Below are 57,671 nucleotides of genomic sequence, written 5' to 3' on the forward strand. Positions count from 1 at the left end.
TAAATTACTCATGCCAGAACAGGCGGAGCCCCTTCAGGCTTGCGGAAGTTTTCGATTCCATAGGACAACCCGTTGCCGATACGGTCGGCCAGATTTGCAAATGCCGCGGCCGTTTCCGGTTTCAACTCGCGGTTTGCCGTGTCCCGGAACAGTTCCAGCCACCGAGGAAAGTGCTCCGGCAGTATTTCCGAGTTGGACAGATGAACCTGCATGGGGTTTCCTTCATACCCCGGTTCGCGCAGGATCGCCCCCCTCCAGAACGCTAAGATTTTCGCCTCGTGCGCTGGCCAATCTCCAATGGCCGCATTGAACACCGGGCCAAGCACATTATCCACGCGGATACGTGCATAAAAACAACATACCAGCCTGCTGATCTCTTCCGGGGAAACATCAAACATATGCGGCCGCGCCCGCTGTTCTTGCGCCATGAGAATCTCCAAGTTTGACTATGGCATCCCTACTTTATTAAATAGGCATTTTCAAGTCGTATTTTAATGCTCCTCCGGCAACGGCGGCCCGGGCGCAGCCAATTTTGCAGTTTCAACTGGACCGGCGCGCAACAGAGACCGCATATGCAGGACTGCGCAGGGCGAATACATTATCGTGAGGCTCTGCCACCCCCTCTGGCAAATGAGAGGGGTCAAACACTTTGGCAACGCTCTCCGCCCGGTCATCCGGCAACTCGATTTGCACCGTGCCAAGGATCAGTTCGCCATGCACCCCATCCCATGGGACGGTGGGATCCGAGATATCATCCGCATCATTCGCCACAACCAGCTTCAGCGTCCATCGGGCAGGCCTGTTACTCAACTCCCGCAGCAGCCTGTCATAAAGGAAATCATCCGGCAGATCCTTCTTTTCCTCATCTGTCAGGCCGTGGCGGCCGCCTTCAGGCTCCAGAAAGATACGGGCCGCAAGCACGCCTTCGCCGGTACCGAAGTGGTAAGCATGGCCTGAATGATACTGTTCTGCAGAATAACACCGGCAAGGCGCCACGGACTTCAGATAGCTCTGATGGGGAACCGTATTCGGGTTCGCCTCGTTAAATGCCTTAACCTTTTCAGGATCCGGCCCACCGGTTGCAGGATCGGCCACCCTTGCTGCCAGAAAGGCCTTAAACTGTTCCGCGGAATTGGCAAAGAAAACCGGATTGGAAATCAGGGCCATGACCCAAGCCCCGGCGCCCTTTCCAATTTCAAGCCCGATACCGCGGACTGTAGGGCTTTTGTCACTGATTCCGGGCTTTCCTCCGCCAACCGAAAAGCGTGCAGTTATTGGCTGTTCTTCAGCGAGCAACGGGATATCGGTCCCGGGACCTACGGCCGCTGGAATGAAGCGACCTCTGGCAGAAAACCCTTTCGCATGTGAAGCGCGGGCGCCGCTGTGGCGGCCAAATGTTCCGTTCAAGGCATCAATCAGCTCTATGGCCTGTGACATCGTCTTCCACTCCTCCTTTCGGCAACCGCAAGAACCACGGTCAGAATTTGCGCAATTTAGATCGCGCACGACACTTTGTGGCCTGACACTAATCTTGACTCCCAGCAGTCGTCAAGCAAAAGTATCGCACACGATATATTTGAGGATCTCGGAACCAGGATGAACAATCTGCCTGAAAAAGCCGATGAGATGTTCTGCTACGCAGTGTACAATGCTTCGCATGCCATCAACCAAGTCTATGGGCCGATGCTCCGCCCTCTTGGCTTAACATATCCACAATACATCACCTTGATGCTGCTATGGGAGCGGGACCAACAAGGTGTCAGCGAACTTGCAGCTCAATTGTCACTGAAGACGAGCACCCTGACACCTCTGTTAAAAAGACTTGAGAACATGGGGTTTGTGCGGCGGATGCGAGGCACGGACGATGAGCGGCAAGTTTTTGTTCACTTGACAGACGATGGCATTGCACTTCACGCGGCTTCGCGCGAGATCACTTCCTGCCTGATCGAAGCTACCGGCCTTGAGCTTGATGCGCTGAAGCAGATCACGGACGGCCTTTCCCGCCTTACCGATAACCTGAAGAACGCACCGAAAGACCGCACTGCCACTTAGGTGCTGGAACAGGTTCCGCACGAGTATATTTCATTCTCAAATAAATTGAATGTAAGACCTCCCCCCCAGCAGCATCTGTTTCGGACGGTGGCGGCTTCAATGACAGCCAAAGAGCGCAAGATGCAGCGCAGCCATTGTTCCCCTCAATATGCCTACAAGGTTGGCGATGCCCGGGTGGTCCGCCGCATTTTCGGATGGGAAAGCCCAGCTGCGCATTCCGACAGTATCCGGCCACTGAATCCGATGGCATCCGGCCACCCGTTCCGATTTGATCCGGCCACCGATTCCGGAGCATCCGGCCACCCTATTTGATGGGGGTTTGGCATCCGTTTTGAGGTGATCTTTCACCGGCTACGCTGCCGCTCATTTTCGAGCGGGAGAGAGCCCTATGAAGAGATTGCCAATGCGGAAGATCAAAGAAGTCCTGCGGCTTCGTGCCGATGGTTTGTCGTTGCGCCAGGTGGCGCGCAGCCTGTCCCTGGGGCGGGCGACGGTATCGGATTATCTGCGGCGCGCGGAGATAGCCAAATTGACCTGGCCGCTGCCAGAGGAGTTGTCGGACACGGAACTTGAAGCCCGGCTCTTTCCACCCTTGGCAGGCCAGGCCTCACGCCAAATTCCGCTGCCGGATTGGGCCTATGTCCATGCCGAACTGCGCCGCAAAGGGGTGACGCTGGCGCTCTTGTGGCAGGAGTACCGGGAGGTTCATCCTGACGGTTATGGCTACAGCCAGTATTGCAGCCTGTACTCTGGCTGGGAGGGCAAGCTTGCCCCGGTGATGCGGCAGCGCCACCCGGCAGGTGAACGGCTGTTTGTCGATTATGCAGGCCAGACGGTGGATGTGGTCTGCCCTGAGACTGGCGAGGTGCGGACGGCGCAGATCTTCGTCACCGCCCTTGGAGCCTCGAACTACACCTATGTCGAGGCGACCTGGACGCAAAGCCTGCCGGATTGGCTCAGCAGCCATGTGCGGGCCTTCAGCTTCTTTGGCGGCGTGCCTGCAATGATCGTCTCGGACAATCTCAAGTCTGCCGTCATCAAAGCCTGTTTCCATGACCCTGCCATCAACCGCACCTATGGGGATATGGCGGCGCATTACGACACCGCCGTGGTCCCGGCGCGGCCCCGCAAACCCAAGGACAAAGCCAAGGTCGAGACGGCAGTGCAATTGGCTGAGCGATGGATTTTGGCACGCCTGCGCAATCAGACATTTTTTGGCCTGGATGGCGACGGGCGCTTCCCGCGCGTCTTCAAAGCTCTGACGAAAACCCAGCTTTTGATCCTGGACGACTGGGGGCCGGATCGTCTCAACGCCAATCAGCGCCGTGATTTGATGGAGATTGTCGAGGATCGCTACGGCACCGGATCAACCCTGATCACCAGCCAGCTGCCGCTCAATACCTGGCACGAGGTGATCGGCGAACCCACCTTCGCAGATGCCATACTCGACAGGCTCGTTCACAATGCCTACCGCCTCGAGCTCGAAGGCCAGTCCTTCAGAAAGAAAGCCGCCAAAATGGATGACGAAAAGGCCCAAAACTGATACCCGAAACCTCAAGCCTCAAGACGGACCGCCGAGGGTGGCCGGATACGCCGGATTGAGTGGCCGGATGTCATCGGAATGACCGGCCGGATGCTCCGGAATGCGCACCCAGCCTCTATCAGTGAAAAATAGCTTAGAAACCGAGTTGCTACGCGCCGCGAGAAAAGCGGTCTGGAACATCATGCGCTGCAACAACCGTCACCCTTCGCTGATGGCTCGCATTTCCGCTCAGCATGCCGCCGCCATGCGCCATTGGGGTAAGCCCTGCAAGGTGCAACCCAAGGCAGCCCCACAAACACCACTCTTGCTTGCGTTCAACCGATGTGACCACGAAGAAGTACGGTGCTGGCTCGCTAAGACACCGGGTAATTCCCAAGGCATAGCCGCTAGGCACCGCCCCGTCACTTGCCCTTGCCAAGGCCCGTGACGGGGTCAGATTTGTGATGCCGAAAATTGAAAGCTTAGGAACGGTCTCCCGGTAGGAGTTTCCGCTTCGGATACATGATCGCCAATGCGTCCAGGTCCTTACCAACTCAATTTCCGCGAACGGAGAACTCAGTCCTTTTCGGAGAGACGCTGCCCAACACCATGAGCATAGATCATGGAGCGCACCAGCAGCATTGGGTCTTCCGACGGCGCAAAGCCTTCGCTCAGAACCATGGGGTCGAAGTTGAGGTCATCACACTGGCCATCGCTTTCTGACATCGCCGCTTTGGCCGTAAACCGGGCTGCGACAATCTCGGTGTGCTCCCCTGTCCATTGCACCGAGGGGTCTGCGATAACATCTCCTGGATTGGCCAGAGTCACCACCATCTCCCAGGACACTCCACCGTTGGCTATGTTCGATTGCATGTTTTCCAAGAAGAAGTCGGGATGCGTATCCGTCACGATCCCTTCTTCACCGGAAGGGCGAAATGAAAAACGGATACCCGTCTGCGCGCCTGCCGCACCGACAAGATAGAAGGAATTCACACCGTTGAAAGTTGTGCCCTCGTAGGGCCTCAGGGTTTTGTCCAAGGCGCCATGATATGCTTTGTAGGCTTTAAGTGCAGGGTGGTCAGCAGCGAAAGCCTTGGTCGCCTCTGGCCCTGCGGCCTTGGCCCGCAGCAGTTCAATGAACGCTTCACTGGTCGCAACAGGAAAGAAATGTTCAGTGTTCATCGCGATCACGTGCAGATCATCATCGGCCGTCGTTATCTCCATCGCCATGCCCAGCAACCCATATTTGTCGTCAGCCGGATTAGGTTTGCCGCCCTTATGGGATACGCGCGCGATTACCGACGATGTGCCGGTGAAGAGCGAGCTGTTGGAATAAGCCTTGATCGCACTGTCAACAGGCACAAGCTCACCATCGATGCAGAAACCTTTGGTGTGGTTGCGGCGCTTTCCCTCTGTCACGCCAAAGAGTTGTTCAAAGGCAGCAAATCCGCCCTCAGTATCAAACTCACCTTCGGCGAAGGCGGGCAGTGAAGTCAGCGAAAGACAGAGGGCAAATAATCCGGTGCGCATAGCTAGGTACTCCTGTGAGCTGTTTTCATTTGCTCACTAATATTTTGCTAACTAACTATTTGCAAGCGGAAAGATTGGTGGTATCTAACGGGTGCTCAGTCCCACAACGAAAGCACAGAGTTTTGCAAGAACCGCTGAAGACCGATGAAAAGCCAGATGTCAGGTTGGACAACCAGCTTTGTTTCGCAATCTATGCAGCATCGCATACCGTTGAGCAGCATTATCAAACACTTCTGAAAGCTCAGGGGCTCACTTATACTCAATACTTGGTACTCATGGCTTTGGCTGAGGAGGACCGGGTGTCCATCTCAACCCTGGCCAGCAAACTGGAAGTCTCCAAGGCCACGATGACACCTCTGCTTCGCAGGTTGGAAGCGAAAGGCCTGCTGTCACGCGAGGTACAGGTGGGCAACGAGCGCCAAAAGGTCGTCTCCCTGACGGACACAGGGCGTAGCATTTGGACAAAAAGCTGCAGCGTTTCCTCCGATGTATTTGCCCGGATCGGGCTGACACAGGCGGAGGCGGATGAGATCATTCGCATCTGCGCAAAAATTTCCAACGCCCGGAAGTAATTCTAAGCTTCAGTGACTTCCCAAACCCAACTGACCAAGCCTCGCCTAGCTGCATCGGTTCGACCTGGTCCCAGAGTATCGGACCGTTGGATAATAAGTGGCGTTTAGCGGACACCGGGCTTTCAACTTGACGGCTGGAAATTCCAGGGGAGGAGTTCGTCAAGTCGGCCGACAGAATGACCTGCAGCGATGGCTTCGAGGGGAGCCCTGATGTGCCGACAGAGCCTTGGCGTCGGCCAGCACTCCTTCATGTACCGCAAAGATCCGCGCGCACTCTGCTGACCGCAGCTCAGGGCACGCTACTCCGGGGAGGCTGTTTGGCGCCACCCGGGCAACCCTCAGTCCCGCAAAGCGCGGCCTTTTTGCAGGAATCTCTGGTATTCCTCATCGGGCACCAGGCTGCCTCCAGTGGCCCACATGACATGGGTGGCTTGATCCGTTTTTGCCACAAGCCTGTGCTGCGCCAGATAACCCTGGCCTTCGGCAGTTGAGAGCAGCATCTGCGGCCCGCCCAGACAGGCTGCCGCTGAAGGCTCCAACTGCAGTCCTGCATGATCTTGCGCCAGCGCCAGCCAACGGAACAGATCGTCATCCGCGACAGTATACACCCCGCTCAGCAAGGGTTGCATGACCTGTGCCACAAACTGGCTCACCTCAGCCACCGCCATGCCATCGGCCTCGGTCTTGTTCGTCAGGCCCGCGTCATAGACATTGACCGCCCGCTTCAGGCCGGACGCCAATTGCACCAGCGCGCAAGGCGATTGGGCAGGCTCAACGAAAAAGCAGTGAGCATGATCGCCAAACACCTGTTTCAGCCCATATGCCACCCCGCCCGGAGCACCACCTATGCCGCACGGCAAATACAGGAACAGCGGGTTCTCAGCGTCCACGGGGATGTTTCGTTCTACCAGTTGGCCGCTCAGCTCGGCCGCTGCCGCTGAATAGCCGAAGAACAGCAGTTCCGAGCGCTCATCATCGACAAAGTAAATTGACGGGTCCGCCTCTGCCTGCTGCCGGGCAGACGCCACGGCAGTCCCGTAATCGGCCTGATGCTGCACCACCTCAACCCCATGGCGGCGCAGGCGCTCGACTTTCCAGGGCTTGGCGTCCGCCGACATATGAACAACCGCGCGAAAACCCAGCGCCCGCGCGGCAATACCGACACTAAGGCCGAGATTGCCGGTTGAACCGACCGCCACAGTGCAGCTGCCAAAACGATCCCGCACTTTACCGGCCGCCAGCGCCGCAGGCGGGGCATCCGGCGCAATCAGCCCCAACTGCCGCGCCAGCGAAAGCCCATGCAGGAACACCTCGTAAACGCCGCCGCGCGCCTTGACCGAGCCCGCCACCGGCAATGCGTGGTCACCCTTTACAAAGAACCGCCCTGCGCCCTGCCCCATTGCCATGGCCAAATCCGCCACTTCGATGAGATCCGAGGCAATCATCCCGCCGCTGTCCTCCAGCTCCTCAAAACACTGCTGCAACAGCGGTGCCAGCGCACGCCAGTTGGCTTCAGCTTCCGTCACTTGGTCCGGCCGCACCGGCACTTGCGCTGCAGTAGTGGGGCCGAGTTCCGGGTTGATCCACATCAGCGGCTCCACCGCCTGCAATCGCTGCAGAAGGGTTTCATCCATGTTTCTGTCCTCATATATTGCGCGTAACATGTTTGGCTTAACGGCGGCCGGAATCCGGAAAAACGTCCCGAGGGCTAAGGATTTACGGCACATAAAGCACCACATTGACACATTGGCGCCATCAGGGGCTGGTCACATCATCAAAGCCGCTTCAACCTGACGGAAATGACCCGAAAATCAATGCACTCCCCACCATGAGATGGTAATGATCCCGCAGCACGGGAAAGGCTCCACAACGTGGGGCGGAATGGCGCTTACGTTGGTTATGGAAGCCCCGCATCTGATTTGGCGTCCGGCCACCACTTGCAATGGCCACCACCATGAGAACTTTCGGAACGCAGCTTCGGACCAATAACAACTGCTATTGTTCTCTCACCCCCTGATTGAGCCTACTGCTCTATTTTGAAGCAGGATCAAGCCGGATTTCCAAGTTCTCTTGATCGCAAAATTGCAGCCGAGGTTGCGTCATCAACAACCGCCTGGAGATTGTTATTGTGCGCGAACGCCTCTAGCGCAGCAGCGGTTGTGCCACCTTTGGACGTAACGCTTTTGCGAAGTGTTTCCGGGTCGCGATCGGATTTCAGCAATTCACTGGCCCCGATAAGCGTATCAATTGCCAGGTCCATCGCCAACCGGGAATCAAGCCCAGCATTTGTTCCCGAAGCGGCCAGCGCTTCGACAAAAGCGAAGAAATAGGCCGGGCCGCTTCCTGAAACAGCGGTTGTGAAATGGATCTGATCCTCATTGTCGACCCAACGCACGGTCCCGGACCCACCAAACAAGCGTTCGAAACCCTGCTTCTTCGTCTCGTCCTTGGTAAAGGCGACATTCGCCGAATATCCCTTGGATGCCGCCATATTGGGCATGCAGCGCACAACTGAAAGATTTCCTCCAACAGCCGTTGAAATCGTCTCGCTGCCGATCCCGGCCATGATCGAAACAATCGTCCCGTTCGCTGCGGTCACTCTTTCGATGTCCTGGCTTACCGAGAGAAACACTTGCGGCTTGGTCGCAAGCACAACCATATCAAAGCGCAGCGCTGGATCCAGGCTCTCAAAGTCAGAATAGAAATGAGCACCTGCCAGTGCCTGTTTCGTGCTGTCTTGAACAAACGGATCAACGATGGATATGTCTCCCGCCTTGCCACCAGCAGACAGATATCCTTTGATGATCGCGCTCCCCATGTTTCCTGCGCCTATGAACAGTGTGGTCGGGTTCATTTTTTTCTCCTAAATTGACCTGCTCGACAGATCTGCTTGCCCTTGCCTCAGGGGAGGTACCTTCGATCGTGAAAGGCGCGCTTTACAGCTGCTTTTTCAGGGCCACCAACAAGTCTTCGCCAGCCTGCATATCAACATCCAGATGAGTGACGATCCTAATTCTGCGGGGACCGAATGCCCCAATCAGAACGCCGTCGGCCTTCATACCCGCGACGATATCGGCGGCCAGTGGCGCGCTGTCATCAAGATCAAAAATGATGATATTGGTCTCGACAGGTTGCATATGCGCGACCTGCGGCAGCGCGCGGATCTGATCGGCCAGATATTTGGCCAGGCGGTGATCCTCAGAAAGCCGGTCAACGTGGTGATCCAGCCCATAAAGACACATCGCCGCAAGAATACCTGATTGCCGCATGGCCCCGCCCATCTGCTGCTTGGCGCGCCATGCCTCTTGGATGAACTCAGCCGAACCTGCAAGAACGCCCCCCATCGGGGTGCCAAGAGCCTTGGAAAAATCGATCCACACCGTATCGAATCCAGCGGCATAGTCTGCGGGAGAAATTCCGGTTGCGGCGCTTGCGTTCAGGAGCCGTGCGCCGTCCATATGCGTGGCCAATCCGGCGCTATGCGCGATCTCAGCGACCGCATTGAGCTTTTCCAGCGGCCAGATCGTGCCGCCGCCCATATTGGCGGTCTGTTCAACACACAGCAACGCCGACTTCGGCGCATAGCGGGATGCAGGCCTGATTGCCGCCCGCAGCTGAGCAGGTTCAAAGATACCGTTTTCTCCAGCAATGGTGCGGATCATCACGCCGCTGATCGCCGCCGGGCCGCCAGTTTCGAAGTTAATCAAATGGCAGCTTTCCTCGCAGATCACCTCGTCGCCCGGGTTGGTATGCACATTGACCGCAATCTCATTGCACAAGGTACCAGTCGGCAGCAAAATAGCGGCTTCTTTACCCAAGAGCGCGGCAACACGTTCGCAAAGGGCACGGGTTGTCGGGTCTTCGTCTTTTTGTTCGTCGCCTACGGGAGCGTCAAGGATGGCCTCTCGCATGGCTCGTGTCGGAATCGTCTTGGTGTCTGAGAAAAAGTCGCGCATGTCATGTATCTTTCATGATCGGTTGCAGAGGCGGACACACCGCTGCCAATGTTAAAACTATTCTTCCAGGAGGGCGCGCAGGCGTTTGATCAACAGATCTCCGCCCTCAGGCCCTACGCCGATATGAGTAACGATCCGAACCGTCCGTTCGCCAAAGACACCAAGGCGGACGCCCTGGTCACGCAACTTGGACACGACCGTTGCCGCATCCGGTCCGCTTTCATCCAGATTGAAGATCACGATGTTGGTCTCAACCGGCAAAACCTCTGAGATATGCGGCAAGGGCGCGATCTGCGCACCAATGGATTTGGCCAGTGCATTGTCACGGGCCAGTTGTTCAAGATTGTTATCCAGCGCATAAAGCCCGGTCGCAGCGATGTAACCGGACTGGCGCAACCCGCCGCCCCATTGCTGCGCATAGCGCCAGGCGTGGTTGATAAAGTCGTCCGTCCCGGCCAGAACCGCACCGGCAAAACCACCCAATCCCTTGGTGAGGTCGATCCAGACAGAGTCATAGCCAGTCGCATATTGCTTGGCGGAGACCCCGGTTTCCACACAGGCGTTCAACAACCGCGCACCATCCATATGTGTCGCCAATCCCAGCGATTTTGAGGTTTCCGCAATCTCTCCGAGCTCTTCCAGGCTCCAGATTCCACCACCGCCGAGATTTGTTGTTTGCTCAACTGCTACCAACGAGGTTTCCGGCGCATAACGCGAAATCGGCCGATAGGCGGCACGCACTTGCTCAGCGGTGAAACGCCCAAATTCGCCATCGATCGAATGCATCATCACGCCGCTGAGAGCCGCAGGGCCACCCGATTCAAAATTGATGATATGAGAGGATCTTTCAGCAATCAGTTCAGAGCCTGAAGCACAATGAATGCGAATGGAAATCTCATTGCACATTGTCCCCGTAGGCAGCAAAATCGCCGCCTCTTTGCCCAGCATTTCAGCCACGCGCTGACACAGTTCCGTTGTTGTCGGGTCCTCACCCTTCTGAACGTCGCCAACACGAGCATTGAGCAATGCGTCCAGCATCCCTTTGGTCGGGATCGACTTCATGTCACTGTAAAAGTCGGCAACGACATCATCTGCACTTGCCGGCAGTGGTGCCCATTGGCGACCCGTAGCTTCTCCTGCCATCCATTTAGCTCCTATCCAATATTGGCTGTAGAAGAACGGCTTCGGAAAACGTCGTGGCGGCAGTCACATTCCGCATTTGCGCACGAACTGGAGGCGGTCATTTCTGACGGCTTCCACTACGGCGACACACAACATTGGTGTTTTCTTTTATTATTCAATTACAGCATGTTGAGTAGAGTTTACATGGACAGAACAATTCATACCAATGCCGTGTAATTGATCTACCATGCAGTTTTGGTATGGGTTAACCGCGTCGCTTAGCGAAGCGAACAGCCAGGCACAATATACCTGCCCTATGGCGGCATCGGTCGGTTCAGTTGCGAGCTGCTCACTGAAATCTGGACACTGACGTAAGCTACGATTTGCTGTTTGCTGATCTTCGACGAAGAGGAGATCAGAGACGTCGAAACAGAAGAACCATTTGCCTGAATTCAAGGCCAAGGTTGCGCTTAAGGCTTTGAAGGGCAAGCGGACGGTCGCGGAGCTGGCAAGCCAGTTTGGCGTACAAAGGCAGGCGTTGGAAAATGGGTGGAATTCTGCAATCGGAAGCACCCACATTCCGCCCTTGGCGGCAGACCGCCAGCCGTGGTCAATTGGCTGAGAAAAGACGCAACCCAGCTCGGTCAGCAGGGGCAGAGAGTAGCTTAATTTACGCGGAAACTGTCCAACGATCGGGGAGTAGCTCACTGGAGAGCCTTGCCGTAGTGTTTGGGGGGGGAAGATATGCAAAGAGACAGGTTCCGAAGGATCGGCTCTGATCTACGCAAGTATGCTTCTGCCCTAGGTCGCGATCACCCGGTATGAATAGGGCGGTGGCGACTGGCGGCTTATCCGTTCAGGACTTTGTCCAATTCTGAACACAGGATTTCGCCGTCCTTCAGGGTTCGGCCCATGAATGTGACAACACGGATCCGGTGTTTGCCGAAGGCACCAACCAGAACATTGTTCTCTTTCAGTTTTGCAACGATTTCAGGCGCAGCAGGCCCTGCGGGATCGAAGTCGATGATCACGATGTTCGTTTCAACAGGCTCAACAGAGGCTACACCTTTGATGTTCCCCACTCGTTCCCCGATGTATTGGGCCAGTTGGTGATCTTCGTTGATTCTATCGATATGGTGATCCAAGGCATAGTTCGCCATGGCTGCCAGCATACCGGTGCGGCGGATTCCCCCACCGATCATCTGGCGAATACGCCCCGCTTCCTGAATGAACTCTTTAGAGCCGGCCAATACGGCACCAACTGGGCAATTGAGCGCCTTGCAGAAATCCATATAGACGCTGTCATAGCCCTTGGTCATTTCCGAAGCTGGATGGCCGGAGGCAACGACTGCGTTAATCAGTCGAGCACCATCCATGTGTGTTGGAATGTTGGCCTGTTTGGCTGTGTTGGCTACTTCGCGCAGCTGTTCGAGCGGCCAGATTGCGCCACCTGCCATATTGGCGGTTTGTTCCACTGTAACCAGGCCGGTCTGGGGTAAATAGGGGTTGCCACTGCGGATAGCCTCGGACAGCTGATCGGCGGTGAACATACCCCGGTCCCCTTCAATCGAGTGGATCATGGCACCGCTTATAGCGGCAGGGCCACCGCATTCAAAGTTGATGATGTGGCAGGATTTTTCGCAGATGACTTCCTGACCGGGCCTGGTGTGGGCCCGCACGGCCACCTCATTGCACATCGTGCCCGAAGACATGAACAGAGCTGCCTCCTTGCCCAAAAAATCAGCGGCACGTTCAAGAAGAGCGTTGGTGCTGGGGTCTTCGCCAATTAGGGAGTTCCCAACCGGCGCATAAGTTCCTGCTTCCCGCATTTCCTTCGTCGGCTCTGCGTAAGCTTCAGTATAGAAATTCGTCATGTCTAACCCTGTATGGGCTGTGCGTTCGTAAGGCGTCCTCCACTGTTCAGAGTTACTGGTTGACCACCGCTCTGAGTTTTTGGAGTTGATGAACATCTAATATGTGCAAACTGTCCCTTCCAATGTAGTTGAAGCAGGCCTCCATGCGCTGGTGATATAGCCTCGGCTTGCTGGTTGATCCCGCCACAGATCTTTACATCGGTTAAGCAGAGCTCGATGGGAACGCTGGCAGACCCTGAGCGTCGCAGCATGCGGAGATCGTGCTGCCCATTTCGATGCAAGTGGCAACGAAGGTATCAGAGAGCAGCAGATGCAGAACGTTACGCGTCTCATGTATTTACATTACTGAAACTGTCAGGTAATGCCCGCATGCCAGCCTCGATCACTCTTGGTCTTGCCAGCATATCGAAAAACAGTTGGCCAAAGCGCTTGATGAACTCATGCACCTTGCGGGCACTACCCTCAAGGGAACTCGTCGCAAGCCACTTCAAAATACTCCAAGTGGCCGGCGTGGCAGTAAGGAATTTTCACCATGAAACATGTTATTTTTGCTGCGACTGCAAGCTGTGCGGTTTTATTGACCGCGGTCGCCCCAGTGGCAGCTAATCCAGCAGATGATACGATCCGGATTGCCTCGCCATGGAAAATTGGTGCCTTGAAGCCCTCTTCTGGAACAGCGCTGTCGCGGTCTGGTGTGGTTGAGACGCTAACCAAACCGACCAAAGAAGGCGAGATCGTCGGATTGCTGGCCGAAAGTTGGGTCGTAAACGAGACTTTGGACCAATGGCGTTTCAAGATTCGGTCGGGGGTTTCCTTTCATGATGGCAGTCCGCTGACGGCAGAAACCGTCGCAGCCAACCTGAAAGCCTTCAAGGAAGAAAGCTCGCTTCGAACTGCCCCCGTAAAAGAGATCACCTTTGAACAGGATGAGGTGGTCATTACGCTGGAGCGTCCATATTCGATCTTGCCGGCGATCTTGGCGGATTGGAATACGGCCATCATTTCTGCCGCAAATCTGACCGATGAGCGCGCGGGCAGCCTGGCGGGAACCGGCCCTTATATGATAACGGATGCCTCGGATCCGGCGACGCTGAAACTGGCGGCCAATACCAGCTATTGGGATGTTCGGCCTGCAATTTCCAAGGTCGAATACCTGTTTGTTCCCGACGCACAGGCACGTCAGGCGATGGTGCAGGCCGGAGAAGTCGAATTTGCGTTCAGCCTGCCTGTCACCGCAAAGCGGATGCTGGCAGGTGCAAACAATGTGAATGTGGACATCCAAGCCATCCCCCGTGTTCGCGCACTCAAACTGAACGGGGCTCATAAACCTCTGGATGAGGTGGCCGTGCGTCAGGCCATTAGTTATGCGATTGATCGCAAGGGGATCGCCACATCTATTGTCGGCAATCCAGACACTGCGGCATCACAGCTGTTTCCGGCCAGCCTGCCAGCCTGGCACGACAAATCCCTGGCACCTTTTGCCTATGATCCTGCCAAAGCTGCAGCGCTGTTGGCCGATGCAGGATTTAAGAAGGGCGAAGACGGCATTCTGACCCGTGATGGTGAGCGGTTTGAGATTGAACTGCGCACCTATGACTCGCGCCCTGAGCTGCCGGTTATCGGTGTGGCTATTCAGGGCATGCTGAAAGAGGTCGGCATTGATATGTCGATCAAACAGGGCGACTGGACCATCATCTCCGAAGGTCACACTGATGGAACGCTGGAGGCGGGTATCGTATCGGACAGCTTTGTTTATGTGCCCGATCCGATTGGCGCGCTGGCCGAGAATTTCTACCAAAGCGGTGGCTTCTGGGGCTCCATGAACTGGAACAACGACAAGTTTGATGGCCTGGTTGAAACCTACCAGAAAACCATCGACCCCTCCGAGCTGAAAACCCTGCGGCAGGATATGGTTGCAATGATCCACGACGAACAGCCAATGGTCACGGTCACATGGTACGACGACGTCTATGCTGTCTCTGATACGATCTCAAACTTCGAGTTTGATGTCTATGAGCGTGACTTTGGCCTGAACCGCCTGATTTGGGCGAAATGAGAACCTGAATGACCCTTGCCCCGCTCTTGGCAAAGAAGGCTCTGCTTGTCTTGGCAATCACGCTGCTTGTTGCATCGTGTTCGTTCTGGGCCGTACATCTTCTTCCGGACAATCTGGCCCTGCAAATCGCAGCGGCCAGATTTGCCGGCGCTGAACCTGATCAGGCTCTGGCCGATGTGGTCAGCGCATCCTACGGTCTGGACCGGCCGGTGATCGTTCAATATGGGGAATGGCTGGTCAGTACCTTGATGCTGGATTTTGGCACATCCCTGGTCAGCGGCCGGGATGTGATGCATGACATTGTGAACCACGGTGTCAATTCCCTGCGGACGGTGTTCTGGGGGTTCATTGCGGGTGTGGGGCTGGCTGTGCCCATTGGTTTCTTTTGTGCCCGAAAGCCGGGGAGCAAGCTGGATGTGGTGCTGTCGGCAATCAGTGCTGGGGTTTCGACAATCCCGGCGTTTCTGGTTGCGATTGTCATGGTTCAGATATTTGTGGTTGAATTGGGATTGGCGACGCTCAGCGGAACATCCGGCTGGTCACGGCTTTGGGTGATGATACTTACTATCGCGCTCTCAGTTTCGGGCCCACTCAGCCGGGTGGTGCGGGCTGCGGTGATAGACGTACGTCAACAGCCCTATATGCAGCATGCGTTGATGCGGGGGGTTCCCGAACGCCAGCTGTTCTGGCGTCATGGGCTGAAGAATGCGATACGCCCTATGCTGAATTACCTGCCGGTCGTGTTTATGTTCCTGATTTACGACGTGATCGTGATTGAGATGGTGTTTAACTATCACGGATTAGGATGGGCATTGATCAATGCGGTCAAGGCGCTTGATGTGCCTCTGATGCAGGGGCTGGTTCTCTCTCTGATCGTGTTTTATCTATTTAGCACAGCACTGGCTGAGATCCTGACCTGGCAGATCTACCGGCAAAGGGTGGCACAATGATGGTGCGGGCGCGCGGCGCTTGGCGGTTGGGTGTCTTTCTATCGCTTCTATTCATTCTGACGGCTAGCCTGGGGCCGGTACTTTATACGGCAGACCCCAATGCGCAGAACCTTCTGGCGGCGTTGTCGCCGCCTGCTGCGGAATACCCGCTGGGCACCGACCAGCTTGGCCGTGATGTACTGGCCCGCGTGTTGCATGGCGCGCGCTATTCAGCGGGTATCGCCGTTGCGGTGATCGCGCTTAGCTTGGTGACGGGCTGTGCGCTTGCGGGGGTGGCAATGTGGTTCGGCGGCGCCATCGCCGCTGCTTTGACGCTCTTTTCGGATGCGGTTTATGCTTTGCCTGGCTTACTGGTGATCATTCTGCTGGCAGATGTTCTGGGCGGGGGCGCAGCTGTGATCATCTTCTTACTGTGGTTGGTTAAATGGCCTGAGTATTTTCGCCTGTCATATGCTGTTGGCAATCAGCTGATGAACAGTGACCATGTGCTGGCATCACGGCTCGCCGGAGCGAGCGGCTGGCGTATCTTTCGCTTTCAGGTTCTGCCGGTCATGACGTCATATTTGCTGTCACTTGGGGCTGTTTCCGTTGGCCAGATCGTGTTGTCGATTGCCACCATCGGTTTCCTGGGGGTTGGCATTGCCCCACCACAGGCCGAATGGGGCATGATGATTAATGATCTGCGGATCTATTGGCAGATTTCACCGGTCCAGCTAGCGGCGCCAGTGGCGGCAATTGTCTGGGTCGTGCTGGCGTTGTTGATCGTGTCGCAATCCATGCCTGCACCCAAACCAAGAAGCTCCGATGCATAGTCTTGTAGTCCGCAATATGACGCTGTCAGCTGGTCAGCTGTCTCTGGATGTGCCGCAAATGCAGTTTACACAGGGGCGGACATGCTGTGTCATAGGTCGATCCGGGTCTGGTAAATCCCTGTTTGCAGCCGCTTTGTCCGGGCTACCGGTGCCAGACCTGAAGGTGAGCGGTGACATTCTGCTGGATCACCAGCCTGCGGCTGGACCGCTGTGGCGCGATCATGTTTTTGTGTTACCTCAGGAGCCTGCGGCGGCGCTTGATCCCACGATGCCCGTGAGAAAGCAGCTGGTGCAAATCCTGCGCTGGCGGCGTGATCCGCGATGCCCCTGGGCCTCAACAGAGGATCTGTTTGCACAGGTTGGCCTGAAACCAGCGGACGGTTTGAAATTTCCCGGGCAGCTGTCCGGGGGGATGCAACAACGTGTCATGATTGCGATGGCGCTGGCCGCACGCGCCAGTTTTGTCATTGCGGATGAACCTACCAAAGGTCTGGACCAAACCAGCAAGCTACGCACCATCGAGCTGTTTAAGCTGCTTAAGCAAACCGGCCGTGGGCTGGTGATTATTACGCATGATTTGAATGTGGCGCGCGATCTGGCAGACGATCTGGTTATTTTTGAACAGGGCAAAATTGCCGAACAGGGCGATGCTGCGCAGATTTTGAACGGGTCGGGTAGCCAGGCTGCGCAGGCCATGATCAAAAGTGAACCGCAGATGTGGCCCGAGAAATGTATCAGAACGGAAAACAATGCAGCTCCGGTTCTTAGTATTCAGGATGTGACCTTTGAGTTTGCCAAGGGCGCCCCGGTCGTCAATGGCGCAACGCTTGATATCCGTGAGGGGGAGGTTGTTGGGCTGTTGGGGCCGAGCGGAGTAGGTAAGTCCACTTTGGCGGATATATGCCTAGGGCTGCTCAAGCCATCCTCTGGTTCGGTCCGTTGGTTTGGTGAAACGGCGGACCGAAAATTGATCCGTGCCGAGCGCACCAAGTTTCAGAAACTGTTTCAGAACCCGGTAAATGCATTTCCGCCGAACATTATCCTGGGAGATGTATTTGACAAGCTGACACCGGCCTCGGGGACGGGATTTTATTCCAAATCGGCGCTGATGGCCAAGCTGAACCTGGATCCGTCCGTGCTGCTGCGGCGCCCTGACCAGCTCAGCGGTGGAGAATTGCAGCGGTTACTGATTGTCCGGGTTCTGCTGGCGCAGCCGAGGTTCCTGGTCTGCGATGAGCCGTCATCACGCCTGGATATGTCAATTCAGCGCCTGGCTATCGATATTATTGCTGATTATGCGGCCCAGACATTAGCCGCTGTGCTGCTTATCTCACACGACAAAACGGTTCTGCAAAAGCGGGCGGACCGGTTCTTTGAGTTTACAAAATCGGGGCTGCTGGAGCAGAGAGTAAGCACGTTCTGACAGATGGCTGCGCGGCCCTGTTGGGCCGCGGTCCTATGCGTGTGTCGACCGACTTTACGGGGCATTATAGTGAAGCGCCCGCAAACTGACGATCAATCGCGCTTAAACGGTAGCCGCGCCATTGGGAGCGCCTGCCTGATCATGGGTTGAAGATGTGAGACACGTGTTTAACGACGTGTCTTATTCGGGGGTCATCGATGCGCAGCGAAATTCTTGAGGTGGCGCGGCGGCGTTTCTGGCGCGACGAGGACAAGCTCGAAATTGTCATGTCGGTTGGTGTTGGCGGGGCAACGGTGACGCAAGTGGCGCAGCGCCACGAGATTACGCGGCAACAGATTTACGCCTGGCGGCATGAGTTGAAGAAGAAAGGTTTGCGGTCGCCCGATGCCGGGGCGCTTTTCTACCCGTTGGATATTCCGGTTGCGTCCGGAGTGCCGATGGCGCCGCCGGCCGCTGAGGCGCCACAACCGACTGCGGTTGAATTGCGCCTGAAAGGTGGGCGCAGCTTGCGTTTTGACAGCACGGTGGACCCGGCCGCGCTGACAGCCCTGATCCGCGCGGTGGAAGCGGCATGATCGGTCCGGGCACCGGTGTTCGCGTCAACTTTGCCTGTGGCGTGACGGATATGAGGAAGGGAATAGCAGGATTGGCGGCGCTGACCCAGGATGTTTTGCGGCCAAAGCCTGCCAGTGGAGCGATGTTTGCGTTTCGGGGTCGCCGCGGGGATCGAAACAAGCTTCTGTTCTAGGATGGCCAAAGGTTTTGCATCTACTGCAAAGTTTTGGAGCGGGGCCACTTCCCTTGGCCGAGTGCCGCGGATGGGGCGATGCGGCTGACCTTGGCACAGCTCGCGATGCTCTGGGAAGGCATCGGCTGGCGGCGTCCGGATTGGGGCGCTCCGCCTGCGCGGGCCGGGTGATTTTGCGACCGTATTTGCTTTATTTACATGGCGCCTTAGCCTGATTTTTGGTAGCCAGGCGCATGTCGAAACCTGCTGAAAACCTGCCTGATGATCCCGCTGAATTGAAGCCGATAATCGCGGCATTGCAGGTGAAAAATGCTCGGATCAAGGCAGAGAGCCCAAGATGTCGGCGACATTGCGTGTCCATGGTCAACTGGTTCAAGCGCTGCGCCTGCGGATCGCCAAGTTGCAGAAACTGGCCTTCGGCAAGTCCTCGGAAAAGGTCGAGCGCGAGATCGAGCAGCTGGAACTGGCGCTCGAAGACCTGCTGATTGCCGTGGCCGAAGGCGATGACGCGCCCATTGACGAGGGCCAAAATGAACCGTCTCCAGAGGCTGCCGATGCGCCCCCTTTGCGCCGTCGGCCACGTGTCTCGGATGCGACCCCGCGCGAGCGCCGCGAGCTTGATCCTGGCACCTGCTGCCCCGACTGTGGCGGCGATCTGCGGGTGGTGGGCGAGGACGTCAGTGAATTGCTCGATATGATCGCGGCCCAGATGAAGGTGATCCAGATCGCCCGGATCAAGAAATCCTGCCGCCGTTGCGAGCGGATGGTGCAGGAACCAGCACCCAGCCGCCCGATCCCGGGCAGCATGGACGGGCCGAACCTGCTGGCCCATGTTCTGGTCTCCAAGTTTGACGATCACCTTCCCCTCTATCGCCAGCACGAGATCTTCACCCGAATGCGGGCCGACATTCCCGAGAGCACGCTGGTGGGCTGGTGCGGGCGAGCCATGAATACTCTCCAGCCGCTGATCGCACGGATCGAGGCCGACGGCTACAAGGGCTATGCCAAGCTCTATGAGCCCGAGCCTGACGGCTGGCCGCCGCGTTTGCGCGAAGCGGCCTGTTGGGCCTACCTGCGGCGCGACTTCCACGACTTTTGGACCTCGACCAAAACCGAGATCGCTCACGAGGCGCTCGACAGGATCGGCAAGTTTTACGACATCGAACGCGACATCAACGAGCAACCCGCTGACGTCCGTCAAGCGGCACGTCAAAAGCTGAGCCGCCCAAACGTCGAGGCTTTATTTGCTTGGTCCGAACAACAGCTCCTGCGCATTCCGGGAAAAAGCGATCTGGCCAAAGCCTTCCGCTATGGTCTGAGCCGTCGGGTCGCCTTCAGCCTGTTCCTGTCCGACGGGCGTGTGGCCATCGACAACAACCCTACCGAACGCGCCCTGCGCCCGATCGCAGTTGGTTGGTCATTATGCACCCCCTTCGTAAGCGCTTGGAAACATTGATAGCTGGTCGTCGAGGTCAGCGCGACACGGGCGTCCTTTCCGTGCGAGAGCGTTTTTGACCTTATCCGAATGCAGGTCAGCCGTCCGGATTTGGTACGGCGCGCCATCGACCACCTGATTTGCGGGCAGAATACCGTCCTTTATCAGTTTGCGGATGACGTGATTGGTCACACCGAGCTCTTTCGCTGCCTCGGTCATTGTGCGCCACGGGCCATCCTTGTCAGCAGACAGGTATCCGTGAATGTCATTCACACGCCGGATGGATGAAACGCGTTTCGCATTCCAGGTCTTGCCCTGGCCAGTCTGCATTCCCATGCGGTTTAGACAGGCAGCAATCGACTCATCCGGCCAGCGTCCTGCCATCTCGCGAATGACTCCAAGCGCCTCTTCACTGGTGCGGGCATTGTGTTCGCCGCTCTTTGGCTTCTTGACGCGCAATTCCGTGTGCCGGCCGCCTTTCCAGTGGACGACCAGAACAATTTCGCCTGTATCGTCGTCGATATCCGCCACGATGTCTTCGATCAGCGTTCTGAGCAATCGTTGCTTGTCGCGCATGGAGGTCGCCGGAGCCGCCCAGGCGGCCTCAAGGTCCTGCGCCAGCCCCTCCAGGCGGGTGACATCCACGTCCGGGACTGCGGCAATCTCCGCATTCAGGCGCTGCTCGAAGCTTCGAACACGTCCCAGAGCCTCTTCCCATCGGTTCTCCAATTCCGCCGCGATGAGACGGTTATCCGGGTCACAGGCGGCGTAGCGCCGTTCCGCCAGAGATGCGTCGTACCGGGCCTGCTGCAACTCCATCTCGAGCACCAGCCGCTTGTCTTCCACGGCTTGGCTCAACATGGCACGTGCCTCGATAGCGGCGTTGATGGCAATTGGCGCCACGGCCTCAAGAACGGCCTCGGTGATGAGCTTGTCGGCCCGGAACCCGCCGAAGGTGATACAGCGCTTCTGTCCCAGAAGAAGGTTGGGGGTGTCGCAGCGGTAGACAGGGCGTGGACTGCGGCCGGTATAGACCACATGCAGCCGCCGCCCGCATCTCGAACAGCAGAGGAGGCCGGCCAGAAGCGCGCCGCCGCCGCGACCGGATTTGACCCCGCCGGCGCGCCCGAAAGCGTTCCTGGCCAGCTGTGCCTGATTGCGTTCATACTCCTCCCAATCGATATAGCCGGGGTGGTGATCCCTGATCACCACATCCCAGTCTTCGGGGGATTTGCGGTTCTTGTAAGTGACATGCGCGCGCCCGTCCCGGATTTCTGCTTGCCGGCCGGTCTTACCATAGGCGTAGACGCCCGCATAAAACATGTTCTTCAGCACGCTGATCACGTTGCGGTAGCGAATGGGCTGCCATTCGAAGCTCGTCAATCTGATACCATCGGAGGGTCTGGGGAAATGAACGCCCTCGGCAGACATGGCCAGAAGTACCTGCCGGGCACTTCCAAGCTCGCGAAACCGGCAGAAGATCTGCCGGACGACCTCCTGGATCCGGAGATCGGGATCGAACATCACCCCAGCGTCACGATCCCACAGATAGCCGGTCGGCGGGGTATAGCGCAGCTCTCCGCGGCGCGCTTTTGCGCGGGCGGCTTCAACCATGCGCGTGCGCAAGACGCCAAGCTCGAACTCGCTGATGCTGCCCTTCATGCCCAGAAGCAGCCGGTCATTGGGATGACGCGGATCGTAGACGCCGTCATGGTCCACGACACGCGCATCGACCAGGCCGCAAAGCTCCAGCATATGATGCCAGTCGCGGCCGTTGCGGGCCAGGCGCGATACTTCCAGGCAGAAGACGGCGCCGATCGAGCCCGAACACAGCATGGCCACGAGCCGTTCGAAGCCGGGGCGGGCGTGACAGCCACTGGCCGATACACCAAGGTCGTCGTCGATGACATCGATCCCGGCAAATCCATATCCGCGGGCCATCTCGACAAGATCGTATTGCCGGCGCTGGCTTTCGAGGTTCGTCATAACCTGGCTCTGCGTCGACTGGCGCACGTAGATCACCGCCTGACGCTTCAGCAGTTCCGGTGGAAACGTGAGGGCCATGTCATTCATTGCTGTGCCCTCCCGGACCGGCTTTTGCCGCGGTCAGCAGCAATTGCGCCAGGGCTGTCACCATCGACCGGTATTCCGGTTCCGTCAGCGATGGTGCCGGCGATAACGGCAGCGGCAACTGGGCTGGTGTCGAGGATCTGTGATGCTTCATTCGGGGCCTCCATGGGTGACCCGTCACCATTCAACCCTCGCCGGAAACCGAGGTGCCCGAGAACCGAATGAAGTTCGAAAAGCGCATCCGTGGACACCAAAGGTGCGCCAAGCTCGAAACTCTGACAAACCGAAGCATCCAGAATCCAAGCGGGTGCCAGGATCGCGATCCCCGCATCGCGCTCGATCCCAACATGTTGGCCATCACAGCGATTGAGCGTGCGGAAAACCTTCACGTCCGAGCCAAAATAGGCATGCCATCGATAATGAACCCGGTAAACTTGCCCGACATGGGCAGAATGAACGGGAACTGGCCCTGACCAGGAAGAATTGGTTATTTGCAGGGGCAGACACAGGTGCCGAAACCCTGACCATCATCAAGACCGCCAAGCTCAACAGCCTCGACCCGCAGGCTTACCTCGCCGACTTTCTCGGCCGTATCCACGATCACAGGATTATCAGGATGGATGAACTGCTGCCCTGGAATTGCGCGCCGATGACCTCCGTCACCGACAGTCAAGCCGCATAAGCTGCGGTACCAATGGGGCGGTTACCTGGAACGCCATCTGCGATATGGGGGAAGCTGACGATGGCATAGCCCAGATTGTACCCAGCCTCGGTTACGTCCGCAAAAAAGTAGTGGTCACTATTCTATGGGCCGGAAGAGAGGCCAGCGGAACTATCCTCACGATTTCAAGCGTCAGATGGTTGCCCAGACGATGGTTGAGGGCGCGACGGTTGTCCGTGATGCCGACGGCAATCCAGACCTTCGTATTTGACGGAACCGGGATCATACCGCTTTCAGACCGGACGGTTACGAATAGCTCCACAAAAGTGGAGTTAGATCATCCGTTCAGCAGCGCAAAATGCCCCGGGCAAATGTGACGGCACCTGAGTTTTCAAGCCTTCGGGCACTGTGGACTTTCATCACCGCTGCAGAACCGTGCCCACCTTCATGACCTTAGCTTTTTGCAGTGCCAATTCAACGGCTGCTAGGTCGGCTATTGCAATTCCAGTAAAGAAAAACCCGGATCTTTGTGATCCTCTTGAACCCGGTGTGCCGCAGACCAATCTGGTCAGATCTCCGTCTGGCTTCACCCCGGTCACGTAGGGTTTCATATTGTGTAACGGGATATCATCGACCACTAGCTCATCAAAAGAGCCAAGACCGCTGGGAGTCCACGACCGACCGGCATCAACGGCAGCCACAAACGATGCCTCGGACAGGAGCGACGCGTCCAAAAATGGCTTAAAACCGGGTCCGTCCGGAACGGAGGTCACGACAATATCAGCGCTTCGCAACACCTCTTGCCAGTCCGGCGTCACCAATGCCGTCAAGCCTTTGGAGCGGCACTCATCGGCCAAGCGGCAGCAGCTGCCGCCTTCGCGGCCAAGCAGGATTGCCTTTCTAAGGTCGAATTCAGACAGAAAAGCCTCCAGATGGAATGAAGCCTGCCGCCCTGCCCCGACAAAGCCAATAGTCTGGGCTTTGCGGCGGGGTGTAAGATACCGGGAGGCCAGCAGGGAGAGCGAAGCCGTGCGAAGCCCGGTAATTTCTTCACATTCCAAAATGGCAACCGGATGCCCGGTATGCACGTCATGGACGTTTATCAGCCCCCCGAGATGCGGAAGGTTACGTGCGCTGTTGTCACGGGACAGGCCCAAGGTTTTGTGAACCGAAAATGCGGGATCTAACGCAGCCGCATGGAACGAAATCGACCGCGTCCCTTCATATGGGCTGATGGTTGAATTCGGATTGTTCCATGCTGCATTGTTCTGTTTCCTGAGCAGAATTTTGGCGATCGCATCAGCAATCTCGGAGTATGAAAGCCCCAGAGACTGAACGTCCGACTTGGAAAGATACCGCAGTTCACGCAGATTCATTTGCTTTGATTTCCGCAGCGGCTGGCAAGGTTCGCCCCTGACAGCCACCTGTTCAGGAGGGCGATTTTCAGTGACCGAGGATCTGACTCAGGAACAGTTGAGTACGATCTGTTCGGGGGTTGTCAAAGAAGGATTCCGGCGGCTGCTCTTCAATTATCTCACCTGCATCCATGAACACGACGCGGTCCGCAACCTGGCGGGCAAACCCCATCTCATGTGTCACACAGATCATCGTGATCCCCGATTCTGCCAGTTCTGTCATCACTTCCAGCACCTCCGAAATCATCTCAGGGTCAAGCGCCGAGGTCGGTTCATCAAACAGCAGGATATTGGGGTTCATGCAAAGCGAACGGGCAATGGCGACCCGTTGCTGCTGTCCACCAGAAAGCTGCTTGGGATATTTTCCGGCTTGGTCGGGAATATGCACCCGGGCGAGGTAATTCATGGCAATCTCTTCCGCCTCGCGCCGGGGCATCTTCTTGACCCACATCGGCGCCAAGATGCAGTTTTCCAGAACGGTCAGATGGGGAAACAGGTTGAACTGCTGAAACACCATTCCAACATCGCTGACAGAAGGATCAACGCTTTTTGCATGCCCTTCGACCAGCTTGCCATGCACGTAGATCTCACCCTGCTGGTATTGCTCCAGCCGGTTTATGCACCGGATCAGCGTCGACTTGGCTGACCCCGAAGGGCCGCAAATGACAATACGTTCCCCTTGGGCTACTGTCAGATTGACGTCCTTCAAGGCATGGAATTCGCCATACCATTTGTTTACATTATTCATTTCGATGACAGCTTCTGCAGTCGCTTCGCTGTTGATCGGATTGGCTTGAAGTGGCTGGGTCATATTCATTCCTTACTTTCCCGGATCAACGCTTGTTTGAGGCGCCGCCACCGACAACGTTTTCCAAGTGTTGACTATATTTTGACATCGCAAAGCAGATGATAAAGTAGATGGCTGCGCCAAAGATCAGCGGCTCGTGATGCAGTCCGATCCAAGATGAGTTCCGGCCAATCGCCTTGAGCATCAGCAACATGTCATAAAGGCCAATGATTGAGACCAGCGTCGTATCCTTGAAAAGCGCGATGAAGTTGCTGACGATATTCGGGATCATCGCCTTGAGTGCCTGCGGCAGCACAACCAGGTACATGGTTTTCCAATACCCAAGCCCGAGCGACTTGGCCGCTTCGGTCTGGCCGACGGCAACAACCTGCAACCCGCCTCTCACGGTCTCAGCCATATAAGCTGAGAAGAACAGACAGACACCGACGATGGCCTGTACCAGCTTGTTCAACTCAACACCCTGCGGCAGAAACAAGGGCACCATAGTCACAGCCATGAACAGGACGGTGATCAATGGGACAGAGCGCACAAGCTCAATGAAACTGACTGCCAAAACCTTGACCGCAGGCAATTCCGAACGCCGCGCCAGTGCCAGAAGGATGCCCACCGGCAGCGACACGGTGATCCCGATCCCAGCAATCACGAATGTCAGGAACAGACCGCCCCAGAGATTGGTTTTGACCTGCACAGGCTCCCACGATCCAAAAAATGCGTAGACAATGGCGAAGATCACAACCACCACTGTCGCCAGGGCATATTTATGCAGACGATCTGGTTTGTTGGTCATTCCCAACAGGGCCACAGCGGTTTTGGGCAACCCATTTCCGGTCAGCACACAAAGTACCGCATGCAGCCAGTTGCAGATCAATGTGGCAATCGCGCCGAGCAATGCGAATTGCATGAACCAGCCGCGCGCGCCTCCCGCAAACAGATAACCAGCAAGGAACGGGAAGATCAGCACGGCAGAGATGCCAAACCACGCGCGTGCCTGTACTTTCTCCAGCCAGATCGGCAGCATCCAAAAGATCAGCAAACCGAAGGCGAGGTTAATCCGCCATTGCTCTTCGTCAGGATAACGGCCGTAGATGATACTGTTGTACCAGGCGGAGATACCGGCCCAGCAGGCTCCATGCGGGCTTTGATCAAGACATTCGCGGCGGCTTGACGCCTCCCAAACGGCATCGGCCACGCCCCAGTGATACAGGCCGGTCACGGTTGTGTAGATAAAGTACAGGCCGATCAATGTGATCGCTGTGCTCAGCCAGGAATAGAACAGGTTTTCCCGCATCCAATGGATGGGACCAACCGTTTCCGAGGGCGGTGCCTTGGCAGGTTTTGGTTGGAAAATGATCGCGTCTGCGGACACGGGCGACGCTGTGGAATTAGGGGTATCTGACATCTTACCGCTCCTTCAGCTGAACGCGTTTGTTGTAGTAGTTGAGCAAGAGCGAGATCGTGATGCTGACCGAACAGTAGAAGATCATCACCATGGCCACGATTTCGACTGCATATCCCACCTGGTTCAGCGAGGTTTGCAAGAACAGGGCTACAAGGTCGGGAAAGCCGATTGCCACGGCAAGCGACGTGTTCTTTACGGCATTCATCCAGTTGCTGATAAGTTGCGGAACAATCGCGCGCAGCGCCTGCGGAAGAACTATCATCCGCATCGACCAACTTGACTTGATCCCAAGCGAAAAAGCCGCCTCTCCCTGCCCCGGGCTGACCGACATGATCCCGGCCCGCACGGCTTCGCCGATATAGGCGGCGTGATAGATCGACAGCGACAGAACCACCGCGCACATTGCTGGGGGAAAGGAGATCCCGCCAGTCAGGTTGAAGCCCTTCAAGACCGGGATTTCCCAATTCAGTGGCGCCCCGGTCAGCACAAAGACCGTCGCGGGAAACAGCACCAATATTGCAGGCATTACGAGAGCCACTGGAAACCGTTGCCCAGTCAGGATGCGGCGCCTCCGCGCCCAAATTCCCAACACGATCGCCGCAACAACAGCAATCGCAATCGCAAGTAATGTGACATTAAACCCATCCTGCGGCAGTGCGCGCGGAAAGTAGATGCCGCGGTTGTTGACTTGCAAAATCCCCAATCCGGCCACATCAACCCCGTCTTTTGGCCTAGGCAGGATCGAGAAGACCGCGAGGAACCAGAATAGAACCTGAATGAGTGCAGGTGTATTGCGTACAACCTCGACATAAACTGACGCCAGACGCGAGATCAGCCAGTTTCTTGACAGACGCGCAATACCGATCAGGAAGCCAAGTCCGGTAGAGGCCGCAATCGCCATCGCGGCGACAATCAGTGTATTTGTGATCCCTATTGCAAACACCCGGGCGTAGCTGTCCCCAGGCTCATACGGCACCACCGACCAGGAAATATCGAACGGTGCTTCGATGTCGAGAAACCCGAACCCAGAGGCAAGCCCTAGGTTTTGCAGGTTCCTCGATACGTTGTCGTAGAGATACCATCCCATCAATGCAACCACTCCGACGACAGCGCATTGATAGAAGATGCTCTTGATACCTGCAGCGGTAAAACGCTCTTTTCTGGGAGGTTTAACAGGCACGGTGCGGCTATGTGAAGTGGTTGCCATTGTTAGGTTCCTTTCAGATCAACGGAAAGGGGGTGAGAACATCAGACCGCCTTCGGTCCAAAGCGCATTAGCAGAACCTGCACGGGGAATACCCAGCGCCTCGGGACGACCATCACCCAAATAGTGCTCGTAGATCTCACCGTAGTTGCCAACAGCTTTGATCGCATGCACAACCCAGTCCTTTGGAAGACCAAGGCCCGTGTTCAGCTCGCCTTCGGCGCCCAGGAAACGGGCAACAAGCGGGTTAGGCGGATCGGCTGCAATCTCTTCGACATTCGCCTGGGTGATGCCCAGTTCTTCGGCATTGATCAGCGCAAATACGGTCCACTGAACGATGTCGCCCCACTGGTTGTCACCATTGCGAACCGCAGGTGTCAGTGGCTCTTTGCTCAGGATTTCCGGCAATACGACATGTTCGGACGGATCCGGGAAACCACGGGCTTCTGAGGCAAGAACCCCCTTGTCGGTGGTGATCGCATCACACCCGCCATTCAGGTAGGTTTCGTTGACGATAGCGGAATCGTCGAACGCAACAGCCTGAATATCCAGATTATTAGCTCGGCTGAAATCCTGAAGGGTCGCTTCCGAAGTATGCCCGGTAATCACGCAAACCGTGGCACCTGTCAGATCAAAAGCACTCTTGATACCACTGTCTTTGCGCACAAGAAAACCTTGGCCATCGTGGAACACCGGTGCGGTAAAATCGATGCCCAGGGCTGCGTCACGACCAACAGTCCAGGTGGCTGTCCGGGAAAGCACATCAGATTCGCCATTGGCAAGAGATGTGAAGCGCACGGATGCTGAAACGGACTGGAACTCAACTTTGTTCGGGTCTCCGAAGATCGCGGCGGCCATTGCGCGGCAGACCGCTACATCGCTGCCTTCCCAGTCGCCACTTTCGAGCAGTTGATAAAACCCTGCACGCGGCGGCCCAACCTGGCAGTTGAGATGACCTCGGGCCTTTACGGTTTCAAGGGTGGATTGCGCAGCTGCAGGAGCCGCAATGCTAAGTCCCCCAGCCGCCATTGCTGCGCAGGATAGCATTGAAAACAGGTTCTTCATTTTCCCCTCCGTTGGAAGAATTCATGTTCATTACCCAAATGACAGCTCGAAGCTCAGCTCACTAAATTCACTGAATGGTCTGAGCATTTTCCTGGTCTGGTGTTTGCTCGAGACAGCCCTCAGTGAAGTTCTGCTGGCCTTGGCAGCCGATGGTGTAGAAAAGGTTACCGCCCGTTCACCATCCAAACCAATGCTTGCTGCTATCAAGTCTATGCATTATTGATATGAAGCGAGCTCCACGTTGGGTCCTGAGCGGATCGTGGACCTTCCGGACGTCCCTAACTCGAAAGCTCTCTGGCAATGTCGATACGTATCAACGACAGAATGATTGAAGCATTCAGAGCGGTCGTAACAGTCGGCACCGCAACCGCCGCTGCAGAGATAATGAACACCAGCCAATCCTCAATCAGCCGGTCGATCCTGCGGCTGGAGGAAATTACCAAGGTGCGCCTTTTTGATCGCGTTAAGGGTCGCCTTCACCTAACGCAGGAAGGTCAAGTTCTCTATGAGGAAGTGGAGAGCTCTTATGTTGGGTTGGAGCGAATCCAACAGACTGCGACCGCGCTGCGCCTCAAACAAAAAGGGCACGTGGGCATCGTTTGTGCGCCCGTTTTATCATATGGATTCATTTCGGACGCGGTGGCCCTCTTCTGCGAAGAGTTCCCGGAAGTAAGCGTTTCTGTCGAAACCAGACGGTCAAATATCATTGCGGAAATGATGTCTGCGCAACGATTTGATCTCGCTTTGGCCGAATACAGCAGCGACCCTCCAGGAGTTGCCACTGAGATTTTTGCAGAGCCGGACCTGGTCTGTATTTTCCCGAAGGGACACCGGTTCGAGAACATCGAAACGCTGTCCCTGAAAGACCTTGCAGACGAGCCTTTGATTGTCTTTCCGCCTCACGACGCTCACAGGAAGAGAATGGATGATGCCTTTGCAGAGATTGGTATAGACCCATTTGTGCGTGTTGAAACACCAATGTCTACAACTGTTGCTTCGATGGTTGCGAAGGGTGTGGGCGTTGCTGTTGTGAGCGTTTTTACTGCGAAGAGCTTTCCCAAGGATCACCAGATTGGCGTGCGCCCGATGAGAGGTGCAGGCAAGTTTACTGTCAAACTGTGGCGACCGCTTCATAGACCGACATCAACGATAGTCGATTCATTTTTGAGCCATCTGTTCAACTGTAGAGACAAATACATTCAAAGTGGCCCTGCCCCGTGAAACCGGCCCGGAGTGAGCTACCCTCCGTAATCCGGACACTCACGTAAGCTGCAATTTTCTGTCTGCTGATCTTCAACACGAAGGAGATCAGATTTGTCGAAACGGAAGCAACACCATCCAGATTTCAAGGCTAAGGTGCGTTACAAGCGCTGAAAGGCGAAAAAACGGTCAGCGAACTGGCAAGCCGATTTGGGGTGCATCCCACGATGGTCCATCAATGGAAGCGGGCCGTGCAAGTTCGCCATCTTCCTAACCGGTATCGCCGCAAAGGTGGCGCCACCACTCTCAAGTGCGCATCAGCCCATATGCCACTTTTTTTGGCGGGGTCAGACCCTCCAATAAGCCATCGGCAACTGCCCTTCGGGCAAAGTATAGCACGAGCTGTTTATAGCGCGCACAGGCGAGCGGTGGCCCGGAACCGTTTTTTAGATATCGCGCTCCCCAGAAACGCGGGACAGTTCCTTCTTCAAGCGTTTGATCTCTGAGGCCTGTTCTGTGTTCTCCTTGATCTGTTTGCGCGGCTGGGAAAACTGGGCTTTCCACGTATCAACGTGACTTGGTGCCGATCCCAAGACGCTCCGACACCTCAGCAACTGAATATCCGCGGTCCACTACCTGTGCGACCGCATCACGCTTGAACTCATCTGTAAATCTAATCCCTGACATCAATGTCTTCTTGCTTCCAAAATCACCAAGCAAGGCGTCTAAGAAACGAGGGGCTATTCAATTGCCCAGTCAGCCTGCCAGGACAAAAGGGCCTGAATCAGCAACTCCGCAATTCCTTTCGCAATATTTTGCCAACCGAACTTTTGGGCAGTTCCTCGAGGAAATGGACTTGGGTCGGCACCTTATAGGCGGTGAGATTGGCGCGGCAGTACTTGATGACCATTTCTTCTGTGACGGCGGGGTCGGCCCGCTTCACAAAAGCGGCAGGGCTTTCACCGCGGGTAGGATGCGCTTCACCGACAACGGCAACTTCAGCCACACCTGGCATGGATTGTATCACCGCCTCCAGCTCGTTCGGGTAAACATTGAAACCGCTGACCAGGATCATATCCTTTTTGCGGTCGACAATGGCGAGATGACCTTCGGCGTCCATTGTGACAATATCGCCAGTCGCCATCCAGCCATCGGCAAAGGTCTCGTCGGATGCGTCAGGGCGGTTCAAGTATGCAGTCGCGATATTGGGACCGCGGACATGCAGCTCGCCAGCCTCGCCGATCCCAACCGGCGCGCCGTCAGAACGGGTGATTTTGATATCCAGCCCCGGCACCGGCCGTCCGGCAGTGCCGGGTTTGTCGCTGCCGTCCAGAGGGCTGAGCGCGATCATGCAGGTGGTTTCGGTCATGCCGTAGCCTTCGACAATCGGGCCGATTTGCTCGCTCCAGCGGCGGGCAGTATCCGGCCGCAACGAGGTGCCGCCGCCAATGGCCAATCCGATCTGCGGCGGTGTCTGCTGGAACCAATCCTGAGCCATCAGCCCGTTGAACAATGTATCGACCCCGGTTAGCCAATCAATATCGTAGTTGTCGAAGGCCGGTTTCAGATTGGCAATCGGATTGGGATTGGGAATCAGCACATTGCGGCCCGAAGCAGCGGTGAAGTGCATGAGATTCACGATCAAAGCGAAAATATGATAGTAAGGGATCACCGTCAGGATGGACATCTGCCCATGGTCCGTTTTCTGCATTGCGCCATGCACACAGGCGTTCAGCATCTCCAGAACATGGGTGACATTGTCGTGGGTCAGTTCGGCTCCCTTGCTTACACCTGTGGTTCCGCCGGTATATTGCAGAAAGGCCGCTGATCCGGGGTCAATCTGTGACAGATCATAACGGATCTCGCCATGAGCCATCCCCAGTGCCAATGCGTCTTCGAACGGCACATGGTCAAAAGAATACTCCGGAACAAGTTTGGCAACATCCGTGATTGTATGGCGGAGAGCATCAGAGGCGGCCTGCGGGAAAAACTCCCAAAGTGCAGCAATCACAACCTGCTCAACAGCCGTGTCTTTCAGCGCGGTTTGAAGCCGGTCGGCAAATAGATTGAAGCCAAACAGCACCTTTGCCCCGGAATCCTGCAGCTGATGCACGATCTCGCGCGGAGTATAAAGCGGGTTGAGGTTTGTGACTTTCAGGCCGGCCTTCATGGCTCCAAACAAGATGACCGGGTAGTGGATCGAGTTGGGCAACTGGATCGCGACCACATCACCCGGAAAAAGGCCAAGATCCTCGCGCAGGTAGCAGGCGATGGCGTCGGACGCGCGCCCGATCTCAGCATAGGTTTTGTCCAGACAATGGCCGCTGGGAAGAACCAGCGAAAAGCCGACCCGTTCCGGCGTGCTGCGTACCGCTGTGTCAAGAATGTCAGGTACACGCTGGTAACGCCGGGTTTGGTGATCATAGCCGCGAATGTCCGGGGCATAGTGTTCCGCCCAGAACCTGTTGTTACCATCAATTTTCTGTGTGTTTTCCACTGTAGCTTCTGGCTGTTGCATGGTCTCTCTCCCCCGGGTGTTGTTATTGCCGTTAAATCAGGATTTCGATATCGCCCGCCGGATAGGCCACGCAGGCATGCGTCCAGCCAAAGGCGCGGTCCGAACTGCGCAGGCGGGACTGCGGCGGGTTGAAAACTTCACCAGAAAGGATCTTGATCCGGCAGAGGCTGCACTCTCCGGAGCGGCAGGCGTTTTCCACCTGAAACCCGTTGCGCTCCAGCGCGTTAAGCAGCGGCTCACCCGCGCGGGTTCTAAAGGATCCGCGCCCACGCACCGTCACCGTCACCACTTGGTCGAGCCTCACATCGGCAGGCCAGCCGCCAAGCAGGTTCGGAACGGGCGGCGGACCATTGGCTTCGACGTGTACCTTACGTTCCGAGACGCCGAGCTTAGTCAGCTCGGGCTGGCAGAAGTCATACATCGCATTCGGCCCGCAAAGGTAGAAGGTCTTACCTTCGAGCGGCCCCACCAGTTTGGCAATCAGATCCGCATTCAGAAAGCCGGAATGCCCGGAATAATCCGCGTCAGGTTCCGAGATAACCTCGTCAATCGTCAGGGATTCGTGGCGGTCGGCGAGTTGATGCAGCTGTTCGCGAAAGATGACATCACCGGTATTGCGGGAACCATAAATCAGGTGAAACCGCGGCGGGCGGGCGGAGCTGAGAAAATCGTGGATCATGCTCATAGCCGGAGCCACGCCAGAGCCGCCAGCCAAGAACACCAGATCATCGCCATGAAACAACGGGTTGTGGTAGAATGTTCCCATCGGGCCGCTGGACTGAAGCAGCTGTCCCTCCGTCAGGCCGCGTACCAGATAAGGGCTGACAAATCCGCCGGGCACCTCACGCACAGTGATGTCGTAGTGGGTGCGGATCTGCGGTGGCGAAGAGATCGCAAAGGGGCGCGCGGTGTGCGTTCCATCAACCGTTACAAAGAGATTGACGTATTGCCCGGCCTGAAACGGTGGCAGCATTTCACCATCTGACCGGGCAAGCCGCAGCGTAACGGCGGTTCCGGTTTCGCGGATGATCCGTCGGACTGTCAGGTTCAACCGCTTGGGATGAAGTGCCGCGATCTGCTTAGCAGTTGCAAACCGGTCTTTGGTGAAATCGGTGCCGGACTGCGCCAGTTCCGCCTGTTTGGCCTGTGCCGCGTCGTAACCGGCTAGAACACTGAGAGGGTTCGATGAGGTCATGTTTTACTCCGCTGCAAGATTGGTTCTGTGATGGCGCACCACAGTGTTGGCCGCCGCATGGCCGGACATATAGGTGGGCTGGAAACCGCCCGGGCCGGTCCATGCACCTGCGAGATACAGGCCCTCTGGACCTTTGAGGCGCTGGCGGAACACCGGAGTTTCAAGCGCGTTCTGGTCAAAGCCGTAAATCGCACCGCCGGGAGTGTTGAGGTAGCGCATTACGGTGAGGGGTGTGGCAACCTCAACCTCCTCAATATGCGCTTGAATGCCCGGATAGACCCGTTCGGCCAATCGGATCAGCCGCTGAGCAAACTCATACTTGGTGTTAAAATATGCCTCTTGCGGAATGTCCTCCCAGACTTTGCCGTATTGCGCGCACATCAGCCCGATCACTGATTTCCCTTCGGGCGCAAACGTGGGGTCGTCGTAGTTGTAGCAAGTCAGCAGGCAGCCGGCCGGATCGTCCAGATTGTTGGCTGTATCAAAGACGGCACGATCATCCAAATCGGAACAGATGAAGTTCGATGCGGCCGTGATACCCAGCTCTTCCGGAGAGACATCAAGCCCAAGATATACGATGAACCCTGACACACCGACACGGCTGTGCTGGAAGGTTTCGCGCACTTGCGGTTCCAGGGTTTCAACGTCCAGAAGCTCGTTGAAGGTATGAATGGAACTGGCGTTTGAGACCACGGAAGCGGCATTGAAACGCGCCCCATGTTCTGTTGTCACTCCAGTGACACGACCTTGATTCGTATGGATCTTTGCCGCAGCAGTGTTGAACTGCACCTCGCCGCCTGCCTCCAGAAACGACTGAAGCAAAGCGTTGGACATTGCCTGCGATCCGCCCCGGATGTGATAGGGTTTATAGTGTGCATAGAGAAAGAACATCGGCCCCAGCTCAACAAAGGGCAGCTCATCCAGCGGCAGGCCAAGATAGGGCCAATATGCCCCCAGCGTAGCCTTGAGCCTGGGATCTGAGAAGAATTCATCCAGGACATCCTGAGAGCTGCGCACACCGTACCGCACCAAATTCGGGCATTTTTTACGTAGCGCCCCAGGGTCGCCTGCCCGCTTAACGCGTGGGAAAACGCCGTAGTACTCCTGACACAGGGTGCCGCACAGCTGAACAAACCGCGCGATGGCGTCGGCTTCCTGCGGGAACTGCTTGCTTAGCACATGGATGAGGCCGGGAATATCCGCAGGCAGGGTGATATCGACCTCACCTGGCACGCAGAAGCGGTAGACTTCGCCCTCCTCTACAAACTCGACCTTGTCGAGCACGCCCAGATCCCTGAACGTGTCGCGCAGCACAAAGGGGTCGGCTTCGGTGCCGAGACCGCTCAGCTGGTGCAGCGCCACCTCAAATTCAAAATCGCCGCGTACAAAAGACGTGCCGCAGCCGCCCGGGATATTGTGGCGTTCCAGAAGGAGAGTGCGCAGGCCTTTGCGCTGCATCCCCGCAGCGGCTGAAAGCCCGGCATTGCCTGCGCCAATAACGATGGCGTCAAAATCCGTCATAACTCATAATTCTCCTGATTGTATCTGATCGGGCCTAGGCCAGTTCATGCGTGCCGGCACAGCTCAGTTCTTCCGCCAGTAAAAGGCCTTGCTGAATGGCGCGTTTGGCATCCAGTTCAGTGGCCAGATCAGCGCCACCAATCAGATGCACAGGAAGCCCGCGATCGCGAAGGCCCTGTTCAAGGTCGCGCTGCGGCAGCTGGCCCGCGCAGACAACCACTGTATCCACTGCGAGCAGGCGCGCGGTGCCGTCTACGGTGATATGCAGCCCTTCGTCATCCACCCGGTGGTATTGAACACCGCCCAGCATTTCGACTTTGCCCAGCTTCATTTCCGCACGGTGAATCCAGCCCGTAGTCTTGCCCAGGCCGCTGCCGAGGCTGGTGGTCTTGCGTTGCAGCATGGTGATAAGCCGGTAAGGGGCATCAGGCGCGCGGTCTTTCTGCAACCCGCCCCGCACCTCATCGCCGCCGGTGCCCCAACTGGGATCAATTCCCCACTTGCGAAAGAACGCAGGCAGGTCGGCGTGATCCTTTTCGGGGTCCGCCAGCAGAAATTCACTGGTATCAAAACCGATGCCGCCTGCACCGATAACTGCAACCGTCTTACCGGCGGTGACACGCCCGGTAAGGATATCTATGTAGCTGCACACCTTGGGGTGATCCGCCCCCGGAATGTCCAAAGGCCGCGGCCTGATCCCGGTCGCCAGCACCACACGGTCAAAGCCTGTACCAAGATCCTCGGCAACAACCGCTGTGTTCAGCCGCAAGGTGACGCCCGCGGCTTTCAGGCGCTGGCTGAAATATCGCACAGTTTCATCGAATTCCATCTTGCCCGGCACGTTGCGGGCTATATTCAACTGCCCGCCAATCCTGTCTGCGGCTTCAAACAGCGTGACGTGGTGACCGCGTTCCGCAGCTTCGCTGGCAAAACTCATTCCTGCGGGCCCGCCGCCCACAACGGCGATCCGCTGCGGTGCATCGGTCCGGGTGCTGGAATAGACTGTTTCATTGCACGCACGCGGGTTCACGAGGCAGGAACAAGTCTTCATGCTGAAAATATGATCAAGACAAGCCTGATTGCAGGCGATGCAGGTGTTGATGCTGTTGTCCTGCTCTGCCTTTGCCTTGGCCATAAAGGCCCCGTCAGCCAGGAAAGGCCTGGCCATCGACACCATATCGGCATCACCGCGGGCCAATGCGTCTTCGACCTGTTCGGGTTTGTTGAAACGATTGGAGGTAATCAACGGAATGGAGACCTCGCCCATCAAACGGGCTGTGACCCAGGAGAACGCCTGCCGGGGAGTGGCCTGGGCGATGGTGGGCACCCGCGCCTCGTGCCAGCCGATCCCGGTATTCAAGATGGTGGCCCCTGCAGTTTCAATAGCCTTGGCCAGCGTGACCACCTCAGGCCAGCTGGAGCCCCCTTCCACCAGGTCGATCATCGACAGGCGGTACATGATAATGGCGTCGGGGCCGACCCGTTCGCGCATACGGCGCACGATTTCCACCGGAAATCGGATGCGGTTTTCATAGGAACCGCCCCAACGGTCAGTGCGGTGGTTTGTTCTTGCGGCAATGAACTGATTGATCAGGTAGCCTTCGGAGCCCATGATCTCGACCCCGTCATACCCGGCGTCCCTAGCCTGGCAGGCGCAGGTTGCAAAGTCATCGATCGTGCGCTCGATATCCGCGTCCGTCATTTCTCGCGGAACATATTGTGAAATCGGCGCTTGAAGCGCTGTCGGGGCAACTGATCCAGCGGCATAGGAGTAACGGCCAGTGTGCAAAATCTGCATAATAATGCGGCCACCTTCACGATGCACCGCGCCGGTCACCACCCGATGAATTGCCAAGGATTTCTCACTGTCGAGCCGTGCAAAACTGTCAGGCTCCCCGGGGATCCCGGTGCTCCCCTCAAAGTTGGGGGAAACCCCGCCGGTGACGATCAAGGCGCAGCCGCCCCGGGCCCGTTCGGCATAGAACTCAGCAATTCTCTCACCAGTCTGATCGATTTCCTCCAGACCGGTGTGCATGGACCCCATGATGACCCGATTGGGCAATGTAACTGTGCCAAGATCAATCGGGCGGAACATATTCGGGTATTTCATTCTGTTGTCCTCGCTGGAGTAATGGGGATCGGGAAAACCGGCGGCGACTGATTGCACATATGCCGCACGGCCTGGTTTAAATCAGGCCAGAACCGGGCTGCGGTAGCGACGCACCAACCAGGCAAACCCAAGCCCGGTGACATAAGCCATAGGCAGGTAGAAAAACGTCGGCGCCAGCAGTTCCGGGGCATTCAGGATGCCAATGATCACCACAATTGCCATGGAGATATTCTGCATTCCAACCTCAACGGTCACCGATCGGGTTTCCTGTTCGGTCAGTCCCAGGCCACGCCCCAGAGCAAAGGCCAGTGACATCATCAGCACATTGAGCATGACCACAGCCAGTAGAGCCTCAATGGAGGTCAGCAGCTCAATCATGCTGAACATGAATAGAAGCGAAGTGATCAGAACGATGCCGAAACCCCCAATGAAAAGAGGGCGACGGATCGCCTCAGCAACCATAGGCACCCAGCGCGCCAGCGCCATTCCAGTTACCACCGGCAGAAAGGTGGTCAGGAAAATGCGGGCTGCAGTCGACCAGAACGGCAGCTGCAGACGGGTGTCTTCCCCAAGAAACTGATCAATTGCGGCCCCGACTAACAGCGGCACTGTCAAGAAGGCGGCAAGGCTGGAAATCGCGGTCAATGTCACCGAGAGCGCCACATCGCCCTTGGAAATAGCGCAGACTGCGTTGGATGGCGCGCCGCCGGGACAGGCAGAAATCACAACCAGCCCCACAGACAACGCGGGCGACAGGTCCAAGATGATTGCAATGGAGGCCGCAACAGCCGGCAGCAACAGGATCTGACCCGCCACTCCAAGCAATAAAGCACGCGGCTGTGTCAGCACGCGACGGAAATCCGTGACCTGCAGTGTGCTGCCCATTGCGATCATGACGCCGATCAATCCGGCAATCGCAATTGTGGTGATAACAGCTCCGATATCCATGTGGCCTTCCTCCCCTTAGGCAAGCGTATTCAACGCCGGCCATCACTTAGCTTACACTGTAAACCAAATGATCTGAGTTAATAGCGCAAACTTGCGAACGCTGCGTTACTTTTGGGAGAATGCGCGGATGGAGGTTGGGATCTTTTCGGAGAAAATCTGCTCAAGCTGCTGAATTTCCAGATCAAAAGCAAGCTTGCGCGATAGATGAAGCTGTACCATGCCATGCAGAGAGGACCACAGCCAATGAGCCGCAAAATTGCAATCAATCGCTATATTTTCTGCTTCGGCAAAGGCCGTCACAGCGTCGAGGTTGACGTGCCAACTGTCCGCTTCACGGCTGATCGAATCGCCGAAATCGGCGGCAATCTGCGCGTAGTTTTCAAACTCCCACGCGTCAAACATCAACCGGTAGTCATTGGGCGCCTTGAGAGCGAATCCTACATAAGCCTGCGAAACAGCGACCAGCGCATCGGTCGGCGTTTGGGCCACTGCCTGGGCTCGCCGCATATGAGTGGTGAGCCGCTGAAATGCTTCCAGCCGCAGCTCCATCAGGATGTGATCCTTGCTGGGGAAATGCTTGTAAGGCATCATCGCAGACACCCCCAAATGCTTAGCAATAGAGCGCATCGACAGGGCGGAGATCCCACCGCGCTCCAGCAGGTGACGTGCAGCCTTGGTGATGCCACTGCGCGGGTTATCGGTTGAGGCAGTTTTCATAGCGCAAGCGGTCTCCGGTGGCGTCCAGAGCCAATATCCGGCAAAGGCTGGGAACAATCCATCAGCTTTTGCAGAAATTCACCGCAGGCAGGCAAATACTGCAGGGGCCAACCGGCCCCTGCGGTCAGCGGATCAGCGGCGCACTGTTATGCTGATCGTCCCCATCGAGGCCGATGTATAAGTGACGACCTGCCCTGGCTGAAGAAACCGCTTGGCCGCAAACTCGTCCTGGATGAACGAGGCAATAACGCTGTCATAACCGGAAGCTTGGCCGACGAAGGCACCTGTGACCACATGCCGGATGACACCCCGTGCCATGTGACGCAGAGAAGGCGGCATGAAAATAACTCCTTCCGGCGTGCCTGACATAAGAACCTGGCCGGTCGAAATTACAGCATCTTCAATCAGCTGATACCGATCGCCCTGATAGATGAACCGGGTAGAAACGGAATCATCCAGAACCTTTTCCACCAACTGGCCAAAATCGAGGATCATTTGACCTCCGCGCGCGTCCTGGCGCAGCGCGCCGTCCAGCCGCGTCTCGATGCGTTCTTGTTCGACAAAGCTTCGCCAGTCCACAGGAATAACAAGGAACGGACCACTTGGGAAATAGCCGGGGCCGCTTTTGGCGTCACTGAACCCCGACCCGGAATCAAAGTTGTCTGTATCGATCATCTTCAGCAACGTCGACCGATCGGTGAAATCTCCGCACAGAAAGAACCCCTTACGGGCCGCCTCGAAATCCGCCAGCGATGCGATATCGCGATCAAACCGGGCGCAGATCTCCACTTCGTAGTCCAGCAGAACCTCGGGTTGATATGCTACCGACGTGACAGGCGGCGTGGCCATGCCGAACTTGGGAAAGCTGAACACAGAGCTGCTGGTGGTTTCTTCGGCATGTTCCGGGAAATTTGTGCCCGATCCGATATGGCGCTGTCCCTTGCCTGCCGCCGGCAAGAACTGAGACAGCGGATAGTCTTGCGTCATAGTGCGGCCCGCCTCGCCCACAGCCTTACTGTATAGCGCAGCCAACTCGGCCTGAGGCACCTCTTCCAGAATCTGAAACAGTTCCAAATCTGCAGAGACACCATGCCCGGTCAGGTCTACAGCTGTTACGGTGGTCTCAGTCAGGCCAGTAATCAACAAGGGAACGGCGCGCCCATCCTCTCCCTTCACCTGCCCAAGGGTGATCGCCTGTTCGATGGGCAGCACGCCGGAAGACAAAGTTCCCGCTTCTAAAGAGATGGGGTTCAGCCGGTCCGGGTCGTCATTCAGGGCAAAGATCCAAAAGAGAAAGCCTGCGCAGATGGCGCCAGCGGTCACAGCAATACGTTTCATCATTACCTCGGTCATAAAAGGTGAGCGGACAACCCCGGCAAACGCCGGGGCCGCTGTTTAAAAGCGAAAGAAGATGCCGGAAGAAATTTGGGTCTGGCCACTGTCAAAGACGACGGAGCTGTCTTTGGCATCCCCCATCAACTCGGCATGGGAAACTCCTAGAAACACACTGGTCCGCTCAGACAAAATGTAGGATGCCTGCAGCTGTATCCCGGCACGTTCAAGACCGGATCCTGCCTCATACCGGGCAAAAGATGAGGCCCCCGCTTCGGCAGCGGAAACGCCGTAAAACGCCTGGTTGTAAGAGCTGTCCGCCCAGGTCACAAATGGCTTTGCGGACAGGCTCAGGCGCGGGGAAACAGCAGTGGAAAACTCGGCGGCCAGCGTGGCACGGGTGCCTTCGTGGCCCCCATCGCTAAGGCCATGGCTGATATCAAATTCCAGATCTGCAATCCCAAGATCATACTCGATAAATGCGGTGAACAGGGCGCCGGCCTCAACATCTCTCAGCCCGGTCAGCCGGACATCATCCTCGGCCAACCGTTCGTCAAAGTCATAGCCGACAGCGAAACCCAGCGACAGATCACCCGCGCCGTAGTTGCGCAGCGCATAGACCCCTAAACCACGCTGGTTCAGGAAGACGCGGTCGCGCCAGGTCAGGTTGAAGATCGGAAACGCTGATGAGCTGGATTCGTCCGAACCCGGAAATTCAGGCCCGTAAGACGCGCCGAGACCGATAACTCCAGTTAGGCTCTTGCCTTCAGCAGAGGCCATTTGCGGGAGAGTTAGAATGCAGGCCAGAACCGCGCAGACAACTGGTGGAGCAGGAACAAGTTTGTGCATTTGTACACCTTTCATGCGATCAAGTACCGGCCCGTTTGCAAAGTCGGTTTTCACGAGGCCGGTGCCGTGCATCTGTCTCAACCCACACAGAGATCACATGGCAAGTTCATGAAAACGGCGGAGAAATTCTCAAGTGGGTGCAGTGCTGTCATGAACGGTCAATGTGCTACCGCTCGTGAAATAATGGTTTAATGCTGCCGGTGCCGGGTTAAACAGAAGACAATCGACTTGATCCCTGCCCTCAGGAGGCAAGTGACATGCCCCAAGTAACACCCCACAGCAAAGACAGGCCAAACCAGCTTGATACTGTGTTTCAGACCCTGTTCGGGCTTCGTGACATAAGCTGGCAGCAATTGGCGGGGTATTGTCTTTGGTTTTCTGTCCTTGGCAGCGTGATCATTACCAGCTTTGAACCGGTCGCCACGGCTGAACTGCATGTGGCGTTGGCCGCTCTGTTGTGGTTCCTGCACCTGTTAGTGGCAACATTTCTGATGTCGGGTGTGACCGTGCTGGGGGTACTGGCCGGTCTGCGGATGCCCTGGCCGCTGGTGCTTGCAGTGTTGCTGTTACCGGTGCTGCTCACCCCGGTGTCATTCGCGCTCGACAGCTGGTTCGGCGGTGAACCACGCGGCATTACCCGGGGTTTCGGCCTGGGCTGGGAATTGCTGATGGAGTTCTTGGACATTGTTACGCCGTCGCTTGGACTGGCAGCGCTGGCAGGTATCTTTGCTTATCGCGCAGCAGATCTTGCACGCCGCTACCAGCGCTCGCTGCTCGCGGTTCCATCAACGGAACCCGCGTTGAAAACCGTGGTGCCTGAAGTTCCCCATCATTTGGGTGATGACCTGATCCGGGCGGAAGCACAGGGCCATTACGTCAAGATTGTTACTGCTGCGGGTAACATCACGCTGAAGCTAGCCTTTTCGGACTGCGTTACAGCGCTGAAGCCCTTTCTTGGGGCGCAATGCCATCGGTCGCATTGGGTGCGCTTCAAACATGTCACGTCCATCAAACGCCAAGGCAGCGCCTATACCTGCCTGCTCGAAGACGGCACCGAAATCCCGGTGAGCCGCCGCCGTTACGCAGCGTTGCGGCGGAAGTTGTGAAAGCGGCGCAGCAGATCGCTCAACTGCTGCGGCCTCCGGCACCGGGTATCATTCGCGAGAACACACCGTCCCGATCCACAAGCGCATGTTTCAGCGCCGCTGCCAGATGGACGGTTACGGCAGTGACGATCAACCAGTAAGTCACGGCATGCAGGATGTGCAACAGGCCGTAAAGAGAGGCCGGAGCCAGACCAAAGCTGCTGTAGTCCACCCCGATCAAAGCCGGGACAAAGGCGGTCTCAACCGTTGAGGCCAGGAAAAACCCGATGCAGATCTGGAAAATAACCAGCCCGTACAGACCCCAATGGACAATCCGTGCTCCTATTCTGCTCCATGGGCCAACGCTATCAGGCAACGGCGGCGCCGGATGGATAAGCCGCCAGATCACGCGAAACAGCATCAGACCGGCCAGGACTGTCACAGCCAGCCCGTGGCTGCCGTATTCGGCGACTTTCTCTGCCTCCGGACGGTCGGCCAAGCCGTTGGCCGCAAACAGAATAGCGATCAGATTGATTGCGACAGCCCAATGCAGCAGCTTATCCATGCGGCCATAGCTTCTGAGGGTCGTGGTTGAAACTGGTGGATGGTTCATCTTATGATCTCCATTCGATTGCCGCAGCCCCGCCGGCACAGGGGCCAACGGGGCTGTCAGAGCTGTCGAAAAACTGTCTTCAATGGCGTCGGCAGCTGTCAGCACACGTCATTATTGCGCGCAAATCTTCACGCCGGGCTGAAAGGCTGAACCGATCAGCAGCATGTCCTCGTAGGGCACAGCAACGCTTACCGAGGACTGCAGGGAACCGTCGTTCTCCATAACCAATTCGCTCTTACCGGTGTCCGGTTCGACACTGTAAACCTGAAATGGTGAGAGTGCGGTTGGATCTTTGATATGACCGTCAAACGCCATCAGGTTCAAATGCGACGCCACCCAAAGCTGGCCATCCTCGGCAATGCGCACGTTGTCAGGCGCCTGCCCAACAGGGATTTCACGCTGCAAAGTCAGCACGTTGCTGGCCTGATCCCGGGCAAACACCTTAACCACACCTTCGCGTAGCGCAGTGGCGTAAACAGTTGAGCCGTCCGGCGTTGTCGCAACTCCATTGGCGAATGCCATTGGTTCCAGAATTTCAGTTTCGCCCTCATCATAGACCGACAGATCGCTGATCTTGCGGGCGAACATCATCTCAACCATGTTCCCAAAAGCACCAAAGGCCCCACGATCGTTTGAGTAATAGAACGTATCAAGATCAACCGCACCAATCCCGTTGGGTGATTTGATGCCATCGCTGGTGTGATGCCTGGCCAAGGTCAGCGCGTCTACGCCAACTTCAAAGACATAGACATCGTGCCCAGCTTGCGGATCACTGGCGCTGCGGTGGTTCAACACGAAGAGATACTGCACACCATCAATGGTCTTCAGATCCATCCCATGGGGCAGGAACGGCAAGCTGGGGTCCAGGCCGGTCAGCGGCATTTCCACCAGCTGGTCGCTGCCATCCAGCACAAGCCTATGCAGCGCGCCGGTTACTTCTTGACCTGCCATCCCGGTGCGCCGATCAAAAGATGAAATATAGGCCACACCAGCATCGTAGTCGGCAATGATATCTTCGGCCCCGACCATCTGACCAATCGAGCGGCACTGACCATTGTAAGCGGTCGTTACGGAGTTAAACGCGCCAAGTGAAGAAACCGTGGCCGCCCCACCTCCAGCCAGCAGCAGCATGATGGCAGCAGTGGAATAGATCAGGCGTTTCATAAGGTTATCCTTTGATTGAATTGTTACCGCGCGGCAGCGCGTAGCGTGTTGCCGCTTCGATGATGTCTCTGATCACAGGCACGTGTTCAGCTCGCGCTGGCGCGTAGAGCATGACGAATGTTTCGGTCGGAAAGATCCGCTTGAACCGCGCCATGGAGTGCAGCTCGCCCCACCCCTTGTCGAGTACCTGTTTAGCGTCGCTGGGGCTGAGGATCGTATGCATCGATCCGTCGCTGGGGTGGAAATGACCAATCTCACCACCCAGGCCTGTGGCGGGGTTCCCTCCCTCCACATCGCGCAGCCAGATCGCCTGATTGTGTTTCTCATATTGGCTAAGTTGGTAGTGCAACCGGTCATCATTTCGGGCAACAATGCCATCGAACATATTCGATAGCTGCTGCATCACGCCTCGATCGGGGATCTGGTCAGTCTGACGATGCGGCACAGCATGGGGCGCAATGGTTGGGCGCGGACCTGCACGAGTGGGTAAATCGCCTAAAAATGTTTGATCGGTACTGCCGCCAAGTTTGTCGGCAAATACTGATTGATCATAGGGATCGCCCGCCATCGGACGCATAGCTGTGACCGCGAACCATCCAAAGATGTTGCTTGGCAGCCCACCCTCCCCCAACGCGATCCAAGCGCGGTAGTCACGGATAGCCCAGACCAGCGCCGCCAGCAGGGCAAAGACAACAGCAGCTGTAACCATGACCCAACCAAACAGGCTGCCACCAGTTGCGGACCAGCTTTGGTGCTGCCCCCAGGCAAACCCGATTGCAGCACAAACCAGCACCGCATTTGCCACATGAAATATTCGCTGCACCCACATCTTCTGAACTCTCTTCCGCTGTGCTGATTGGCTTTTCAGCCTAGTCGGCACAGCCAAAGGCGAAATGTGGATTTACCTCAGACTAATGGTGGAAACGGCTCACCCGAGTTTATTTGCGAAGACCGGCGCGAAAGGCACCGGGGGAGAGGCCGAAATGCTGTTTGAAAGCCTTGGAGAGGTTGCTGGGATTGTCATATCCCGCCTCCTCCGCAATCACGCTGAGGGTGACATCGCTGGAGCGCAGGCGGCGTTTGACCAATTCGAAACGCTCGCTGTTTTTGATATCGAGAAAGCTGGCGTTTTCGCCTTTCAACCGTCTTTTCAGTGTGGCCGGCGACACATGCAGCAGAGCCGACACGCTTTCAACCGCGCCCCTAGAAAGACCTAGTTTGCCAAGCGCCCATTTCACCTGGCCTACGGTATTCAGCGTCGCAGGCGGCACCGAGAGCTCATGTTCGATGCGTGACCTTGCAGCGGCCTTCAGATCGGCAGCGCCGGCCAGGGTGCGGATGCGCAGATGCGCCGTCGGATACCGCAGAAAAGTTTCGGCCTGCGAGAACACCAATTGCAGGCCGGGAGGCACCGTATCCGGCGGCACACCATCTTCCGGACAGGGCCAAGCCAGATGCAATTGCCCTGGCAAACTTTCTTCCTGAGTACCAGTTATCGCGCGGGCGAGCCAAGCCAGATTGATCAGGCTTGAAATCGCATGGAAACGCACGGCTTCATCCGGAGTATCAGGATTGCCGGAATGGACAACGATGTCGTAGTGACCGGCTGCACTACGGGTTTCCAGGAACTGAGCACCGCCCGAGCGCGAACCATATTGTTCCGGAAGCTGTTCATAGGCTTCGCCGAGGGTTCTGGCACTGCGCAACGCCAGGCCAAAAGCACCATGTGTCTGAAAGCTCATGGCGCGGCCGTACCGCCAGGGCAGCAGCGCATCATCGCGGGCCTGGGACAGCAAATTCAACACCATACGGCTATAGCTATTGCTGCGCACGTGGCTTGGGGCGGCGACCAGGTCGCGCAGATGAAGCCCGCTGCCTTCAAGCAGCAATTCAGCCGAAACCCTTGAATCCGCTGCAAAAGAGACCAGCAATTCAGTATAGCTGAAAGGAAGAGCGTAGTCTCCTTCACCGATGGCATCACCCTGTTTCATGACCAGCCACAATAACCGCACGAAAAGACACCGGCAACGTCAATTCCGGTGTCTCCGTTCTGGGCTGATTAGCGGTGTCAGGTCATGGTAAAGGTCAGCTGCCCCAGCCATTCGGCATCCATCTCGACCAGGTCGCCGGGCTTCAGGTAATCAGGGTTGTTGCGACCAGATTCGAGAAACTTAGGAATGCTGACATCCAGCGGCATGATGGCAAAAATTGCCTTTTGCTCGGCAGAAACCTGAAAGGTCACCCCTGCTGGTGTGCCAGTAACGATGAGGTCGCCAGCCCGCAGTTTCTGATCCGGCGCAAACGCTGCCGCCCCCTCCAGAATCTGCCGGGGAGTATAAATCAGGCTACTGACAGGCTCGCTTTGGCGTATCTTTCCGTTTACTTTCAATTCCAGCCGGACAGCAGGCAGCAGATCCCGTGCTTCGGCATCAGGCACCCAAAGCGTACGCCCACATGGGAAAAAACCGTCATAACTCTTGCTCGCGGACCAAAGAACATATCGGTCACGCGTCAGCTCACCCATCATCTGGACAGTTCGCGACGTCACATCATTGGCCAGAAAATAGCCGATCATAGGCAGTTGCTTGGCTGCTTGCAGCTCTGACAAGGTGCAATCTTCCAGCAGCTGAACGCCCAGTTCGATTTCAAAATCCATCATCGGCACCAGCTGATCTTTTAGTGCCTCGACCCGTTCGCAGAGTGATGGTTCAGCGCTGATGACCGCGCGAAGAAGAGGCTCCATCGTCGGAATCGCCACGCTATCCTGGCCCGGCTTTGGTGCGGCGTTCTTTAGAAAGACAATCGGTGTTTCCGGTGTCTCAGATCCGGTTTCTCGGATGTGGTCCGCATAGGCAAGACCGAAAGCATAAGCAAAACCAGTTGTGGGAAGGAAGTCTTGAAACGTGCCCTCCTGAGGGCCTGTGGTCAGTGGCATGGTGTGTCCAATCATTTGAAAGCAAGCCGCTTTTGGCGGTGACGCTCAAACTGAGTGATCCACGCCCGCTTTGGTTGCTCCAGAAACTTAGGCACCGGTCAGAGGTTTAAGAAGTTTCAAAGCGATCAGGATTTTGGTGATTTCAGCTTATCGGCAGCCGCGCCGTTTGGGTGCGCTGGGAAAGAAGCCGGTCTTGCAAACCTGGCGGGCCCGCTGATTGCACATAAAAATTCCGGTCAAGCCTGACAATGTCAGGTGCAGCTTCAAGAACCATCCAAAGTCCCGCTGGTTAGCCAAGCAGCTGACCTCTTCCGGAACCGGCTGCCTTGGGTCAGGGACAGACCAAGATCTCACGCAGATCGCCTGCGCTCCTTTAACCATACAGTTGATCCCTTTCACTCTCGAACCAAACTGCTGTGATCACTTACTTCTGTGTAACGGAAAAATTGTCAGCCACAGTACCGGAGACGCATTGTATGACTTCCCATCCGCGACAGTATGATGCCGTCATCATTGGCGGAGGGATCGCCGGCATTGTTACGGCCCTGGGATTGCTGGATCAAGGCCGGTCCGTCGCCATCCTGGAACGAGACAAGCCGTCCAAATTCGGCGGCCAGGCCTACGAAGCCTTTGGCGGCATGTGGTTCACCGGCACACCTATTCAGCGCAGCAACAGGATTAAGGATACAAAGGAACTTGCCACCCGTGACTGGCTGCACGCCGCTGAATTTGGCCCCGAGGACGTGTGGCAGAAGAAATGGGCGCTTTCCTATATCAATGAAGGCTCTACCACCGTCTATCAGTGGCTCACCAAAGAACTGGGGATCCGCTTCCTGCCTGCGCCGGGCTGGGTGGAACGGGGCGATTACATGTCGGGCAATTCAGTGCCCAGATATCACATCATGTGGGGGTCATCGGAAAAACTGACCCGGCTTCTGGTCAAGCGGCTAATACGTCACAAGAAACGCCACAAGCTGACGCTATTCTTTCACCATGATGTAAGGCAGTTCATCCAAAAAAGCGGAAAAATTGTCGGCTGCATTGCTGAAAGCAACGGCATTGAGCGTCGTTTTCAGGGCCGCGACATTGTCATTGCCAGCGGCGGCGTGACTGGCAGCGAAAATGAGGTCCGCCGTCTCTGGCCCGCTAATTGGCCCAAGGCACCGGATTACATCCTCAACGGGTCGCATGAGTACTCCGATGGCAAGCTGCACCGAGTTGCAGCGGAAGAACTGTCAGCAAATGTCACTCACCTCGACGCCTTCTGGAATTATGCAGCCGGGATACACCACCCCTACTCCGACCGAACCGATCCCAAACATGGCGCCAGTTTGATCCCGCCGCGATCCGGTCTCTGGGCCGATTGCTACGGACGTCGCATCGGCCCGATGCCGCTGGTTTCAGGGTTCGACACCCGCCATTTATGTCAGCGGGTTTGCGAACAGGAACACGGGTACACTTGGCAGGTGATGAACTGGAAGATCGCCAAACGCGAACTCAACATTTCCGGCACCGTTTTTAACACTGCCATCCGGGATGAAAGAAAGCTCACGTTTCTGGCCAACCTGCTGAGGGTCCCCGATAACTTTCTGAAGGAGATCGAACCCCTCAGCCAAGACATAATTACTGCCGATAACCTGGGTGACCTTGTCGCGGGCATGAACGGGCTAACCGGCAGCAACCGGATCGACAAAACCGTGCTGGAAGCAGAGCTAACCGAATTTGACCGGCAGCTGACAGCCAGTGACGATCAGGTCAACGATGACCAAGTACGCCGCATTGTTGGCCTGCGCCACTGGAAAGGCGACCGGCTGCGGATCTGCCGGGGCCAACCTATTCTTGACCCTGCTGCGGGGCCGCTGGTCGCGATCAGGCTGCATCTGATTACTCGCAAGAGCCTGGGCGGCATCAATACGGATCTGTCCTCGCGTGTGTTGCGCTCTGACGGATCGGCCATTGACGGGCTTTATGCCGTTGGCGAGGCCAGCGGGTTCGGCGGCGGCGGCGTGAACGGGAAACGGTCTCTGGAAGGGACCTTCCTTTCTTTATGTATTTACAACGCGATGAAAGCCGCCTCGGCCATCAATGCAACCTACTAAGCGGAGATAATTACGTGATCAAAGAACAAATTCAGACAAGCCTTGGCAGCATGGCTGTTGCGATCAGTCAGCCGTCAAACCCCAAGGGAACTTTGGCCTTCTGGCCCGGCATGTTTTTTGATGGAACCATGTGGGACCCGGTGCTCGACGCCTTTTTACCAGACTTCAACATTCTAGTTATCGATCCGCCCGGCCATGGTGGCTCAGACGCGCCCCAGAAAATTTTCTCGATCAAAGACTGCAGCGTGATCCTGCGCGAGATACTGGATCATCATGCATTGCCGAGCTGCATGATCGTTGGGCTGTCCTGGGGCGGTTTTGTCGCCCAATCCTTCAGCAAGCATTTTCCGGATCGATGCGATGGTCTGGTTCTGATGAACACCTGTGCCTCTGGTCCAAAACGATCCGAGAAAATCATGTTCTCAATCATCCCCCGCCTTTTAGCCAACTTTGGAGTGAAAAACTTCGAAGGTGCGCTTACCAGTGCCCTGCTGTCCAAATCAGCAGCCAAAGGCAACCGCATGCTGGTGAGCAAGCTGCGCAACTACCTGCATTTGCTGGACTACAAGGCGCTTAAACCTGTTCTGTTCAGCGTCATGAAACATCGCGAAGATCTCTCAGATTGCCTCAACGGAAGCGACATCCCTTGCTTAGTGATCTATGGCGACCAGGATCCAGCGATGGACGCGGTCCGGTCTGAACATCTTATCTCACGCATGCCCGCGAATGTATCAATCACCAAGCTGCCAGTCGGGCATAATGCCGTTCTGGAAGCCCCAAGTGATGTGACCGCCGCAATGAAAAGGTTTCTTCTGGCCTGAACACACGCGGTTTCCCGGCGTCTCTGCCGTTGTCACGGCGGCCGGGGAGCGGTCTCGCGCGGCGTTCCCCACGGCGCTCTAGTTCTGCGATCTATGCCGCTCACGGAACTGGCCCGGGGTCTCGCCGAAATATTGCCTAAATGCCTTTGACAGATTACTAGCATCGCTGAACCCAGTGCGGGCGGCGATCTTGTCAATTGAGAGCTTGCCAAGCAAAAGGTACCCGGTTACGCGGTCAAACCGGACCTTCTTTTTGATACTGATGAAAGAGGTGCCTTGACTGTTAAGCTGACGCTTCAGCGTTGCCGGGGAGACTCCAAGACGGTGCGCAGCCTCCTCAAGTGTAGGCAGTTCCGGCTCCACTTTGCGGAACACCCAATGCACCTTTTCAACAACTCCCGTCTCGGGTGGCGGCACCTCCATCTCGACTTCGCAGCGACGCAACGCTGCATCCATCAAATTTGGGCTGCTGGATGCAATCCGCGCATGCAACCGCGGCTTCGGCAGTGAAATCAGACTCTCCGGCTGATCAAAGCACATTTTTGTGCCTGGCGGGAGCAAGTCAGCCGGGATTTCCTTGCCCGGATCTGGCCAGGCAATCCGCACTTCTTCATCCAGAAAATCCGCTTCGGATCCCGTCAACCGCCGGCTCATCCAGGCAAACGCGACCAAACTGGAGATCGTATTGAAGCGCACAATATGATTTGGGGCATTGGGTTTTGAGGAACGAACAACAATCTCACAGCGGTTTCTTGTCATCTCGATCGAAACCGATTGCGCATAGCCAGTGCGTGTCGCAAAAAACATCGGCAGGAGATCAAGAAACTGCTGCAATGTGGCACAGCTCTGAAGCGCAAGACCGACAGCACCGTGAGAAAGTTCGCTGATTGCCCGGCCATACTTCCAAGGCAACAGCGGATCGCAAGAAGCAACCACAAGCTCATCAACCAAACCGTTATATGTGTCGCTTCGAACGAAAAGCGGTCTTGACAAATACTTACTTAGAGAAATGTCAGAATTGGAAAACAAGGATTCCGGAGAAACTCCATATTTTGCAGAAAATGCCACCAGCAATCCAAGGTAATCAGCTGATATCAGGAACTCCCCTGTTCCTATTGCCGCGTCTATCTTCGCAGTTTTTGCCATGAGCTTTAATAACCATAGCGGGGAGCTAAGTCAACCTCGTCACCAAGCAAGACTAAAGCGCTATAATAACACACGGGAAGGCTGCGGACGGGAAGATGACCCATTGCGCAGAAATAAAAACAGGGAGGAAAAGACCATGACACTTATCGGACGAATACTAGTGATTAGCGGGATATCGTTCATGTTTATCGCATACTCACAATTTATCCCGACATCACTTTCTACACCATTGATCGCCGATTATGTAAAGAACCACTTCATCCGGGAAGTTACCTTTGGCTTAACCTTGGCCTGCATGACAATATACCTAACCTTCAACGCAAAAAATATTTACGATTGTCGCCGTGTAGCCGCTCTCGGTTCCATTGTTGTAATGCCATTCTGGGTCGCCTGGACATTTGGATGGTCGACCGGTGGAATTAGTGACGTCTGGGGAGATTCAATTTCACCAAATGGAGCATACATGATTCACGTACCTCAGATTTCACTATTCCTTTCGGGCCTCCTTTTTCTTTTTTCGGGGTTACGAAATAGGGTGACAACTATTACCGACTCATCAAGTAACGTTCAAATTCAAGCACAAAACAACAACGTTTAGAATCTGGACGACGTTGAGGATGTGCCCCGGCTTTGTTGCACAAATCGTCTGAAGGGATTCACTGTATGAATCCAGCGTAGTTGCAGAACTCTGACATCTGAGGTTTCACATCAGGAGCCTTCATAACGGCATTGTTGCAGAACTCGCTCTTGAGGCCTGGCTCCCCCTTTCCCCTCCGAACTTAGGCGACGCGGATAATCTCAGCGGTGCCGAGTGCGTTGAAGCGGTTGATGAGTGCGATGCGGATATGGATCTCGGCGGTTTGGCGGTCGGGGTCTCTTGCGGCAATGCGCTCGCCGAATGCCTTTAAGCAGCGCATCTTTGCCTCGATCCGGCTTCGGACGTGGTATCCTGTCCAGCGCTTCCAGAAGGCTCGACCGTAGTGTCGGGTGGCTCGCAGAGTTTCGTTTCTGACCTGCGCAGCCGGACAATCTTCTTTCCACAACCGGCCATTCTTGCGGATCGGGATGATCGGGGCCGCGTCGCGTTCGAGGATCGCGGCATGGCAGCGTCGCGTGTCATAGGCACCATCGGCACCGTGATCGCCGATGGTGCCTATGACACGCGTAAATGCCACGAGGCGATTGCCGCCAGAGGTGCCAATGCCGTGATCCCTCCGCGCAAGAATGCCAAGCCCTGGAAGCCGGCGAACGCCGGAGCGATTGCCCGAAACGAAGCGGTCAGTGCGCAGCAATATCTGGGCCGCACCTTGTGGCGGCGTTGGAGCGGATACCACCGCCGAAGCCGCGTCGAAACGAAGATGCATTGCATGAAACTACTTGGCCAATCGCTGGTGGCGAGGGACTTTGATCGGCAGGTTGCAGAAATCCACGTCCGCATCGCCATCCTCAACCGCTACACGGCTCTTGGCATACCCGTCACTGAGCCTGTAGGCTGAGTCCGTATGGGGTATAAGGGGAAGAGCGTCCTTCGCCTGATTTGTGCAACAAAGCCCCAATGGGTTCAAGCAGGCGGCGGTTGTTGAACTGAACCAATCCACCCATCCGAGCGTTGCGTATTCCACGTCTTCGAAGTTGCGCCAAGGGCCGCGGCGGTGAATGACCTCGGCTTTGAACAAACCGTTGATCGTCTCGGCCAGGGCGTTCTGCGCCTTCAAATGATCCCCCGGATCATTTGATCCGCTGCGCGGATCTGCTTGAACTCATGGCTGTCTCCGACGCTGCCCGCAGAAGGTTCTATACCGGCTTCGCCCAACCGCTCTGTGTATCTGATCGAAAGGTATTGGCTGACCCACTGCGTGACAGGCGATGCCAGCATCGCCGAGAACGGCGGCCGGAGTAATGAACAAGCCCCATCGCCTTTGCCGGCCGCCGCTCGTGAACAGCCTGCTCCAGAGCATCCATTGCCCGGCAGGCGCATGCGAAGCATGTGCGAGAGGGGAGAACGAACCCGGCATGCGCCGAGGTGCTGACACGACCCATTGACCGGCAGGCGATTTGGCAAAGCCAAATCTGCCGAGAGGGGGCCAACGATCTTGCGGGCATAGGCATCGATAAGCGAGCCATTGAAGGCGCCATTGGTTCGAGCCCAATGGCGAGCGGCGACATAGGCGAACCCTTTCCAGGTGGCAACATAGGTGAAATCGCTGACCCAGAGCATGTTGGGCGCGGGGACACGGAATTGCCGGTTTACCTTGTCCATCCACTGCCCGGCAGCACATGCGCAGCATGTGCGAGAGCGGGCACGGGGCCTTTTTGCCGGGCATCGTGGTTTTGTGCGGCTTGCCCCGGAGCGAGCTTTTGTCCGCCATTGGTCCGAGGACAATGGCGAGCGCCTTGAATACCCATGCTCTTCATCAGCCGGGCGACCGTGCAGCGGGCAACAGTGAGACCCTCCCGCTGCAATTGCCGCCAGATCTTCCGCACGCCATAGACCCGCCAGTTCTCTTCGAAAACACGCAGGATCCCGGGCCGCAATGCCGCGTCACGCCGGGCACGGTCCGGCAACCGGGCCGGATCGGCCTGCTGCGCCAGATGCTCGTAATACGTGGAAGGGGCAATCGGCAGGAATGAGCCATGTCGCGCCATTGGTCCGAGCGGCAATGGCGAATGCAGATCGGCTCGACCCCATGCTCACCGCGATGCATGTCCCCTCTCGCGCATGCTGGCATGCGCTGCCGGGCAGCGGATGAATGACACCATCCCTTCGACCGGCGGCCGAGCTCCGCCATCGCAAAGCTGACCGTAGGAACGCCACTGGTCCGGGTGACAAGGTCAACGCCGATGCCTTGCGGAGAATCTCGTTCACCTGGCGCAGCTCGCGGTTCTCCCGCTCAAGCGCCTTCGTTTGGGCGGTCAAATGATCCCCCGGATCATTTGACCGCTGCGCGAACGACCCGCACTGCCGGCGGCATCAGTTGGAACACCCGCCCGCTTGCCGCTGTCGACTTCCGCCTTCTTCACCCACTCATTCAGCCTGTGCGCCGAACAGCCGATCTTCGCAGAGACCGGCATGATTGCCTGCCAGCGGGAACTGTACTGGCCGTTTGCCATTGGGCTCGGACCAATGGCGCCTCCAATGGCTCACTTGTCCAGCACCAGACGCACCGCACGCTCGCGGACCTCAGGAGAATACTTGTTGGTTGTCTTGCTCATTGTGACTTCATCCTACTCAGGAGTTGAAGCCTCCGGCAAACCCGGTGCGGTTCAGGCAGATGTCGTGCGCCGGATCTTCGCGAACTACGCCCGCGGGCTTTCGCCGAAGAAGATCGCCGAAGCGCTCAACAAGGAGCGCATGCCTGCCCCGTCCGGCCGCCATTGGGGTGCCTCCACCATCCATGGCAACCGCCAGCGCGGCACCGGCATCCTGAACAATGAGCTCTACATCGGCCGGCAAGTCCGGAACCGGCTTTGCTACGTGAAGGATCCGCAGACCGGCAAGCGCATCTCGCGGCTGAACCCGGAAAGCGACTGGACGGTCACCGACGTCCCGCATTTGCGGATTGTCGCACAGGATCTCTGGGATGCGGTACGGGCACGCCAAGGAGAACTGGAGACCGCGGGCACCAATGTTCCGGTCTGGGACCGGCGCCGCCCGAAGACGCTGTTCTCCGGCCTGATGGCCTGCGCCTGCTGCGGCGCCAGCTACACGCTGATCAACAAGACGCGCTACGGCTGCGCAGGGGCCCGCAACAAGGGCGCTGCGGTCTGCACCAACCGCGCCACCATCGGCCGGGCAGAAGTGGAAGAGCGGGTGCTTTCCGGGCTGAAGCAGCGCCTGCTGGCACCGGACCTGCTGGCGCAATTTGCGGAAGAATACCGCAAGGCGTTCAACGATGCCGCCGCGGGCGCCTGCCAGGACCGGCAGAAGGCCGAACACTCCCTCAGGAAGGTGGAGAGCCGGATCGCCAACATCCTGACCGCTATTGAGGACGGCATGTACACCGCCTCGATGAAGGACAAGATGTCTGAGCTGGAGGGTGAGAAGGCCCGCCTGGCGGCGGTCATCGCGGACAACCCGGACCCCCCTGCCCTGCGGCTGCATCCGCGCCTGTCGGCGCGGTACCGGGAGCTGATCGGGGATCTTGCTGGCGCTCTGAATGCACCGGAAGTGAGGCGGGAGGCGGCGGCGTCGCTGCGGGCACTGATTTCGGAGGTGCGGATGGTTCCGGACGCGGACGCGCCCGGGGGCCATCAGCTTGAACTTATTGGAGAACTGGCGGGGCTGATGGCTTTGGGTCAGCCGGAATCGAAAAAGCCCCCGCTTTTTGCGGAGGCTTGGTCGGAAACGGTGGTTGCGGGAGCAGGATTTGGACACTGTTTCATCCAGGCCGGATAGCTCGCGAGGGGGTAAGCCCACCCAGTTCTACGAAGGCACAAACGTCCGCCACTCAAAGCGGACGATCGCTGTAGGCGCTTTTTTGGACTACCCGAGCGGCATCTATGCCCGATAACCGACCTTCAAGTCGCGTTAAACAACATCCCGGAAATCACTGGCCTGATAGGGCACGAGCAGTTCTTTGAGCGGAGCAAGAAAGCCTGCTTTCCGCAGCGGGTCTGAGCCCATGTCAAGAAGTAACTCGTCGTGATAATGTGCCATGTGCAAGAGCAACGTCGCCGAACGTGCCGGGCCTACTGGCATCCAGGACCGTTTCCAGCGCCTGAGTGCATCAATCGAAGCACGCATGCCTTCTTCGTTTGGCAAGGCTATGTTTCCGACGACGACCTCGGAAAGCCATCGGGCCTGTAGTGCAAATGTCGTAACGCTCATGAAAGACGAGGCGCGACCGACAAACGCCAGGTTGGGCACGCCGGGATGCAGAATGTGCCGGTAGAGGTAGATACCGTCCGGTTCTTCGCCCAACGCGTCGCGCAGTTCCTCGGGCAGAAATCTAAAACCAGTTTTCCAGCCGGTGCCAAAAACGACGCAATCCACGGCCAGCGTGTCACCATCCTCAAGGATCAGCTCTTTTTCGGTGAACCGCTGCAAGCCGCTGCGATGAGCTGATATCTCTCCGGAGCGGATATTTTCTATGAACCCGGGCCGTGGCACCATCGTCACTTCGGAATAGGCGTCATATTCGATCGGATGCACGGGAACCAGATTGTTTCCATTGGCGATCTTGGTTCCCAGCTTTTGCTGGGTGCCCAGCAATAGCTCAACCACTCGCCAGAAAAGCCACGGCAAAGGATAGCCAACGGTGTGAAGCCCGCGCACGATGGGTGTTGGCCGGGCATAGGGCGGGATCATCGCCGCGACGAGCCGTGTCAGCATTCCCCACTTGAAAGGAAGCAGCCCCAGAAGTTTTCTGGGAACAGGCCAATGAGCGGTGCGAAACACCAGATGCACCTTGTCCGCCACGCCAATTGCAGCCCCGGCGATATCACCTGCACTTTTGCCATACCCGACGACGGCAACGCGACGCCCGCGCAATATCTCAATGTCCTTGACCTGACTGTTGTGAAGGACTTCACCCTGAAATTGATCCCGCCCTTGAATCTCTGGCATCAGAGGCGTTTCTGAGTAAAGTCCGGTGGCGATCACGACCAGATCGGCCTGCACGCTGTTGGTGCCGTTCTCATTTTCGACTTCAAGCGCCCAGCCGTCGCCCGATCTTTGCAGCGCGGTGACGCGCATACCCAGTTGCAGGCAGTCGCGAATACCAAAATGATCGCAATAACCCTCCATGTATTTTTGGAAATCAGGGCCCGGCGTGTATTGCGGCACTGCTTCAGGCAATGGAAAATCCGGGAATTCGTAGAGATCCTTTGGAATTTGCACACCAAACCCGTGATACCCGTCGGCCCAGACGCCTCCCAACTGGGAACTTCGGTCGTATATCGTGCAGCTTACTCCCTTTTTGCTTAGGTTCTTGGCCGTGGCGAGACCGGATACACCTGCGCCGATGATTGCTGCTGTCTTGATTTTCCCCTGGATCATGGCGTTTCCCGCGTTCCGTTCATCAGTTTGGAAACGCCCAACAACACCGCCCCCAGAATCCAGAACGTCAGCACATAGGCGCCGAACAACGTCCAAAGAAACCAAGTCCAGATGCCTTGCCAAACTGTTTTGTTGTAAGCCAATCCGGGACGATCCAGCCGCGCCCGAAAAACGTCCAGCATATGCAAAAAACCGACGATGGCACCCATTGCGGTGCCGATCAAAAGATATGTGCTCATCTTGCAGCCCCCCATTTATCATATCGGAAAAATGCACATTTTGAAACGAGCAGGCTGGAGATCTTGTCGCACAGCGGTCATTGGAGCAATCGCAGTGAAGGTTCGCTTTGTCTAAGGTTTGTCGCTGCAGCTCACGCTGAACAGCAGCGACAAACCTTAGACGTAGCCGACCTTCGCCCTTCCGGGCGGTTGCAGACGCAGCATCCGCTCGCAGGCGCGGCACGCTGATCGCTGCGTTGCAGCCGATGTCGCCAAAGTAGTCATTGAAAGCTAGTCTGAGGCGTGAGATTCAGACCGCTCTTTCGCTGCAGTCAGGACCGACTAGCGAGGGGCGGGACTATGCTGCCATTGCCCTTCCAGGCGTTTGCTGACGCAGCATTCGCTTGCAGGTGCGGCAAGCTCATCGCTGCGTTGCAGCCGTTGTCGCGAAACCGGCCATTCAAAGCCACTCTGAGGTGCGGAATTCAAACCGTCCTTTCGCTGCAACCTGGTCAGACCATCTAAATG

The 57,671-nt window shown here is 56.7% G+C and carries 48 protein-coding genes and 8 pseudogenes; 20 read left to right on the forward strand and 36 right to left on the reverse strand.

Features of this window, described 5'->3' with window-relative positions; all coding sequences use genetic code 11:
- Positions 1-8: 8 nt before the first annotated feature.
- Both K3557_RS13495 and K3557_RS13500 read right to left on the reverse strand, forming a co-directional pair.
- Positions 9-428, reverse strand: a complete 420-nt coding sequence (locus K3557_RS13495; RefSeq protein ID WP_259994517.1) for a group III truncated hemoglobin — start codon at positions 426-428, stop codon at positions 9-11.
- Positions 429-540: 112 nt separating this feature from the next.
- Entirely contained in the window at positions 541-1,506 is a 966-nt protein-coding gene (locus K3557_RS13500; protein ID WP_259990463.1) for a catalase, read from the reverse strand.
- A 90-nt stretch (positions 1,507-1,596) separates the two neighbouring features.
- On the opposite strand from K3557_RS13500, the gene K3557_RS13505 reads away from it, so the two are divergent.
- From K3557_RS13505 to K3557_RS13520, 4 genes and pseudogenes are all read left to right on the forward strand, one after another.
- Entirely contained in the window at positions 1,597-2,052 is a 456-nt protein-coding gene (locus K3557_RS13505; RefSeq protein ID WP_259994519.1) for a MarR family winged helix-turn-helix transcriptional regulator, read from the forward strand.
- Positions 2,053-2,364 carry a hypothetical protein gene (locus K3557_RS13510; protein ID WP_259994521.1) on the forward strand — a complete coding sequence of 104 codons (312 nt, stop codon included), beginning with the start codon at positions 2,053-2,055 and terminating at the stop codon, positions 2,362-2,364. It abuts the gene before it with no gap.
- 76 nt (positions 2,365-2,440) lie between these two features.
- Positions 2,441-3,277, forward strand: a pseudogene (istA, locus tag K3557_RS13515) (IS21 family transposase); the annotation flags it as partial.
- A 51-nt stretch (positions 3,278-3,328) separates the two neighbouring features.
- On the forward strand, positions 3,329-3,595 hold the full coding sequence (locus K3557_RS13520) for an ATP-binding protein (RefSeq protein WP_311198505.1): 267 nt from the start codon (positions 3,329-3,331) through the stop codon (positions 3,593-3,595).
- A gap of 555 nt (positions 3,596-4,150) precedes the next feature.
- On the opposite strand, the gene K3557_RS13525 is transcribed toward K3557_RS13520, so the two are convergent.
- Complete coding sequence (locus K3557_RS13525; RefSeq protein ID WP_259994528.1) at positions 4,151-5,104, reverse strand: catalase; 954 nt, start codon at positions 5,102-5,104, stop codon at positions 4,151-4,153.
- A gap of 122 nt (positions 5,105-5,226) precedes the next feature.
- On the opposite strand from K3557_RS13525, the gene K3557_RS13530 reads away from it, so the two are divergent.
- A complete protein-coding gene (locus K3557_RS13530) occupies positions 5,227-5,676 on the forward strand; it encodes a MarR family winged helix-turn-helix transcriptional regulator (RefSeq protein ID WP_201765406.1) in 450 nt (149 codons plus the stop codon).
- Between the two features lie 338 nt (positions 5,677-6,014).
- On the opposite strand, the gene K3557_RS13535 is transcribed toward K3557_RS13530, so the two are convergent.
- The 6 genes from K3557_RS13535 to K3557_RS13560 all read right to left on the reverse strand — a co-directional run bounded on the left by K3557_RS13535 (position 6,015) and on the right by K3557_RS13560 (position 12,628).
- Positions 6,015-7,310 carry a D-serine ammonia-lyase gene (locus tag K3557_RS13535; protein ID WP_259994531.1) on the reverse strand — a complete coding sequence of 432 codons (1,296 nt, stop codon included), beginning with the start codon at positions 7,308-7,310 and terminating at the stop codon, positions 6,015-6,017.
- Between the two features lie 413 nt (positions 7,311-7,723).
- Positions 7,724-8,530 carry a pyrroline-5-carboxylate reductase gene (gene proC / locus K3557_RS13540; RefSeq protein WP_259990454.1) on the reverse strand — a complete coding sequence of 269 codons (807 nt, stop codon included), beginning with the start codon at positions 8,528-8,530 and terminating at the stop codon, positions 7,724-7,726.
- An 82-nt stretch (positions 8,531-8,612) separates the two neighbouring features.
- The gene (locus K3557_RS13545) at positions 8,613-9,632 is read right to left on the reverse strand and encodes a low specificity L-threonine aldolase (protein ID WP_259994533.1); all 1,020 of its coding nucleotides are present in this window, start codon (positions 9,630-9,632) and stop codon (positions 8,613-8,615) included.
- 57 nt (positions 9,633-9,689) lie between these two features.
- Positions 9,690-10,775 carry a low specificity L-threonine aldolase gene (locus K3557_RS13550; protein WP_259994534.1) on the reverse strand — a complete coding sequence of 362 codons (1,086 nt, stop codon included), beginning with the start codon at positions 10,773-10,775 and terminating at the stop codon, positions 9,690-9,692.
- A gap of 150 nt (positions 10,776-10,925) precedes the next feature.
- A complete protein-coding gene (locus tag K3557_RS13555) occupies positions 10,926-11,462 on the reverse strand; it encodes a hypothetical protein (RefSeq protein ID WP_259999715.1) in 537 nt (178 codons plus the stop codon).
- Positions 11,463-11,602: 140 nt separating this feature from the next.
- Positions 11,603-12,628: a low specificity L-threonine aldolase gene (locus K3557_RS13560; protein ID WP_259994535.1), complete on the reverse strand. Its 1,026-nt coding sequence runs from the start codon at positions 12,626-12,628 to the stop codon at positions 11,603-11,605.
- Positions 12,629-13,160: 532 nt separating this feature from the next.
- Here K3557_RS13560 and K3557_RS13565 point away from each other — a divergent pair.
- From K3557_RS13565 to K3557_RS13595, 7 genes and pseudogenes are all read left to right on the forward strand, one after another.
- Positions 13,161-14,684, forward strand: coding sequence for an ABC transporter substrate-binding protein (locus K3557_RS13565; RefSeq protein ID WP_259994536.1), 1,524 nt, complete (start codon positions 13,161-13,163; stop codon positions 14,682-14,684).
- Positions 14,685-14,692: 8 nt separating this feature from the next.
- A complete protein-coding gene (locus K3557_RS13570; protein ID WP_259994537.1) occupies positions 14,693-15,634 on the forward strand; it encodes an ABC transporter permease in 942 nt (313 codons plus the stop codon).
- Positions 15,634-16,446, forward strand: coding sequence for an ABC transporter permease (locus K3557_RS13575; protein ID WP_259994538.1), 813 nt, complete (start codon positions 15,634-15,636; stop codon positions 16,444-16,446). Before K3557_RS13570 ends, K3557_RS13575 begins: the two co-directional genes overlap by 1 nt.
- A gap of 58 nt (positions 16,447-16,504) precedes the next feature.
- Positions 16,505-17,869: an ABC transporter ATP-binding protein gene (locus K3557_RS13580; protein WP_259999637.1), complete on the forward strand. Its 1,365-nt coding sequence runs from the start codon at positions 16,505-16,507 to the stop codon at positions 17,867-17,869.
- Between the two features lie 197 nt (positions 17,870-18,066).
- Entirely contained in the window at positions 18,067-18,444 is a 378-nt protein-coding gene (gene tnpA, locus K3557_RS13585) for an IS66-like element accessory protein TnpA (protein WP_259994539.1), read from the forward strand.
- 50 nt (positions 18,445-18,494) lie between these two features.
- A pseudogene (tnpB, locus tag K3557_RS13590) lies at positions 18,495-18,788 on the forward strand (IS66 family insertion sequence element accessory protein TnpB).
- Between the two features lie 62 nt (positions 18,789-18,850).
- Positions 18,851-20,031: pseudogene (locus K3557_RS13595) on the forward strand (transposase); the annotation flags it as partial.
- Between the two features lie 6 nt (positions 20,032-20,037).
- Here K3557_RS13595 and K3557_RS13600 read toward each other — a convergent pair.
- Both K3557_RS13600 and K3557_RS13605 read right to left on the reverse strand, forming a co-directional pair.
- Entirely contained in the window at positions 20,038-22,125 is a 2,088-nt protein-coding gene (locus K3557_RS13600) for a recombinase family protein (protein WP_259993711.1), read from the reverse strand.
- Positions 22,122-22,511 (reverse strand): hypothetical protein, encoded by a 390-nt coding sequence (locus tag K3557_RS13605; RefSeq protein WP_259993787.1) that lies wholly within the window; start codon positions 22,509-22,511, stop codon positions 22,122-22,124. The genes K3557_RS13600 and K3557_RS13605 overlap by 4 nt, the downstream gene beginning before the upstream one ends.
- 14 nt (positions 22,512-22,525) lie before the next feature.
- On the opposite strand from K3557_RS13605, the pseudogene K3557_RS13610 reads away from it, so the two are divergent.
- A pseudogene (locus K3557_RS13610) lies at positions 22,526-22,804 on the forward strand (transposase domain-containing protein); the annotation flags it as partial.
- 398 nt (positions 22,805-23,202) lie between these two features.
- Here K3557_RS13610 and K3557_RS13615 read toward each other — a convergent pair.
- The 5 genes from K3557_RS13615 to K3557_RS13635 form a co-directional block, all read right to left on the reverse strand.
- The gene (locus K3557_RS13615; protein ID WP_259994540.1) at positions 23,203-24,159 is read right to left on the reverse strand and encodes a hypothetical protein; all 957 of its coding nucleotides are present in this window, start codon (positions 24,157-24,159) and stop codon (positions 23,203-23,205) included.
- Between the two features lie 67 nt (positions 24,160-24,226).
- Positions 24,227-24,946, reverse strand: coding sequence for an amino acid ABC transporter ATP-binding protein (locus K3557_RS13620; RefSeq protein WP_259999639.1), 720 nt, complete (start codon positions 24,944-24,946; stop codon positions 24,227-24,229).
- Between the two features lie 85 nt (positions 24,947-25,031).
- Positions 25,032-26,294 carry an amino acid ABC transporter permease gene (locus K3557_RS13625; RefSeq protein WP_259994542.1) on the reverse strand — a complete coding sequence of 421 codons (1,263 nt, stop codon included), beginning with the start codon at positions 26,292-26,294 and terminating at the stop codon, positions 25,032-25,034.
- Between the two features lie 112 nt (positions 26,295-26,406).
- A complete protein-coding gene (locus K3557_RS13630; protein WP_259994543.1) occupies positions 26,407-27,612 on the reverse strand; it encodes an amino acid ABC transporter permease in 1,206 nt (401 codons plus the stop codon).
- 18 nt (positions 27,613-27,630) lie between these two features.
- Positions 27,631-28,674 carry an amino acid ABC transporter substrate-binding protein gene (locus K3557_RS13635; protein WP_259994544.1) on the reverse strand — a complete coding sequence of 348 codons (1,044 nt, stop codon included), beginning with the start codon at positions 28,672-28,674 and terminating at the stop codon, positions 27,631-27,633.
- A gap of 300 nt (positions 28,675-28,974) precedes the next feature.
- Here K3557_RS13635 and K3557_RS13640 point away from each other — a divergent pair, with 300 nt between their 5' ends.
- On the forward strand, positions 28,975-29,895 hold the full coding sequence (locus tag K3557_RS13640; RefSeq protein ID WP_014875464.1) for a LysR substrate-binding domain-containing protein: 921 nt from the start codon (positions 28,975-28,977) through the stop codon (positions 29,893-29,895).
- 557 nt (positions 29,896-30,452) lie between these two features.
- On the opposite strand, the pseudogene K3557_RS13650 reads toward K3557_RS13640, so the two are convergent.
- The 9 genes and pseudogenes from K3557_RS13650 to K3557_RS13690 form a co-directional block, all read right to left on the reverse strand.
- Positions 30,453-30,561: pseudogene (locus K3557_RS13650) on the reverse strand (transposase); the annotation flags it as partial.
- Positions 30,562-30,658: 97 nt separating this feature from the next.
- Positions 30,659-32,392: an AMP-binding protein gene (locus K3557_RS13655; RefSeq protein ID WP_259994547.1), complete on the reverse strand. Its 1,734-nt coding sequence runs from the start codon at positions 32,390-32,392 to the stop codon at positions 30,659-30,661.
- A 31-nt stretch (positions 32,393-32,423) separates the two neighbouring features.
- Positions 32,424-33,587 carry a 2Fe-2S iron-sulfur cluster-binding protein gene (locus tag K3557_RS13660; RefSeq protein ID WP_259994548.1) on the reverse strand — a complete coding sequence of 388 codons (1,164 nt, stop codon included), beginning with the start codon at positions 33,585-33,587 and terminating at the stop codon, positions 32,424-32,426.
- 3 nt (positions 33,588-33,590) lie between these two features.
- Positions 33,591-35,108 (reverse strand): NAD(P)/FAD-dependent oxidoreductase, encoded by a 1,518-nt coding sequence (locus tag K3557_RS13665; RefSeq protein WP_259994549.1) that lies wholly within the window; start codon positions 35,106-35,108, stop codon positions 33,591-33,593.
- 34 nt (positions 35,109-35,142) lie between these two features.
- Positions 35,143-37,218, reverse strand: coding sequence for an NADPH-dependent 2,4-dienoyl-CoA reductase (locus K3557_RS13670; RefSeq protein ID WP_259994551.1), 2,076 nt, complete (start codon positions 37,216-37,218; stop codon positions 35,143-35,145).
- An 81-nt stretch (positions 37,219-37,299) separates the two neighbouring features.
- The gene (locus K3557_RS13675) at positions 37,300-38,166 is read right to left on the reverse strand and encodes a bile acid:sodium symporter family protein (RefSeq protein WP_102883841.1); all 867 of its coding nucleotides are present in this window, start codon (positions 38,164-38,166) and stop codon (positions 37,300-37,302) included.
- A 105-nt stretch (positions 38,167-38,271) separates the two neighbouring features.
- Positions 38,272-38,883: a TetR/AcrR family transcriptional regulator gene (locus K3557_RS13680; RefSeq protein WP_259994552.1), complete on the reverse strand. Its 612-nt coding sequence runs from the start codon at positions 38,881-38,883 to the stop codon at positions 38,272-38,274.
- Positions 38,884-39,015: 132 nt separating this feature from the next.
- Positions 39,016-40,236 (reverse strand): fumarylacetoacetate hydrolase family protein, encoded by a 1,221-nt coding sequence (locus tag K3557_RS13685; protein ID WP_259994554.1) that lies wholly within the window; start codon positions 40,234-40,236, stop codon positions 39,016-39,018.
- A 42-nt stretch (positions 40,237-40,278) separates the two neighbouring features.
- Entirely contained in the window at positions 40,279-40,995 is a 717-nt protein-coding gene (locus K3557_RS13690; RefSeq protein WP_259994555.1) for a MipA/OmpV family protein, read from the reverse strand.
- 377 nt (positions 40,996-41,372) lie between these two features.
- On the opposite strand from K3557_RS13690, the gene K3557_RS13695 reads away from it, so the two are divergent.
- Complete coding sequence (locus tag K3557_RS13695) at positions 41,373-42,170, forward strand: LytTR family DNA-binding domain-containing protein (protein ID WP_259994556.1); 798 nt, start codon at positions 41,373-41,375, stop codon at positions 42,168-42,170.
- A gap of 19 nt (positions 42,171-42,189) precedes the next feature.
- Here K3557_RS13695 and K3557_RS13700 read toward each other — a convergent pair whose 3' ends face one another.
- The 5 genes from K3557_RS13700 to K3557_RS13720 form a co-directional block, all read right to left on the reverse strand.
- A complete protein-coding gene (locus K3557_RS13700) occupies positions 42,190-42,762 on the reverse strand; it encodes a cytochrome b (protein ID WP_259994557.1) in 573 nt (190 codons plus the stop codon).
- Positions 42,763-42,873: 111 nt separating this feature from the next.
- On the reverse strand, positions 42,874-43,926 hold the full coding sequence (locus tag K3557_RS13705; protein WP_259994558.1) for an SMP-30/gluconolactonase/LRE family protein: 1,053 nt from the start codon (positions 43,924-43,926) through the stop codon (positions 42,874-42,876).
- A 4-nt stretch (positions 43,927-43,930) separates the two neighbouring features.
- A complete protein-coding gene (locus K3557_RS13710; protein ID WP_259994559.1) occupies positions 43,931-44,749 on the reverse strand; it encodes a luciferase family protein in 819 nt (272 codons plus the stop codon).
- 115 nt (positions 44,750-44,864) lie between these two features.
- A complete protein-coding gene (locus K3557_RS13715; RefSeq protein ID WP_259994560.1) occupies positions 44,865-45,917 on the reverse strand; it encodes an AraC family transcriptional regulator in 1,053 nt (350 codons plus the stop codon).
- A 77-nt stretch (positions 45,918-45,994) separates the two neighbouring features.
- Positions 45,995-46,861, reverse strand: a complete 867-nt coding sequence (locus K3557_RS13720) for a fumarylacetoacetate hydrolase family protein (RefSeq protein WP_259994561.1) — start codon at positions 46,859-46,861, stop codon at positions 45,995-45,997.
- 416 nt (positions 46,862-47,277) lie between these two features.
- Between K3557_RS13720 and K3557_RS13725 the strand changes: the two genes are divergently transcribed.
- Together K3557_RS13725 and K3557_RS13730 are read left to right on the forward strand one after the other, a co-directional pair.
- The gene (locus tag K3557_RS13725) at positions 47,278-48,960 is read left to right on the forward strand and encodes an FAD-dependent oxidoreductase (protein ID WP_259994562.1); all 1,683 of its coding nucleotides are present in this window, start codon (positions 47,278-47,280) and stop codon (positions 48,958-48,960) included.
- A gap of 14 nt (positions 48,961-48,974) precedes the next feature.
- Complete coding sequence (locus tag K3557_RS13730) at positions 48,975-49,781, forward strand: alpha/beta fold hydrolase (RefSeq protein ID WP_259994563.1); 807 nt, start codon at positions 48,975-48,977, stop codon at positions 49,779-49,781.
- A gap of 78 nt (positions 49,782-49,859) precedes the next feature.
- On the opposite strand, the gene K3557_RS13735 is transcribed toward K3557_RS13730, so the two are convergent.
- Positions 49,860-50,927: an AraC family transcriptional regulator gene (locus K3557_RS13735; protein ID WP_259994564.1), complete on the reverse strand. Its 1,068-nt coding sequence runs from the start codon at positions 50,925-50,927 to the stop codon at positions 49,860-49,862.
- Between the two features lie 136 nt (positions 50,928-51,063).
- Here K3557_RS13735 and K3557_RS13740 point away from each other — a divergent pair, with 136 nt between their 5' ends.
- Positions 51,064-51,525 carry a hypothetical protein gene (locus K3557_RS13740; RefSeq protein WP_259994566.1) on the forward strand — a complete coding sequence of 154 codons (462 nt, stop codon included), beginning with the start codon at positions 51,064-51,066 and terminating at the stop codon, positions 51,523-51,525.
- 181 nt (positions 51,526-51,706) lie between these two features.
- Here the strand turns inward: K3557_RS13740 and K3557_RS13745 are convergent.
- Positions 51,707-52,075 (reverse strand): annotated as a pseudogene (locus K3557_RS13745) (transposase); the annotation flags it as partial.
- Between K3557_RS13745 and K3557_RS13750 the strand changes: the two are divergent.
- Positions 52,055-52,423 (forward strand): annotated as a pseudogene (locus tag K3557_RS13750) (transposase); the annotation flags it as partial. The pseudogenes K3557_RS13745 and K3557_RS13750 sit on opposite strands and share 21 nt — an antisense overlap.
- Here K3557_RS13750 and K3557_RS13755 read toward each other — a convergent pair.
- A pseudogene (locus tag K3557_RS13755) lies at positions 52,404-53,802 on the reverse strand (IS3 family transposase); the annotation flags it as partial. The pseudogenes K3557_RS13750 and K3557_RS13755 overlap by 20 nt on opposite strands.
- 38 nt (positions 53,803-53,840) lie before the next feature.
- On the reverse strand, positions 53,841-53,999 hold the full coding sequence (locus K3557_RS20630; RefSeq protein ID WP_409201182.1) for a hypothetical protein: 159 nt from the start codon (positions 53,997-53,999) through the stop codon (positions 53,841-53,843).
- Positions 54,000-54,123: 124 nt separating this feature from the next.
- On the opposite strand from K3557_RS20630, the gene K3557_RS13765 reads away from it, so the two are divergent.
- Entirely contained in the window at positions 54,124-55,323 is a 1,200-nt protein-coding gene (locus K3557_RS13765; protein ID WP_259994568.1) for a recombinase family protein, read from the forward strand.
- A gap of 132 nt (positions 55,324-55,455) precedes the next feature.
- Here the strand turns inward: K3557_RS13765 and K3557_RS13770 are convergent, their stop codons facing one another.
- Both K3557_RS13770 and K3557_RS13775 read right to left on the reverse strand, forming a co-directional pair.
- Positions 55,456-56,925, reverse strand: coding sequence for an NAD(P)/FAD-dependent oxidoreductase (locus tag K3557_RS13770; protein WP_259994569.1), 1,470 nt, complete (start codon positions 56,923-56,925; stop codon positions 55,456-55,458).
- Positions 56,922-57,134, reverse strand: coding sequence for a hypothetical protein (locus K3557_RS13775; RefSeq protein ID WP_259994570.1), 213 nt, complete (start codon positions 57,132-57,134; stop codon positions 56,922-56,924). The genes K3557_RS13770 and K3557_RS13775 overlap by 4 nt, the downstream gene beginning before the upstream one ends.
- Positions 57,135-57,671 lie beyond the last annotated feature (537 nt).

The organism is Leisingera sp. M523 (assembly GCF_025141335.1).
In the GTDB taxonomy this organism is placed as follows: domain Bacteria; phylum Pseudomonadota; class Alphaproteobacteria; order Rhodobacterales; family Rhodobacteraceae; genus Leisingera.

Excerpts from the sequence above, each read along its gene's own strand:
- K3557_RS20630 (WP_409201182.1), bottom strand. The coding sequence starts at position 53,999 with ATGCCGGTCTCTGCGAAGATCGGCTGTTCGGCGCACAGGCTGAATGAG.
- K3557_RS13655 (WP_259994547.1), bottom strand. The coding sequence starts at position 32,392 with ATGCAACAGCCAGAAGCTACAGTGGAAAACACACAGAAAATTGATGGT.
- K3557_RS13565 (WP_259994536.1), top strand. The coding sequence starts at position 13,161 with ATGAAACATGTTATTTTTGCTGCGACTGCAAGCTGTGCGGTTTTATTG.
- K3557_RS13715 (WP_259994560.1), bottom strand. The coding sequence starts at position 45,917 with ATGAAACAGGGTGATGCCATCGGTGAAGGAGACTACGCTCTTCCTTTC.
- K3557_RS13580 (WP_259999637.1), top strand. The coding sequence starts at position 16,505 with ATGCAGTTTACACAGGGGCGGACATGCTGTGTCATAGGTCGATCCGGG.
- K3557_RS13740 (WP_259994566.1), top strand. The coding sequence starts at position 51,064 with ATGACACTTATCGGACGAATACTAGTGATTAGCGGGATATCGTTCATG.
- tnpA (WP_259994539.1), top strand. The coding sequence starts at position 18,067 with ATGCGCAGCGAAATTCTTGAGGTGGCGCGGCGGCGTTTCTGGCGCGAC.
- K3557_RS13560 (WP_259994535.1), bottom strand. The coding sequence starts at position 12,628 with ATGACGAATTTCTATACTGAAGCTTACGCAGAGCCGACGAAGGAAATG.
- K3557_RS13525 (WP_259994528.1), bottom strand. The coding sequence starts at position 5,104 with ATGCGCACCGGATTATTTGCCCTCTGTCTTTCGCTGACTTCACTGCCC.
- K3557_RS13625 (WP_259994542.1), bottom strand. The coding sequence starts at position 26,294 with ATGCGGGAAAACCTGTTCTATTCCTGGCTGAGCACAGCGATCACATTG.
- proC (WP_259990454.1), bottom strand. The coding sequence starts at position 8,530 with ATGAACCCGACCACACTGTTCATAGGCGCAGGAAACATGGGGAGCGCG.
- K3557_RS13550 (WP_259994534.1), bottom strand. The coding sequence starts at position 10,775 with ATGGCAGGAGAAGCTACGGGTCGCCAATGGGCACCACTGCCGGCAAGT.
- K3557_RS13770 (WP_259994569.1), bottom strand. The coding sequence starts at position 56,925 with ATGATCCAGGGGAAAATCAAGACAGCAGCAATCATCGGCGCAGGTGTA.
- K3557_RS13615 (WP_259994540.1), bottom strand. The coding sequence starts at position 24,159 with ATGAATCTGCGTGAACTGCGGTATCTTTCCAAGTCGGACGTTCAGTCT.
- K3557_RS13685 (WP_259994554.1), bottom strand. The coding sequence starts at position 40,236 with ATGACCGAGGTAATGATGAAACGTATTGCTGTGACCGCTGGCGCCATC.
- K3557_RS13665 (WP_259994549.1), bottom strand. The coding sequence starts at position 35,108 with ATGACGGATTTTGACGCCATCGTTATTGGCGCAGGCAATGCCGGGCTT.
- K3557_RS13545 (WP_259994533.1), bottom strand. The coding sequence starts at position 9,632 with ATGCGCGACTTTTTCTCAGACACCAAGACGATTCCGACACGAGCCATG.
- K3557_RS13535 (WP_259994531.1), bottom strand. The coding sequence starts at position 7,310 with ATGGATGAAACCCTTCTGCAGCGATTGCAGGCGGTGGAGCCGCTGATG.
- K3557_RS13705 (WP_259994558.1), bottom strand. The coding sequence starts at position 43,926 with ATGAAACGCCTGATCTATTCCACTGCTGCCATCATGCTGCTGCTGGCT.
- K3557_RS13690 (WP_259994555.1), bottom strand. The coding sequence starts at position 40,995 with ATGGCCTCTGCTGAAGGCAAGAGCCTAACTGGAGTTATCGGTCTCGGC.
- K3557_RS13680 (WP_259994552.1), bottom strand. The coding sequence starts at position 38,883 with ATGAAAACTGCCTCAACCGATAACCCGCGCAGTGGCATCACCAAGGCT.
- K3557_RS13620 (WP_259999639.1), bottom strand. The coding sequence starts at position 24,946 with ATGAATAATGTAAACAAATGGTATGGCGAATTCCATGCCTTGAAGGAC.
- K3557_RS13575 (WP_259994538.1), top strand. The coding sequence starts at position 15,634 with ATGGTGCGGGCGCGCGGCGCTTGGCGGTTGGGTGTCTTTCTATCGCTT.
- K3557_RS13660 (WP_259994548.1), bottom strand. The coding sequence starts at position 33,587 with ATGACCTCATCGAACCCTCTCAGTGTTCTAGCCGGTTACGACGCGGCA.
- K3557_RS13675 (WP_102883841.1), bottom strand. The coding sequence starts at position 38,166 with ATGGATATCGGAGCTGTTATCACCACAATTGCGATTGCCGGATTGATC.
- K3557_RS13505 (WP_259994519.1), top strand. The coding sequence starts at position 1,597 with ATGAACAATCTGCCTGAAAAAGCCGATGAGATGTTCTGCTACGCAGTG.
- K3557_RS13735 (WP_259994564.1), bottom strand. The coding sequence starts at position 50,927 with ATGGCAAAAACTGCGAAGATAGACGCGGCAATAGGAACAGGGGAGTTC.
- K3557_RS13670 (WP_259994551.1), bottom strand. The coding sequence starts at position 37,218 with ATGAAATACCCGAATATGTTCCGCCCGATTGATCTTGGCACAGTTACA.
- K3557_RS13775 (WP_259994570.1), bottom strand. The coding sequence starts at position 57,134 with ATGGGTGCCATCGTCGGTTTTTTGCATATGCTGGACGTTTTTCGGGCG.
- K3557_RS13700 (WP_259994557.1), bottom strand. The coding sequence starts at position 42,762 with ATGAACCATCCACCAGTTTCAACCACGACCCTCAGAAGCTATGGCCGC.
- K3557_RS13600 (WP_259993711.1), bottom strand. The coding sequence starts at position 22,125 with ATGAATGACATGGCCCTCACGTTTCCACCGGAACTGCTGAAGCGTCAG.
- K3557_RS13630 (WP_259994543.1), bottom strand. The coding sequence starts at position 27,612 with ATGGCAACCACTTCACATAGCCGCACCGTGCCTGTTAAACCTCCCAGA.
- K3557_RS13635 (WP_259994544.1), bottom strand. The coding sequence starts at position 28,674 with ATGAAGAACCTGTTTTCAATGCTATCCTGCGCAGCAATGGCGGCTGGG.
- K3557_RS13640 (WP_014875464.1), top strand. The coding sequence starts at position 28,975 with ATGTCGATACGTATCAACGACAGAATGATTGAAGCATTCAGAGCGGTC.
- K3557_RS13720 (WP_259994561.1), bottom strand. The coding sequence starts at position 46,861 with ATGCCACTGACCACAGGCCCTCAGGAGGGCACGTTTCAAGACTTCCTT.
- K3557_RS13570 (WP_259994537.1), top strand. The coding sequence starts at position 14,693 with ATGACCCTTGCCCCGCTCTTGGCAAAGAAGGCTCTGCTTGTCTTGGCA.
- K3557_RS13495 (WP_259994517.1), bottom strand. The coding sequence starts at position 428 with ATGGCGCAAGAACAGCGGGCGCGGCCGCATATGTTTGATGTTTCCCCG.